Genomic DNA, 45,062 nt, shown 5'->3' with positions numbered 1-45,062 from the left:
TCCTCGGCAGCGTGTCCGTGGGTGAGGGTCCCGCGGGCCGCACGGCCGCCCTCGGTTCACCGTCGCCGGGCAGCCGCACGGGGCAGGGGGGTGGCGCTGCGGGCGAGTGCGGTGGCGAGCTCGGCGGCGCTGGGCCGCCGGTGCGGCTCGTCGATCATGGCGGTGGCGACGGCCACCGCGACCGCGGCGGCATCCGGACCGGTGGCCTCCCGCATCGCCCCCAGCAGCAGATCAGCGAGGTCGTGCACGTCCGCCGAGGCCGCCTCGGGCGGAACCGGATCGGGCCGGGCGGCGTCGGCCAGCGCGGCGACCCCGAGGCCGGTCAGGACCGGGCGCCCGTTCGGCTCCAGCAGGATGTCCTCCCGTTCGAGCCGGCCGTGCACGATGCCGACCGCGTGCGCGGCGGCCAGCGCCTGCGCGACCGGCAGGCCGACGGTGACGACCTCGCCCGGGTCGAGGTCGCCGCGCAGCGCCAGCAGGCGGGCGAGGCTGAGCGCGCCGACGACCGGCTCGGTGATCAGCGCCAGCCCCTCCGCCGTCGGCAGCACCGCCACCACCGGGACGAGGTGCGGATGTTCCAGCTCCGCCAGCGCGCGGGCGGCGGAGACCGCCGCCGAGCGCAGCACCGGATCGGGGGCGAGACGCACCCGGCGCACGACGCACTCGATCCCGGACTGATCGAACTGACCCGCCCAGAGCTCACCGGAGCCCGCGTCCCGCAGCCGGGAACGCACGCTCACCCCCGGCACCTCGGGTGCCCCGCCGACGCGCCGCGCCGGCCTGTCCGCGGAATCGTCGGTGAAGGTCACAGGTAGCGACGCTAGGCTCAAACGGGGTGGGTCTGCATTGTTCTTCGTCCGGTTGTGGATAACTTTTTACGATCACTCCACCGGCGGAGCAACCGCCTGCGCCGATGTGGATGGGGACATGCCTGGTCACGGCGGGTGCGGGCCGGTGCCGGCCGGGATTGCGCGGCAGACCCTGCGGACCCGGGCCGGAAACCTGCGACGACCTCCGGCCCCCCGCGGCGGCGCGGATGTGCGGATGACGGACAATCGCCCGAGACCGGGTCCGGACGGCGGCGCCGGCCGACGAACCAGGGAGAGACCGCCCGTGCAGATCCTCGCCACCAGCGGCGGTTTCCTTCCCGACGGCCGGTACGGCGCGAAGGTCGGCCCGATCCTGACCCACGCGATCGACCTGGCCGACGCCGGCCCGCGGCCGCGGGTCTGCCTGCTGCAGACGGCGCTGGGCGATGACCAGGGCGCCTACGCCCGCGGGTACGCCGCGTTCAACCGCGACCGGCCCGACGTGCGAGTCTCCCATCTGGCGCTGTTCCCCATGCCGAACATCCCCGACATCCGGGCCCATCTGCTGGCCCAGGATGTGATCTGGGTCGGTGGCGGCAGCGTGGCGAACCTGCTCGCGGTCTGGGCGGTGCACGGGCTGGGTGAGATCCTCCGGGAGGCCTGGGAGGCCGGCGTCGTCCTCGGCGGCGTCTCGGCCGGCTCCCTGTGCTGGCACGTCGGCGGCACCACCGACTCGTTCGGCCCTGACCTGCGGCCGGTGACGAACGGCCTGGGCCTGCTGCCGTTCAGCAACACGCCGCACTACGACTCCGAGCCGGGCCGCCGCCCGCTGTTCCAGCGCCTCGTCGCCGACGGGACACTGCCGGCCGGCTGGGCGACCGACGACGGCGTCGGGCTGCACTTCCGCGGCACCGAGCTGGTGGAGGCCGTCGCCGACCGGCCCGGCGTGCACGCCTGGCGGGTCGAGCGCGGCGCGGATGGCGTCGCGCTCGAGACCGCGGTCGTGCCCCGGCTGCTATCCGGCGGGCCCGGCGGCGACGCCGCGCCGGACTCGGACGCCGCCGACTGACGCCGACCCCGGACTGGGCCGGCTGACGGGACGCCGGCCCGGACTGGCCGGTTGACGGGACGCCGGCCCGGACTGGGCCGGTTGGCGCCGGCCCGGACTCGGCCGCCTGGCGGGGCCCGGAGCTCCGTCCGAGCTCACAGCAGCCAGGCGCGGCGCGGGCGTAGGCTGAATGGCGTGGATGTTCTAAGGCTTTCCGTGGTCCCCTACCGCGAAGCGTGGGACATGCAGCGCTCCCTCGCCGAGGCCCGGGTGGCCGACGAGGTGGACGACACGCTCATCCTGGTGGAGCATCCCAGCGTCTACACCGCGGGCCGGCGCACGCAGCCCTTTGAACGGCCGCTGGACGGCACCGAGGTCGTCGACGTCGACCGCGGCGGCAAGATCACCTGGCACGGTCCGGGGCAGCTCGTCGGCTACCCGATCGTCAAGCTACCCCGCCCGCTCGACGTCGTCGCCTACGTGCGCGCTCTGGAGGAGGCCCTCATCGACTCCTGTGCGGAGCTGGGGCTGGCGACCCGCCAGGTTGACGGCCGCAGCGGCGTCTGGACGACGGACGGTCTGCGCAAGGTCGCCGCGATCGGCGTGCGGGTCCGCCAGGCGGTGACCACCCACGGCTTCGCGCTGACCTGCTCGTCGGACCTGGGTGCCTTCGGGCAGATCGTGCCCTGCGGCATCACCGACGCCGGGGTGACCAGCCTGTCCGCCGAGCTCGGCCGGGCGGTGACCGTCGCCGAGGCCCGGCCGGTCGTCGAGCGGCACACCCTGGCGGTGCTCGCCCGGTACCTCGGCGGGCGCAACCTCGGCGATCGCATCACCGCGCGGGTCGAACCGGCCGACGCGCCCCCGGCGTCCCCGGCGCAGCCGCAGCCCGGGACCGAGCGGATGGAGCTGGTGGGTTGAGCGCGGTCGCCCCCGAAGGTCGCCCCCTGCTGCGCCTTGAGGCGCGCAACGCGCAGACGCCGATCGAGCGCAAGCCGCCGTGGATTCGCACCCGGATGCGCACCGGCCCGGAGTACTCCGACGTCAAGGGTCTGGTGCGCTCCGCCGGTCTGCACACGGTGTGCGAGGAGGCCGGCTGCCCGAACATCTACGAGTGCTGGGAGGACCGCGAGGCGACCTTCCTGATCGGCGGGGACGTCTGCACCCGCCGGTGCGACTTCTGCCAGATCGACTCCGGCCGTCCCACCCCGCTGGACCGGGACGAGCCGCGACGGGTGGCGGAGTCGGTGCGCACGATGGGGCTGCGCTACGCCACTGTCACCGGCGTCGCCCGCGACGACCTGGCCGACGGGGGTTCCTGGCTGTACGCCGAGACGGTCCGCCGGATCCACGCGATGTCCGCGGGTACCGGGGTCGAGGTGCTCATCCCGGACTTCGGCGGGCGTGCCGACCAGCTCGGCGAGGTCTTCGGCGCGGCCCCCGAGGTGCTCGCGCACAACCTCGAGACGGTGCCGCGGATCTTCAAGCGCATCCGGCCGGCGTTCCGCTACGAGCGCTCCCTCGACGTGCTGCGCCAGGCCCGCGCGGCCGGGCTCGTCACGAAGTCGAATCTGATCCTGGGCCTCGGCGAGACCACCGAGGAGATCCACGAGGCGATGCGGGACCTGCACGCCGCCGGATGTGAACTACTCACCGTCACCCAGTATCTGCGGCCGACGCCCCGTCACCACCCGGTCGAGCGGTGGGTGCGGCCGGAGGAGTTCCTCGACTGGGAGCGCGTCGGCGCGGAGCTCGGCTTCTCCGGCGTCCTGTCCGGGCCGCTCGTGCGCTCGTCCTACCGGGCGGGCCGGCTCTACCAGCAGGCGATCACGGCCCGTGGCGAGGGCCACACCGCGGTGTCCGATGTCCCCAAAAGTGTGCTGGAAACCTCTCACACGCAGTGACGGTCACGCTGGTGGGCATCCCCCGGACGGGCTAGGCTACTCATCGTAGCGTCACCCCCTTGTGACGAGGGGGTCTCTCCCTCTGCCCATCATCGAGGTGTGCGCCCACGACCGTGCCGGGAGGTCGTTCCCATCGTGCTCCGTTCACTGCTCAGCGTTCTCGAAGAAGCGACCCTGCTCGTGCTGCCGCATGGGGGTCAGAAGACCGCGCGGCGTAACGCCTGGCGGGCGGCCGCCGACCTGCACGTCACGACGGGTTATCGATGGGTCGACCCGGTGTCGGTGACGCCGGCCGCACCCGGACCCGACGCGTTCGCGGGCGTCCCGGGCACCGAGGGCGCTGCCAGGATCTCTCGTCTGGCCGGCCTGGGCGGCGGCGCGGCCACCGCCCGGATCGGCAACGCCGTGCGCGGGCTCCCGCGGGTCGTCGCCGCCCCGAGCTGATCCCCGACCCGACGGCTGCCAGCGCCGTGGGAATCTCCGAGGCCACACGGATGGTCACGATAGATGATCATCGCGGGCGGTGACAGCCACACTGTGGCGGGCCCGCAGGCCGTAGGCTCGCGGTCATGGCACTGAGGAAGCAGCCGAGGGACACCGCGGGATCGTCGACCCCCGCGGCGGCGAGCAAGAACGCAGCGGCGGCAGCGGGCGGGAAGAACGGCGCGGGTCGGGGCGGCGCCTCGGGCCGCAGTGGCGGTGCGGGCGCGGGCGGCGCCGCGGAGGGCACCGGTTTCGCGGCCCGCCTCGCGCAGCTCCGGGTCGTCTTCAAGATCACCCGGCAGCGCGACCCGCAGGCGCTCTGGTTCACCCTGGCGGGCTTCGTCGTCCCGCTCGCGATCGGCATCGTGCTCGGCATCTTCGTCGGGCCGCTGTACCTGTGGATCCCGATCGCCGTCCTGCTCGGCGTCGTGGTCGCCCTGAACGTGTTCAGCCGGCGCGTCCAGCGCACCGCCTACGCGGAGATGGAGGGCAAGCCCGGAGCCGCCGCCGGGGTGGTCGAGCGGATGCGCGGCGACTGGCGGATCACTCCCGCGGTCGGCGTGAACCGCCACCAGGACGTGGTCCACCGCGTCGTCTCCCGCGCCGGCGTGGTGATCATCGCGGAGGGCCGCGGCCGCGGGCCGAGGGAGCTGCTCGTCGCGGAGAAGCGCCGCATCCGCAAGGTCGTCGGCGACACGCCGGTGACCGACATCATCGTCGGCACCGGCGAGGGCGAGACGCCGCTGCCGAAGCTCCAGGTCACGCTGATGCGGCTACGCAAGACGCTGCGCCGTGGCGAGGTGGACGCCCTCGACCGCCGGCTGCGTGCCATAGGCGGCGCGGCCCTGCCGATCCCGAAGGGACCGATCCCCCGCAACGTGCCCCGGGGCGGCCGCCTGCGCTGACGCGGGCACCGCAGACCAAACCCGACCAAACCCGACCCACCAGGCCCGCGCCCCGGATCAGGCCCGCCGGATCAGCCCTCCAGTCGGCCGCTCCGGCGGGCCGGCGTGCGCTAGCGGGCGGAGTCCGCGCGGACCGGGTCGCGCACCACGACGGTCCCGGCCGCACGGTCATGCAGGCCGCGCTGGTCACGGTCCCAGATGAACACGGGCACGAGCAGCGCCAGCAGCGCCGTGCGCACCGCGATCCACGGCCAGGTCTGCCGGCCGCGGTCGCGCAGCCGGATCACCCGCATACCCAGCAGCCGCATGCCGATCGTCTGGCCCCCGGTGCCGACGAGGATGAACTCCTCCAGCAGGAACACCAGGTAGATCGCCAGGCCGCGTACGTCGCCGGCGTAGTCGAGCCCGGCCAGGTACAGCACGCCGACGATCAGGTTCGCCACGACCGCGTCGATGAGGTAGGCACCCAGCCGCGGACCGAAGCCCACCACCGAGCCTCGGCCCTCCGCCGGCAGCCCCAGGCGGACGCCCGGCGGCGTGTCCCGGGGCAGACCAGGCCCTTCGAGCCAGCCTCCAAGTGCTCGTCCCACGACGCAAGCTTATCCGCCACACCAAGTTGCACCCAACAGATCACCAAGGGTGATAAAGTGCGCTCCTGTAACATAAACGAAACGACTTCGTGATGTCACGGGTCCACCGGGGCATGGCCGAAGACACATCGACATGACGTAACCTACAGGCTTGAGAAGCGTGACGGGACGCTGGAGGACGAATGTTCACAAAAGCCGAGGACGTGCTCCGTTACATCCGCGACGAGGACGTGCAGTTCATCGATGTGCGATTCTGTGATCTTCCCGGAATCATGCAGCACTTCACCATTCCGACGCAGGTCTTCGCTGAATCGGTCTTCACCGACGGGCTGATGTTCGACGGCTCCTCGATTCGCGGGTTTCAGGCCATTCACGAGTCCGACATGCTGCTGCTGCCGGACCCGCAGACCGCCTTCGTGGATCCGTTCCGTGAGCACAAGACCCTCGCGATGACGTTCTTCATCCACGACCCGATCACGAAGGAGCAGTACTCCCGGGACCCGCGCAACATCGCCAAGAAGGCGGAGACGTACCTGCGCGGTACCGGCATCGCCGACACGGCCTATTTCGGGCCCGAGGCGGAGTTCTACATCTTCGACGACGTCCGCTACGACTACAACCCCTACGGGTCGATGCACCAGGTCGACTCGGTCGAGGCCGCCTGGAACACCGCCCGGAAGGAAGAGGGCGGCAACCTCGGTTACAAGCCCCGGTTCAAGGGTGGCTATTTTCCGGTCCCGCCGACCGACCATTTCACGGACCTCCGCTCGGAGATGACCCGGGTCCTCTACGAGACCGGAATCACCGTCGAGATGCAGCACCACGAGGTGGGCACCGCGGGGCAGGCGGAGATCGACATCCGCTACGACACGTTGCTGAAGACCGCGGACAACCTGATGCTCTACAAGTACGTCATCCGCAACGTCGCCCGCAGCCGGGGCAAGACCGTCACCTTCATGCCGAAGCCGCTGTTCGAGGACAACGGCTCGGGCATGCACGTGCACTCCAGCCTGTGGAAGGAGGGCGAGCCGCTGTTCTACAGCCCCAACGGCTACGGCGGCCTGTCCGACACCGCGCGTTACTACATCGGCGGCCTGCTGCACCACGCGCCGGCGCTGCTCGCGTTCACCAACCCGACCACGAACTCCTACCGCCGGCTGGTCCCCGGCTACGAGGCGCCGGTCAATCTCGTCTACTCGGCGCGCAACCGCTCCGCGTGCTGCCGCATCCCGCTCGGCGGCGACTCGCCCAAGGCGAAGCGGGTCGAGTTCCGGGTCCCGGACCCGAGCTGCAACCCGTACCTGGCCTTTGCCGCGATGCTCATGGCGGGCCTGGACGGTATCCGCAACAAGATTGACCCGCCGGACCCGATCGACAAGGACCTCTACGAGCTCCCACCGGACGAGCTGGCCGCGGTGCCGCAGGTTCCCGGTTCGCTGGAGAAGGTGCTCGACGCGCTCGAGGCCGACAACGATTTCCTCCGCGAGGGCGACGTCTTCACCACCGATCTGATCGAGACCTGGCTGGAGTACAAGCGGCTCAACGAGGTCGACGCCATCCGGCTCCGGCCGCACCCGTACGAGTTCACCCTCTACTACGACATCTGACCGGCAGCGCCCCGCCCGGCGCAGCCCGGTCGGAACACCCGCCCGGCGCGCCCGGGACGCCGCGCGCACCATCTCCAGAACCGGCGGAAATTCCTGCCGGCCGCTCTCCGAGGCCCCGTTCCAGCAGCACCGGAACGGGGCCTCGGGCATGTTCGCCGACGGCATCCGAGCAAAATCCTCCGTGCTATCTGGGCGAGGCGGGGAAAATCGGCTCCCACCACCTTGGTACGGCCGGTCGGGCGGCATCGACGAAGCAATGCCCAGGTCCGGCCGTCAATACCATCTGTGACATACCAGAGACGAAGAATTAACAATCACGGAACGATGCGGTAACGGGGCCCGACGAAGCTCCGACCGAACCCTCCCGTCCACCGCGGCCTGGGTCGGCCTCCCCCAGGCCGATCACGAAGTCGCTCCGTTACGTGCAGGACCAACCACGGGGAGTATTGAGTGAGTTATCAGGCCGAGTACATCTGGATCGACGGCACCGAGCCCGAGCCGCTGATGCGCAGCAAGACCCGCATCATCAAGGACGGCAAGGAGCCGGAGATCTGGGGCTTCGACGGCTCGAGCACCAACCAGGCGCCGGGATCGAACTCGGACTGCGTGCTGCGTCCCGTCTTCGTCACGCCCGACCCGATCCGGGGCGGCGACAACATCCTGGTGCTGTGCGAGGTCGAGCTGACCGACTTCACGCCCCACCCGACCAACACCCGGGCGGCCACCCGCGCCGTCGCCGAGAAGTACGCCGACATGTCGCCGGCGTTCGGCATCGAGCAGGAGTACACCTTCTTCAAGGACGGCCGCCCGTACGGCTGGCCGGAAGTCGGGTACCCCGCGCCGCAGGGTCCGTACTACTGCGGCGTCGGCGGCTCGAAGATGCCCGGTCGCGAGATCGTCGAGAAGCACACCCAGGCGTGCCTCGACGCCGGCCTCGCCATCGAGGGCACCAACGCCGAGGTCATGATGGGCCAGTGGGAGTTCCAGATCGGGGTCCTGCCGGCGCCCGCCATCGGCGACCAGATCTGGCTGGGCCGCTGGCTGCTCCACCGGATCGCCGAGGACTACGGCGTCGAGGTGTCCTTCGCCGCGAAGCCGATCCCCGGTGACTGGAACGGTGCCGGCGCGCACACCAACTTCTCCACCAAGCAGACGATGGAGGGCTGGGACGCCATCGTCACGTGCTGCGAGGCGCTCGGCACGCGCGTCCTGGAGCACGTCACCCACTACGGCAACGGCATCCAGGACCGGCTGACCGGCAAGCACGAGACCGCCCCCTGGAACAAGTTCTCCTGGGGCGCGTCCGACCGCGGCGCCTCCATCCGCATCCCGTGGGCCGTCGAGAAGGCCAAGAAGGGCTGGCTGGAGGACCGTCGACCGAACGCGAACATGGACCCGTACCTGGTCTCCGCGCTCATGATCGACACCTGCTGCAGCGCCCTGGCCGGCGACAAGCCGACCCTGTTCGTGCCGTCGCAGACCGCTCCGGCGACCGCCGAGGCGAGCGTCTGAGCAGACCGACACGTCCGCCCAGACCGCCGGTTGAACAGTCCGGCGCTGCTGAGACAAGCCGACGCCGCTGAGGCAGATCGACGCGGCTGAGGCAGATCGACGCGGCTGGGCAGACATCGCGTCATGGCCGGGGCGCTCGCGCGGGGGAGCGCCGGCGCCCCGATCCCCCGGTTCGACGCAACGGTGCGCACCGCGACGTGAGGTGGCAGGTGACAAGGCCGGCCGGCCGAGACTCGCCCTCGGACGGCCGGCCTGTCGGCGTCCGGGGGCCAATTTCGTCCGCGCCGGCGCAAGCGTCCAGCGAGACGCGGGCGGGACCGGGCGGCGGCGCTCAGCCGAACTCGGAGGGCTCAGCCGAACTCGGAGGTTCGCTCGCGCGCGAAGACGTCCGCCACCACCGCCTGGGCCCGCGTCGCCAGCCGCCGATGCTCGGCGACCAGATCGCCGACGCCGTCGGCCGGCCAGCCCGCGGCCCGCGCCGTCGCCTCCAGGGACCCCGGGCGGTCCGGGATCACGTCCGGCCGCGGCCAGCCGGCGAGCGTGCTCGCGTTGCGCAGCCGCGACGCCGACAGCCAAGCCGACTGGAGGTCACTCGCCTCGGTCTCGCCGAGCAACCCGGCGACCACCGCGGCCCGCAGGCCGTCGAGCGTCGAGGTGGTGCGCAGCGACGGGACCTGCCGGCCGTGGCGCAGCTGGAGGAGCTGCACCGCCCACTCCACGTCGGTGAGCCCCCCGGGGCCGAACTTCAGATGGCGGGTGGGATCGACCCCGCGGGGGATCCGCTCGCGCCGCATCCGCCCGCGAAGCCGGATGATCTCGTCGATCGCCGTCGCCGGCAGCGTCGTCGGGTAGCGCACCGTGTCCGCAAGCCGGCAGAACCGGTAGGCAAGACCGGGATCGCCCGCCAGTGGCCGCGCCCGCAGCAGCGCCTGCGACTCCCAGTCCTGCGACCAGCGGCGGTAGTAGGCGTCGTAGGCGTCGAGGGTGCGTGACAGCGCGCCGCTGCGGCCCTCCGGACGCAGCGTCGTGTCCAGCCGCAGCGCCGGATCCGGGCCGGGCACGGCGAGGAGCCGGTGCAGCTCCCCGACCACCTCGGCGGCGGCCCGGTGCGCCTCCTGCGCCGAATGGCCCGGTCTGGCCTCGTGCACGAACAGGACGTCGGCGTCGCTGCCGTAGGACATCTCCGCCCCGCCGAGCCGGCCCATCGCGATGACGGAGATCCGCGCCGGCAGGGATTCGGGATCACCCCCGGCGATTCTGCGCTCCGCGACGAGCAGCGTGGCGGCGACCGTGGCGGCGGCGGCGTCGGCCAGGGCCCGCCCGACCGCGGCGACGTCGAGCAGGCCGAGCAGGTCCGCGCAGGCCACCCGGACCAGCTCCTCCCGGCGCACCGCCCGGGCCCGGCCGACGGCGTCCTCCCAGTCGGGGTTGCGGTTCGCGATCGCGAGCATCGTTCGGCTGAGCGTCTCCCGCGGCACCGGGACGAGGTCGGCCTCGGTACGCAGCAGCCGGACCGATTCGGGGGCCCTCGTCATCAGGTCGGCGACGTACCGGCTGGAGGCGAGCACCCGGGCGAGCCGGTCGGCGGCGCCGGCGGAGTCGCGTAGCAGCCGCAGGTACCAGGGTGCGCGGCCGAGCGCCTCACTGACCCTGCGGTAGGCCAGCAGGCCCGCGTCGGGATCGGGCGCGTCGGCGAGGGTCGGCAGCAGCGTCGGCAGCAGATGCCGCTGGATCGCGGCCGTCCGGCTCACCCCGCTGATCAGCGCCTCGATGTGGCGCAGCGAGCGGTCCGGGGCGGCGAATCCCAGCGCGGCGAGCCACTGCTGCGCCTCGGCGTGGGACAGCCGGATCTCCTCGGTCGACAGTCGGGCGACCGCCTCCAGCAGCGGGGCGTAGAACAGCTTCTGGTGCAGCGACCGGACGGTGCGCACGATCCGGGCGTGGGCGTCGGCGAAGTCCTGGCCGGTGCGCATCCCCATCGACCGGGCGAGCCAGCGCAGCTCGCCCGGGTCCCGGGGCAGGCTGTGCACCCGGCGCAGGCGTTGAAGCTGGAGCCGGTGCTCGGCGTTGCGCAGGAAGCGGTACGCCTCGGCGAGGTCGACGGCGTCACGCCGGCCCACGTACCCGCCGCGGGCGAGGCCGTCGAGGGCGGCCAGCGTCGAGCTCTCCCGCAGCTTCGCGTCCACCCGGCCGTGGACGAGCTGCAGGAGCTGGACGGCGAACTCGACGTCGCGCAGCCCGCCGGGGCCGAGCTTGAGGTTGCGCTCCGACTCCGCGCGCGACAGTGTCGCCTCGACCCGGCGCCGCATCGCCCGCACGTCGGCGACGAAGTCCGGCCGGGAGGCGGCGGTCCAGACCAGCGGCGCGACCATGGCGCAGAACTCGGCGCCGAGTGCCAGGTCGCCGGCGATCGGGCGGGCCTTGAGCAACGCCTGGAACTCCCAGGTCCGGGCCCAGCGGCGGTAGTAGGTGCGATGGCTGTCGAGGGTGCGCACCAGGACGCCGTCGCGGCCCTCCGGGCGCAGGCCGACGTCGACCTGGAACAACGCGCCCGCGGAGGTCACCAGCCCCGCAGCGCGGACCAGCCCCTCGGCCATCCGCGTCGCCGCCCGCAGGGCCGCCTCCGCGTCGGCCGCGTCGCCACCAGCCACCTCGCCGCCGGGCCCGTCCCGGCCGCGCTGCGCCCCGCCCGACTCAGCCGCGGTCGGCGGGGTGGCTCGCCCCGGCTCGGCGACGAACAGGACGTCGACGTCGCTGACGTAGTTCAGCTCCCGGCCCCCGCACTTGCCCATGCCGATGACGGCTAGGCGGACCGGGGGCAGGTCCAGGTCGAGGCCGGCGCGGGCGATCGCCAGCGCCGCGTCGAGCGCCGAACCGGCCAGGTCGGCGAGCTCCGCGGTGGCGTCGTCCAGCGCCACCGCGCCGGTCAGGTCCCGGGCGGCGACGACGAGCAGCGCCCGACGGTAGGCGACGCGCAGCGCGTCGAGGGTCGCCGGCCGGTCGTCGGCGGCGCGGGGCGCCCGGTCGGCGGGGTCCGCGCCGACCGCGCGCAGCAGCGCCGCCCGCACCCGGCCGGCATCCGGTGGGGCGCCGACCAGTTCGTCGGGCAGCAACACCCGCCAGTCCGCAGGATGGCGGGCCAGATGATCACCAAGCGCGCGGCTCGCGCCGAGCACTGCGCACAGCCGCTCGCGCAGCCCGGCGTGCCTGGCCAGGGCCGCGACGAGTCCCCGCCCGTCGGCCGGGCCGAGCGCGTCCACGAGCCGGTCCAGCGCGGCGAGGGCCAGGTCGGGGTCGGCCGCCGCGGCCAGCGCCCCGACCACGACGTTCACCGCGAGTCGGGCCTCCCCATCCGGCCGATGCTCGCGATCAGGCCGATGCTCGAGATCAGCCGGCGCCGCCGACCCGCCGAGCAGGCCGAGCCGTTCCATGGTCGCCGCCACCCGGTCGACGTCGCTGAAGCCGAGCCGGGCGAGCTGGGCGCCTACCGAGCTGCCGCGCGGATGGTCGGCCACGGGCTGCGCGGCGGATACGGCCGGGACCCGCGGCCATTCGGCACGCATGGCGGCACGCTCACAACACGGGCAGGTACCGGTCGATCTCGAACGGTGTCACCTGCCGGCGGTAGTCCTGCCACTCGGCCCGCTTGTTCCGCAGGAAGAACTCGAACAGCTCGTCGCCGAGGGTCTCCCGCACCAGCGAAGAGCGCTCCATCACCGTGATCGCCTCGGCCAGCGAGCCCGGCAGGGCGGTGATCCCCCGTTCCTGACGCTGGACGTCGGTGAGCGTCCATACGTCGTCGGCCGCCGGCGCGGGCAGATCGTAACCGCCCTGGACACCTCGCAGCCCGGCGGCCAGCACCAGCGCGAAGGTCAGGTACGGGTTGCACGCGCTGTCCGGCAGCCGGAACTCCACCCGGGTGGCCTGCGACTTGTGCAGCTTGTACAGCGGCACCCGGACCAGGGCCGACCGGTTGTTGTGGCCCCAGCACACGTAGGCGGGCGCCTCCAGGACCTCGCCGAGGCGCTGGTCGCCGATGAGCCGCTTGTAGGAGTTCACCCACTGGTTCGTCACCGCGGTGATCTCCGCGGCGTGCGTGAGCAGACCGGCGATGAACGCCTTGGCGACCTTCGAGAGCTGGTATTCGTCGGTCGGGTCGTGAAAGGCGTTGCGGTCACCCTCGAAAAGGCTCAGGTGGGTGTGCATGCCCGAACCGGCCTGATCACCGAACGGCTTCGGCATGAAGGTGGCATAGATTCCCTGCCGCAGCGCCACCTCCTTCACCACCTGACGGAAAGTCATGATGTTGTCAGCGATGGTGAGGGCGTCGGCGTAACGCAGGTCGATCTCCTGCTGCCCGGGCGCGACCTCGTGATGGCTGAACTCCACCGAGATGCCCAGCCGCTCCAGCATGCTGATCGCCTGCTGGCGGAAGTCATGGCTGATGTCGTTCGGCGTGAGGTCGAAGTAGCCCGACTCGTCGACCGGCGCCGGCATCGGCCCACCGCGCTTCGGCGGCTCCTTGAGCAGGAAGAACTCGATCTCGGGATGCGTGTAGAAGGTGAAGCCCGCATCCGCCGCCCGGGCCAGGGTGCGGCGCAGCACCCACCGCGAGTCCGCGGCGGCCGGCGCCCCATCCGGCATGATCAGGTCACAGAACATCCGCGCGGTGAGCGGATGCTCACCGCGCCACGGAAGCACCTGGAACGTGGACGGGTCCGGCCGGGCCAGCATGTCGGCCTCGTGCACCCGCGCAAAGCCCTCGATCGCGGAACCGTCGAAACCGATGCCCTCGGCGAGCGCGCCCTCGAGCTCGGCGGGCGCGATCTCCACAGATTTCAGGTAGCCGAGCACGTCGGTGAACCAGAGCCGAACGAAGCGGATGTCCCGCTCCTCCAGAGTCCGTAGAACGAACTCCTGCTGTTTGTCCATGGTGCCTCCGCGCTGAGGTGGGGACTCGACCATACGGGCCGCCCGGTCAGCCTGACCCGACCATAGCGAGGACGCCGCTCCGCCGCCGTGATGTTGCGTACCGGCAACCAGACCGCCAACGCTGCGTCACGTCCTGCTCGCGGCACCTATCACACGGTCTACCCCGCAACCCACGGCCGCACCGCGGATCATGCCGGCGCGGAGCTTGTCATGCCTGACCTTTGCGCCCCATCCCCAGCGCCTTCCGGTAGAGCTCCGGGACGCGGTAACGTTCGGCCTCGTCCCGGGAGCCGGAGTCGATCCCGAGCAGGCCGACCTCGAGCCCGAGATCCACCACGTCCGACTCCACCTGCAGCTCACGGGCCGGAAACGGCGTGCGCCCGATCGCCCGCAGCGCGTCGAACAGTGGGACGAGCTCGGCGAACTCCTCCTCCAGCGAGACGATTTCCTGATCGCTGATGTCATCCAGCGATTCCACCAGTGCTCGGGGCCGGATGAGGCTGCGTTCGTAGGGCGACGCCGAATACCAGCCACGCTCCCGGCCAGCCGCGAAATCGAACAGCCGCACCAGCGATCGGGGCGAATGGTCGCCGTTGCTGTCCGCGAGTCGGCGCCACACCCAGTTGTAGGTGAAGGCTGTCTTGCCCCCGGAGATCCGCTCCCCGACCAGCACCCGCCAGGCATCGATCACCCGGGATTGCGGCCATGAATCGACCACGGCCGGCGAGAGCCTCTCCGACCCGACGTCGGGCATTCTCTGCCGCATGAGCTCGGCAACCTCGCCGGCCCGCAGCGCCTGCTTGATCACAACCTTGAGGTAGTCGGTCTGGTCCGCCCAGGACAGCCGCACGTAACGGCCGTAGAGATGAGATTTGTTCGGCAGTTGGACGGTGCGCCAGATGTCCTCCCGCAGAAGGATCTTCATCCGGAGGTTGACGAGTTCGTCCGCTCGCTCGGACAGCAGCGACAGCAGGCCGCCGACGCCGTCGCGCCGCCTTTCAAGGTCGCCCGGAGTGCTACCGAAACCGACGTCGAGACCATCGAACAGCAGGAGGGTGTCATGCGGCATCGTAGCGTCCAGCTCGCGGATCCACTGCCAGCCGACGAGTCCGGCGTCCCGGATCGCGAGCATCCTGCGCACGTCCTCGACCAGGTCGAGCGCGGTGTACTCGGGCTCGTCCTTCGCGTTGCAGGCCAGCTCGCCGAAGGCCGGGGGCACGGGGAGAGCGTCGTCACCGCGGAGCACGATCGCCACCCCGATCAGCAACGTCCAGGCCACCCGCCAGTCGTCGCCACCGGCCGCTAGCGCCGCACCCACCGACTTGTATGTCTCGCTGGACGGCATCCATGGCCGTCGCATGGGCAGGCGGGGCGGGCTGGTCACCACGAGGTTCCCGCCCACGGTGGCGAGTCGGCGGAACAGCGCGGTCTTGCCGGTGCCCTTGCGCCCCAGGATGAGGGGGATGTCGGCCCGGGTGGCCCGCCCGACCGTCTCGGTCTGGAGGAACGTCTCCTTAAATTCGGCCTCCGACTGGTCCTCTGCGGTGCCGGCCGAGAACCGCAGCTCGGCCAGGGCGGCGGATTTCGAGGTCGGCGCAAGCGCGGCCGACGCCCCCGGGTCACCCGGTTCCTCGGCTGCCGATCCCGGGACGAAACCCTTGATCCATTCACTGATCGGCGCGTACGCACCGATCCCGGTCTCGGTGACGACGCTGTCGGTTCCGGCCACGTCCTCGCTGTAGCCGATGACGTGGATGAGCTCCTCGACCTCCCCGAAGGCAGCCTGGCCACCCTCGACGACCGCGGGCGCGAGCCACTCGCCGATCCAGTCGGCGGCCCGGTCCTCGTAGCGGCGACGGATCTCCGGCGCCCCCGCGCCTGGCACCGGACTGACGACAAACCGTGGTTCGGGCGTATAGGAACGTTCGGACCTCGCGGCCAGCAGCGCCCGCGTCAACGCCCGCGTGCCCACCCGCGCCTGTGGATGCGGAAAGAAGGTGATGACGGCGATGTCGGCGACGTCGAACAGCAGCGGCGCCGACAGCGGGCTGATGCCGGTCCGGGCGTCGATGAGGACAATCTGCGGGGCGATCCGCAGGCGGCCTACGGCGGCGATGAGGTCCCGCAGCGGGTTGTTCTCCTCCCGATACCATGCCGCCGGGTCAAGCTGGGCGAGCTGGCGAGCGTAGTTCGCATCCGGATGACCCGCGGGAAGCAGGTACAGCTCGCGGTCGGGGTGCACGCGCAGCAGATGAGGCGTGACGTCCGGGGCACGCCCGGCGATCTCGGCCTCCAGCAGCAGCGGCACGATGCCCCGTCCAGGCTCCACTTCCCGCTCGACGTCGAAGAGCGCCGCGAGACCTGGCGCCTCAAGATCCATGTCGAGGCAGAGGACCCGGTGCTCCCGAGCGAGCAGCAGGGCAGTGTAGGCGAGCGACGTGGACCTTCCGACGCCCCCGCGCAAGGAATAGAACGTCGCTATCAGCGGCTCGGCGAGAAAGTCGTCCGACCGGGAGGGTAGGCGGACCTCGATCGGCTCCTGCTGGCCGCGCGCGAGCGAATCCGGCCACAGCGGAAGCTCCAACGCCTCGTGCCGCAGGAGGTCAGCCATTCCATCGGCCGCGGATGCAGCCGCCTCATCGGGCGTCAGAAGAACGATGATTGCGATTTCGGAATCCGGCAGAATCGAGCCGAACGCAAGCGAACGTCGCTCGGCCAGAATCTGACCGTAGAAAAGCCGGGTGACCACCCGGATCCGATAGCCACGAAACGGATCCGGCGCCACCTGTACCTGCGCCAGGTGGTCACGCTCGCGCAGCCGGCTCAGGACGGCCTCGCGGATCCGATCCGCCGCCTCCTGGCCGCTGTTCGGCATGTCCACGCCTCCCACCCTTGTCGGTGTGATCGAGCCGAGGCGAGAGCCTTGGCATAAGCCTCGACGACGTATCCCATGAAGTACAGCGCCGCGAGCTGACGCGACTGCGCGTGCAGCACCTCCGCGTCGGTGCCACGCTCACGGGCGACGGCCGCCCAGGGTCGGCCCGCCTACGCCATGCCGGATCCAGCGCCCCGCCTCCCCCGCCCCCTCGCAGCAACATCTTCATGCGAGTGTAACCAGTCGGTATCGGGGCGGATTCATGCATCGGAACCGAATCCGGAGGGCGAGCTCATCGGGACACGACTGTCCCTCCACGTCACAGACAGGTATGACGTGGAGGGAGTCCGGTCAGACCTGGATGCGGCGGTTGACGGCGTCGAGGATCTCGGCGACGGCGTCGTCGACGGGCACGCCGTTGCGCTGGGAGCCGTCGCGGAAGCGGAACGACACCGCACCCTTGGCGACGTCGTCGTCCCCGGCGAGCAGCATGAAGGGCACCTTCTGCCTCTGCGCCGTGCGAATCTTCTTCTGCATCCGGTCGTCGGAGGAGTCGACCTCCACCCGGATGCCGTGGGCGGCCAGCTTCGCCGCGACGCCATCGAGGTAGGGCACGTGCTCGTCGGTGATCGGGATGCCGACCACCTGGACCGGAGCCAGCCACGGCGGCAGCGCCCCGGCGTAGTGCTCGATCAGGATGGCGAGGAACCGCTCGATGGTCCCGAACAGCGCCCGGTGGATCATGAAGGGCCGCTGGCGGGTGCCGTCCGCGGCCTGGTACTCCAGGTCGAAGCGCTGCGGTAGCTGGAAGTCGACCTGGATGGTGGACAGCTGCCAGGTCCGGCCGATGGCGTCGCGGGCCTGCACGGAGATCTTGGGGCCGTAGAACGCGCCGCCGCCCGGGTCCATGACGAGCTCCAGGTCCTGCTTCTGCGCGGCCTGGCGCAGCAGCTCGGTGGCCTCCTCCCACTCGGCGTCGGTGCCGACGGCCTTGCCCTCCGGCCTGGTCGACAGCTCCAGGTAGAAGTCGCTGAGCCCGTAGTCCCGCAGCAGCCCCAGGACGAACGTCAGCACGCTGTCGAGCTCGGCGGGGAGCTGGTCGCGGGCGCAGAACAGGTGGGCGTCGTCCTGGGTGAGCCCGCGCACCCGGGTCAGGCCGTGCACCACCCCGGACTTCTCGTACCGGTAGACCGTGCCGAACTCGAACAGCCGCAGCGGCAGCTCCCGGTACGACCGGCCGCGCGACCGGTAGATCAGAATGTGCATCGGGCAGTTCATCGGCTTGAGGTAGTAGTCGGTGCCGCCGTCGAGCTCCATGGGCGGGTACATGCCGTCGGCGAACCAGTCCAGGTGACCGGAGATCTCGTACAGGTCCGACTTGGTGATGTGCGGGGTGTTGACGAACGAGTACCCGTCCTCGATGTGCCGGCGCCGCGCGTAGTCCTCCATGGCGGTGCGGATCGCGCCGCCCTTGGGGTGGAACACGGCCAGGCCCGGCCCGATCTCGGTCGGGAAGGAGAACAGGTCCAGCTCGGCCCCGAGGCGGCGGTGGTCGCGCTTCTCCGCCTCGGCGAGCCTGGTCTGGTAGGCCTTGAGGGCGTCGCGAGACTCCCAGGCGGTCCCGTAGATGCGCTGCAGCTGCGGGTTCTTCTCGCTGCCCCGCCAGTAGGCCGCCGCGGAGCGCAGGATCGCGAACGCCGGGATCGACCGGGTGCTCGGCACGTGCGGCCCCCGGCAGAGATCCTTCCAGCACAGCTCGCCGGTCTTCGCGTCGAGGTTGTCGTAGATCGTCAGCTCGCCGGCGCCGACCTCGACGCTGGCCTCGGCGTCGTCGCCCGCGCTCGCCTTCAGCCCGATCAGCTCGATCTTGTACGGCTCGGCGGCGAGCTCGGCGCGGGCCTGCTCCTCGGTGACCACCCGGCGGGAGAACCGCTGGCCGGCCTTGATGATGGCCTGCGCCTTCTTTTCGATGGCCTTCAGGTCGTCCGGGGTGAACGGCGTCTCGACGTCGAAGTCGTAGTAGAAGCCGTTGTCGATGGGCGGGCCGATACCGAGGCGGGCCTTCGGAAAGAGTTCCTGGACGGCCTGGGCGACGACGTGCGCCGCGGAGTGCCGCACGATGGCCCGGCCGGCCGGCGAGTCGATCGCGATGGGCTCGACGACGGCGCCGTCGTCGAGGACATGCGCCAGGTCACGCTGCTGGCCGTCGACCAGGGCGGCGATGACGTCGCGGTCGTCGGCGAACAGCTCGGCGGCCGTCGTCCCGGTCGGCACCACCCGCGGATCGCTGCGCTGGGCGTGCTGGACGGTAACGCGGACGTCGGACACCGAAAGTCTCCTGTTGCGGTAAGACGCGTGCGCGGGGATCGCCGCGCCGACGACGTGTCGCCGGCCCTGCGGGCGACCCCACGGCGGGCCTTCCTGGCCCGATCGCGATGCTACTCGCGCCCGCGGAGTGGCCCCAACGCAATTACACTCAGGGTAACGGGTCCGCCGCGCCGCGCCCGTTCGTGGCGACCGGGTCGGGCGGTCCGGCCAGCCGGTGCGTCCCGCCCGAGCCATGCCGGCCGGCCACTTCGCGCACGGCCCGGGTCGGGTACGCCCCGCCGTGGCCGCGTGTACCGCCGACCCCGTAGGGCCCGCCCACGCTGTACGGGCCGCCCACGCTGTACGGGCCGCCCACGCTGTACGGGCCGCCGACGGTGTACGGGCCGCCGACGGTGTAGACGCCGGGATCCGATCCGCCGGCTGCGTCCGGGTGGGCCGAACCCGCGGGGCCGGCCGAACCCGCGGGGCCAGCCGAGGCCGGCCCGGCGGGACGGGTCGGACCCTGCGGGTCGCCGTCCGGGCCGTCGGCGCCCGGGGCGGCATCCGGGTCGGCACCGGTTCCCGGTAGCCCGAGGTCGCGGCGCCGGATGCCACCGAGGACGGTGTCGACGATCTTCCCGATCCGGGTGCCGCTGACCTCGCGGTTGCCGCTCATGTACTGCCGATAGGCGACCGGGCCGACGAGCATGTCGACGATCAGGTCCACGTCGACGTCGGCGGCGAGCTCCCCCGAGTCGATGCCCCGGCGCAGCAGATCCGCCGCGCGCTGCCGGGACGGCTCGATCACCTTCTGCGAATAGGTGGCGAACAGCTCCGGGTGGGTGGACCGCTCCGCGGCGAGCTTGGGCAGGATGCGCCCGGACAGCGACTGGATGTTGTGCCGGCGCAGGGCGTTGAGCCAGGCCACGAGGTCATCGCGCAGCGAGCCGGTCTCGACGGCGTCGACGCTGTCGGCCAGCGTGTCCAGGGCGTCGACGATCAGGGCGTCCTTCGTCGGCCACCGCCGGTAGACGGTGGCCTTGCCGACGCCCGCACCGGTCGCCACCGCCTCCATCGACAGGCCGTTGAATCCGACGGTGGCCAGCTCGTGCAGGGCGGCGTCGAGGATCGCCTCGTCACAGCGGGGATCCCGCGGGCGGCCGGGAGAACGCGCGGCCTTCACCCCGGAGGGCACGCGGTCGGCCGGACGCCGGGGACGCGGGGGGCGCGCATCCGCAGTCGTCATCCGGCGCGCCTTCCGTCTGCTCCGCCATCCATCCCGTCACCACCGTGCCGATGCATCCGCATGGATAGGCCACCCGCCACCTGGTCGCGCCGTGTGTTCCTGCCGCATTTCAAGATCAGCATACGTGCCCCTCGGCCCAGACGCATCCGTTTGCCATGGCAGCGGCGTGGCGGGCGGTTCCATTCCGCCCGGGTGTGCACCGCGTACCGGTTTCGTCGTACCGGTTTTCTCGTACCGGTTTCGTCCGCTCGGCCCGGGGGCCCGACCGTGGCAGCATGGAGAGCACGCCGGGACGCCCAGCGCCCGGACGGACGCATCAGGAGTGCTCATGGATTCGTCAGGCACTGTCCGCAACCAGACACCCGACGACCACCCGCGACCCGCGGACTCCCCGGGCACGGCGGCGACGCTCTACGGCGCGCCGGCCGCAACCCGGCCGCCGCGCCGGTCGCGGTTCACGGTCCGCGACGTGGCGGCGGCGAAGAGCCGGGGCGAGAAATGGTCGATGCTCACCGCCTACGACTTCACCACCGCCACCGTCTTCGACGCGGCGGAGATCCCCGTCCTGCTTGTCGGGGACTCGGCCGCCAACGTCGTCTACGGCTACGACACGACCGTGCCCGTCACCGTCGACGAGCTGATCCCGCTCGTGCGCGCGGTGGTGCGCGGCGCGCCGCACGCGATGGTCGTCGCCGACCTGCCGTTCGGGTCGTACCAGGCCGGCCCGGAGCAGGCGCTCGCGACCGCCGTCAGGTTCCTCAAGGAGGGCGGCGCCCAGGCGGTGAAGCTCGAGGGCGGCGCGCGGGTCGCCCCGGCGGTCGCCGCGCTCGTCGGCGCGGGCATCCCCGTGATCGGCCATCTGGGCCTGACCCCGCAGAGCATCCACGCCCTGGGCGGCTACCGGGTGCAGGGCCGCGACGAGGCCGGCGAGGTCCTGCTCGCCGACGCGCTGGCGATCGAGGCCGCGGGCGCGTTCGCGGTCGTGCTGGAGGTGGTGCCCGCGGATCTCGCCGCGCGGGTCACCAAGGAGCTGCACATCGCCACGGTCGGGATCGGCGCCGGCGCGGACTGCGACGCGCAGGTGCTGGTCTGGCAGGACATGGCCGGGCTGAGCGGCGGGCACGTCCCCCGCTTCGTGAAGCGGTACGCCGACCTGCACACCGTGCTCGGCGACGCCGCGCGCACCTACCGCGACGAGGTACGCGACGGGCGGTACCCGACGATCGAGCACAGCTACTGACCGCCCGCTGACGTCGACGGCCCGTGGCCGGGCTGCGAGCGAGTGCGGTCCGGCCACCGGCCACCCGTTCGGCGGGCCGTATCCGGGCGTCGGGACCGTCGCGGCGCGCCGCGCCAGGCAGGCCCCGACGAACGGGCTCTCAGGCGCGGGCCAGCGCCGCCGCGAGCTCCGAGCGCGCCGCCACCAGTGACGGTCCGTACCAGGTCAGCAGGCGGCCGGGGACGCAGACCGCGGGCGCGGCGAATGCTTCGGGCCCGTCGGTCGGGCTGAAGGCGTACGGCTCGTCGGGCAGCACGACCAGGTCGTGCGGCGGTACGTGGGCCGGGTCGAACCGCGGGTAGCGCTGCGGCGAGTCCGCCAGCACGTTGTCCACCCCGAGGCGGCGCAGCACGTCGCCGGTGAAGGTGTCCCGCCCGACCGCCATCCACGGACGGCGCCAGATCGGCACCAGGGCACGGCGGCGCGGACCGGGGGGCACGGCGTCGGCGTCGGCCCAGGCCGCCCGGGCGGCGTCGAGCCAGCCGGGGCGCGGTAGGCCGCAGGCCAGCCGCAGCATCCGGTCGAGGCTGTCCAGAGCCGCCTCGACGGTGGTCGGCGCCGTCACCCACACCGCGAGCCCCGCCGCGCGCAGGGCGGCGAGGTCGGCCTCCCGGTTCTCCTCGGCGTTGGCACACACCAGGTCGGGGGCGAGCGCGACGATCGCGTCGACGTCCGGATTCTTCGTTCCGCGCACCCTGGTCACCGCGAGCCCCGGCGGATGGCTGCACCAGTCGGTCGCCCCCACCAGCAGGCCGGGGGCGGTGAGCGCGATCGACTCGGTCAGGCTGGGCACCAGCGAGACCACTCGGCCCACCGGAGCGGGGAGCCGCACCGGATGGCCGAGGTCGTCGAGGTGGGGCGCGCCGACGCCCGGCAGCGGCCCGGACGGCAACGGGCCGGGCTGCGTCGGCTCGGGCGGCAGCGGCTCCCCGGCGCCCGCGGGGCGTTTCATCCCGGCGTCCATGGCATCCCTAGCGTCGCGCGCGTTCCCGCCCCGGCCGGCGTCGCCCGCGCGGCTGTCAGACGTCGGTGATGCGCAGACCGGCGTGCGACTTGTACCGGCGGTTGACCGAGATCAGGTTTGCCGTCAGCGCCTCGACCTGGCCGGCGTTGCGCAGCTTGCCAGCGTAGATGCCGCGCATCCCGGGGATGCGCTCGGCGAGCGCGGCGACCAGGTCGGTGGCGGCCCGGTCGTCCCCGAGCACGAGGATATCGGTGTCGATCTTCGCGACCGACTCGTCGGCCAGCAGCACGGCGGAGACATGGTGGAAGGCGCCCACGACGGTGCTGTCCGGCAGGACGGCGGCGGCCTGCTGGGCGGCGCTGCCCTCGGGCACCGGCAGTGCGAAGGCGCCGCCGGAGTCGAAGCCCATCGGGTTGACGCAGTCGATGACGATCTTCCCTGCGAGCGGCTCCCGCAGCGCCTCGAGCGTCTCCCGGTGACCGTCCCAGGGGACAGCGACGATCACGACGTCGGCACGCTGCGCAACCGTTGCGTTGTCGGCGCCCTCGATGCGACGCCCGGGGCCGGCGAGCTTGGCTGCCGCCTCCTGGCCGCGCTCGGCCGACCGGGAGCCGATGAGAACAAGGTGGCCGGCCGCGGCAAAGCGCAGGCCGAGGCCGCCGCCCTGCGGGCCGGAGCCGCCGAGGATGCCGATCGTCAGTGCGGGGACGTCCGGGAGAACGCGATCAGTCGAAGTCACCCTGTCATCCTGCCCGATTGGGCCGTTCGCCGCGCGAATCGCATGACGGCTCGTGAATCAGTTCCCGGGACATTCCCGAACGGTGGGAACCGGGACGTTCACCCTCCGGCGCGACGTCCGGCCACGAGCCCACCCCCTCGCGGACAGCCGAGGGCAATGGGGGACTATGCATGAACAACGGGACAGCTACGTGTCTGATTCACCCGCGCCCAGCCGGTCAGGACCGTGGCCGGACCCGACGGGCCTCACACACGTCGCTACCGGCAGAGGAGCAGCGCACGTGACTGACAGCTACAACTCCTGGACCACCACCATAGGTGAGCGAACGCATACGCCAAGCGAGACCGGTGGCGCCCCCGGCAACCCCGGGCGTGCATTGGTCACAGATGGGCCGTACCGTTCCGTTCCACACGCATCGAGCAGATCTTCCGAGTCAGGCGAGAGAGGTCGAGCAATGGCGGACGTATCGGTTCGCTTCGCGATGACGAACGACAGCGAAGTGGTGCTGAACCTATCGCTGCCGCAGGCACTGCGCCTGATGGAAGCGATCGCGCGCAAGGTGGGCGAGACCCTGGCCGAGCGCAGCACGCAGGCGGTCGGCGGGGTCGGCGGGGTGCCGACGTCGGCGCCGTCGAACGGCATGCCGAGCCTGGGGCCCTACACCCCGTCCTGAGCGGCCGGCTCCAGCCCGCGCGGGTCCCGGACGGCGGTGGGAACGCCCACGATGCCGTACCGCCCGAACGGGCAACGACCGGCGCGGCCACGGCGGCGCCGGTCATACAGGAACGCGGACACGTGCGGATGCCTCGGCCCGCGCGCGAGGCCCGCACCGGCGGCGCCAGCGCGGCCGCTGCGCCGGACGGGACAGCAACGGCCAGACAGCAACGGCCAGACAGCAACGGCCGTCGGGGCACCGGGGGGAACGCCCGGCCGAGATCCGACAGGCTCTCGGGACGCCCGCCCGCAGGCGGGATCGCTCAGTGCCGCGGGGTGGGCCCGACGAAGCCGGCCTGTCCCTCACCCGCCGGCCGGGCGCCCGGGATCCATCCGCCGCCGGCACCGGGCCGATCCGTGCCCAGCGCCCGGGGATGTGACGTCGCGTACACCTCCCGTAGTCGGTCCACCGTCACCAGTGTGTAGATCTGGGTCGTGCTGACCGACGCGTGCCCCAGCAGTTCCTGGACGACCCGGACGTCGGCTCCCCCGTCGAGCAGATGGGTGGCGAAGGAATGCCGCAGCACATGCGGTGAGACCCCGTCGACCCCGGCCTGGGCCGCCGCGGTACGCAGCACCGTCCACGCGCTCTGCCGGGACAGCCGGTTGCCGCGCCGGGAGAGGAAGACCGCCGCCCCCGAGCGCGGCCCCGCGAGGCTCGGCCGGCCCGCGCGCAGGTAGTCCGTGAGCGCGGCGGTGGCGTACCGGCCCAGGGGCACGATCCGATCTCGGCCGCCCTTGCCGTGCAGCCGCACCGCCGCGGCCTCCAGGTCGAGCTCGTCGACATCCAGCCCGACCGCCTCGGAGATCCGCGCACCGGTCCCGTAGAGCAGCTCCAGCAAAGCCGAGGCACGCAGCCTGCGGACCGCCTCGGTGGGCTCCACCGGCGCCGGATCCGCGGCCCTGTCGGCTGCCCCCGCCACCCCCGCCTGCGGGGTGCCCGCGGCCGCGGCGAGCACCGCGGTCACCTGGTCGACGGTGAGCGCCTTGGGCAGCTTGCGGGGCGGCGTCGGCGGGCGCACCGGCCGGGACACGTCCTCGCTCACGTCCCCCTCATCGGCGGCGAAACGGTGCAGCGAGCGCACCGCGACGAGCATCCGCGCCACCGAGGCCGCGGCGAGCGGCGGATGCGTGTCGTCCCCGGCGCGCAATGCGGCGGCGAAGCCGGCAACCTCCGCCTCACCGACCGCGTCCAACGAGCACAGGCCATGCGCCGACAGGTGGTTCAGGTAGCGGCGCAGATCGCGACGGTAGGCAAGGACCGAGTTCTGGGCGAGCCCCCGTTCGCCCTCCAGATGATGGAGATAGCGCGCGATGACGTTCCCCGGCGTGCCCCGCTGCGTGGGCGCGCCATGATCGAGGGCCTGGGCGGGCCCGCCGCCGGGCGGCGGCCCCAGCCGCACCGCCTCGACCGGCCCACCCGCCGCGGCGGGTGGGCGTATCCGGGATGCCCGGTCGCCGTCGGTGACTCCCATCATCGAACTGATAGTAGGACCTGCCCACCGTTCTCCGTTGGTGCCTATCCACATGCCGGGTTCCGGCGGCTATTCTGGCGACTTGTGCGGACGGACACCAGATCGTCACGCTACGCCGCACGGCTGGGGGTCGTCATCACCGCCGTCACGGCGCTCATCCTCCTGTCGGGCCTGGGCCTGCTCGCGGGCTGCGGCGGGGACCGCCACGAGCCCGCCGGTGCCGCCGTCCCCGCCCGCCCGGGCGCGGCGGCCGGTGACCCTTCCGCCGCCGGCACCGGCGGCGCCATCGGCGCCTCGGCCCCGGCAGAGGGCCCCGACGACGCCCCCGCCGCGGCGGCCCGCACGGTCGAGGCGTACTTCCGCGAGATCAACGACGCCACCCTGGCCGGACGGCTCGCCAAGATCATGCCGACCGCCCTGGCCGGCTGCCAGCCGTGCGCTCTGGACGTCGGGGTGACCCGGTCGCTCCAACAGCGCGGCCTGCACGCCGACGCCGCCGCCTACCGGCTGAGCGACCTGTCCGCCGAGCCCAGGACCGGGCTCGTCGCCGCCGTGACCTTCACGCTGCACACCAGCACCGTCGGGCTGCTCGACCTCGCCGGGCGCCGCGCCGCCGACGCCCCCGGCGTGCCCACCCGGACTGCGACGGCCGAACTCGCCCTCACCCAGCACGGCTGGCGGATCCAGACCCTGCGCTACACCCCGGGGCCGGCATGACGGTCCCGCAGGCACCCTCGGACCCCCCCGCCGGCCGGCGGGCGCTCCCCCGGGTGGCGGTGCTCGCCGTCGCGGTTCTGCTGCTCGCGGGCCTCGGCGGCCTGCTGCCCAGCCCGGGGCTGCCGAGGCTGCCGGGGCTGCCCAGCGCCGGCCGCGCCGCCGCGGCTCCCGGCGACCAGACCCGGGTGCCCTGCGTCGGCGTGCTGTGGGGAAGCTGCGACACCCGGGCCACCGCCAACGGCTACCAGTACCGCTACCACGACGGGATGCTCGAACGGATCCCCGCCGGCGCCGACGGGGGCGTCACGAGGCGGGCCTCCTGCGGGCAGGACTGCCCGGACGACCCCGCCGCGGTCTGCGAACTGTACGAGCTCGTCGGCCCGGACCCGGCGATGACGCCCGCCGAGCGCGCCCAGTTCGACCAGACGATGGCCGGGTGCAACAACTACCTGCTGCCCGACAACGCGGTGCCGCTCGCGGCCGTGCGGGCGGCACTCGCCGACTACCTGCGCGACAAGCTCCTGCCGAAACCGTCGATCGTCATCGCCCCGTCCGGGCGCAGTTTCGCGAACCTGGCGACGATCCTGTACACGCCCGTGCCGGAGTCGTACACGTTCAACGTCGACCAGCCCGTGGTCGCCACCATCAGCGCGATCCCCCACTACCGCTGGGAGTTCGGCGACGGCGAGACCGGCCCCGACGCGCCCGGGCGGCCCTACGACTCGGCGATCTCGCCGCGCGACCATCCCGAGGCGTACGTGTCGCACGACTACGCCCGGCCGGGGCAGTACCAGGTGACCCTCACCGTGACCTGGGACGGAACGTTCACGCTGCCCGGCGTCGCGGAGGCGTTCCCACTGGACCCGGTGATCCTCGCCGCCGCGCAGGGCCTCGTCGTCAACGAGGCCGCCGGCGTGCTGGTCCACAACGACTGACCCGGCGGGCCGAAAGCAGTCCTCGTCAGCCGCTGTGGCCCGGCCGGGCCGACCAGGGCGCGTCGATCGGGCGCAGGCCGGCGAAGTCCTCCGCCCGGGCCCGCCCCGCCGCCAGCAGGCCGACGACCGCCATCGCGTTGGTGATCTCGCCGCGCAGGACCCTCGCGACGGCCTCGTCGAGGTCGATGCGCGCCAGTCCCATCTCGGCCTCCTCGTGCACCGGCACGTACCGCTCGGCCGCCGGGATCTCGTGCAGGTCCCGGGCCAGGAAGACCCGGTAGGCCTCGTCGGTCATCCCCGGCGAGGACCAGACGTCGACGAGCAGGTCGTACCGGTCGGCGCGTAGCCCGGCCTCCTCGGCGAGCTCACGGGCGGCGGCGACGGACGCCGGCTCCCCGGGCACGTCGAGGATGCCGGCGGGCAGCTCCCACAGCGGGCCGCCGACGGGATGGCGGTACTGGTGCACCATCACGACCCGGCCGCCGTCGTCGAGCGCGACCACGCCCACCGCACCGGGATGGACGACGACGTCACGCTGGGAGACGTCGCCCTCGGGCATGCGCACCTGGTCGCGACGGACGGAGATGATCCCCCCCTCGTAGGCGAGGGTGCTCTCGGTGACCTCGTAGCGGTGCGCGGCGGCGGTCACGGCGACACCAGGGCGGCCGTGCCGTTCGCGGCGGCCCCCGGGCGGGCACCGCCGGCACCGCGCCGACCGCCACCACCCCGGCCGGACGTGCCCCCTGCGCCCCCGGCATGCCCCGTGCCGGCGGCAGCCGGCGCCGCGGCGTCCTCGGCCCCTTCGTCGACGGCGGCCCCCTCGCCGACGGCGGCCCCCGCCTCGACTCGAACGCCGACGCCGACCGTGGCGGCGCCCGTCCGGGCCGCGTCCGGCGGGGTGGGCATGGCGGCGTCGGCAGCCGGCAGGTCGACGGGCAGAACCCCGCGGCGACGGTCGGCGTGCGCGATCGCCGCGGCGACGAGCCCCCGGAACAGCGGATGGGCCCGCGTCGGCCGGGACCGGAACTCCGGATGCGCCTGCGTGCCGACGTAGTAGGGGTGCACGTCGGCGGGCAGCTCCACGACCTCGACCAGCCGGCCGTCCGGCGAGGTGCCGGAGAAGACCAGCCCGGCGGCGGCGAGCCGCTCGCGGTAGTCGTTGTTGACCTCGTACCGGTGGCGGTGACGCTCGGCGACCTCCGGCGCCCCGTACTCGCGGCGGGCGACCGTGCCGGGGGCGAGCGTGCACGAGTACAGGCCGAGGCGCATCGTGCCGCCCATGTCCCTGGTGCCGGCGACGACCTCGTGCTGGTCGGCCATCGTGGAGATCACGGGGTGCGGGGTGTCGGCCACGAACTCGGTGGAGTTCGCCTCGTCGAGGCCCGCGAGCCCGCGGGCCGCCTCGATGACCATGCACTGCAGGCCCAGGCAGATCCCCAGGGTCGGCAGGCCGTTCTCGCGGGCGTGGCGCAGCGCGGTGAGCTTGCCCTCGATGCCGCGGACCCCGAAGCCACCGGGGACGATGATCCCGTCGACCCCGTCGAGCAGGGCGGCCGTCTCCTCCGGCGAGGAGCACTCGTCCGAGGTGATCCACCGCAGGTCGACTCTGGTGTCGGTGGCGAACGCGCCGGCCCGCAACGCCTCAGTCACCGACAGGTAGGCGTCGGGCAGGTCGACGTACTTGCCGACGATCGCGATCGTCGCCGAGTTCGCCGGATGATGCACCCGGCGCAGCAGGGTGTCCCACTCGGTCCAGTCGACGTCGCGGAACGACAGCCCCAGCCGGCGCACCACGTAGGCGTCGAGGCCCTCCCGGTGCAGCACCCGGGGGATGTCGTAGATCGAGCTCGCGTCCGGCGCCCCGACGACCGCCTCGTCGTCGACGTCGCACATCATCGCGATCTTCTTCTTCAGCGCGTCGGGCAGCGGCCGGTCGGAGCGGCAGACCACCGCGTCCGGCTGCAGGCCGATGCTGCGCAGCGCCGCCACCGAATGCTGCGTCGGCTTGGTCTTCAGCTCCCCCGACGGACCCAGGTACGGCACCAGGCTGACGTGGACCGTCAGCGCGTTGTCCCGGCCGACCTCATGGCGCACCTGGCGGATCGCCTCCAGGTAGGGCAGCGACTCGATGTCGCCGACGGTGCCGCCGACCTCGGTGATGACCACGTCGACGCTGTCGTCGGCGAGCCGCCGGATCCGGTCCTTGATCTCGTCGGTGATGTGCGGGACGACCTGCACCGTCTGGCCGAGGTAGTCGCCACGGCGCTCGCGGGCGATGACCGCCGAGTACACCTGGCCGGTCGTCACGTTCGCGCTGCCGTCGAGGTTCACGTCGAGGAACCGCTCGTAGTGACCGATGTCGAGGTCGGTCTCGGCTCCGTCGTCGGTGACGAACACCTCGCCATGCTGGAACGGGTTCATCGTGCCGGGATCGACGTTGAGATAGGGGTCGAGCTTCTGCATCGTGACCCGCAGTCCGCGAGCCTTGAGAAGCCGCCCGAGGCTGGATGCGGTCAGTCCCTTGCCGAGACTGGACGCGACCCCGCCGGTGACGAAGATGTGCTTCGTGACATGCACCTGGCCCACGTGAAACTCCCGTGGTCACGCCGCCGGTCCGGACCCGACGCCTCCACGGGACTTCACGGTAACACCTCCCCCGTGATGCGCCTCCGGCGCATCACGGGGACCCCGGGTCCCAGACGTCCGAGCGAGGTCTCGTCACATCGCCTTCGGCGATCCTCCTGGGCACACCACTCGGCGGCACCTCCGGCGCATCACGGGGACCCCGGGTCCCAGACGTCCGAGCAAGGTCTCGTCACATCGCCTTCGGCGATCCTCCTGGGCACACCACTCGGCGGCACCTCCGGCGCATCACGGGGACCCCGGGTCCCAGACGTCCGAGCGAGGTCTCGTCACATCGCCTTCGGCGATCCTCCTGGGCACACCACTCGGCGGCACCTCCGGCGCATCACGGGGACCCCGGGTCCCAGACGTCCGAGCAAGGTCTCGTCACATCGCCTTCGGCGATCCTCCTGGGTCCCACCGCCCGGGGTCTCCGACCCCTAGGGCGCTACGCAACGTAACGCTCACTCGGCGGGAGCCGGTTTCCTCGCCCTTCCAGGGGCCTCGGTGTCCGATTCGTCCCTCCGGAAGGGCAAGGAAGTTCGTGAGCGGGTGAGAGGGTGACAGAACGGATCGCCTCCGTGGATGCGGACGGGGATCGCGGTGCGGCGCGCGCGGTCGACGACGACGGGAACCGGCTGCTGGCGTTCGCCCCCGCGGATGGGGCGACGTGGGGGACGCGCCGATGCCTCTCGCCCTGGTCGCGCTGTGGCACGGCGACCTCCTGCTGGTCTTCAACCGCGTCCGCCGGTGCCGGGAACTACCAGGCGGCATGATCGACGTCGGCGAGACACCGCAGCAGGCGGCCCGCCGGGAGCTGAGCGAGGAGACCGGGTACGACGTGGACGAGCTCATCCTCAGCGGACGCCGACCACCTGGGTACCGGGGCCGTCGAGGACGGCCAGGTCGACGGGTCGGCGCCCACCGAGTCCGGCGAGCAGGCCGGTGCGCGGGCCGCGGACATCCGCCAGACCGTCCCGATCATCGGCTGCTGCCACCGCGAGAGGTTCTCCACCTGAAAGCGCGACAGAAGCCCGTTCGGCTCGACGTCGTGTTGACGGTCTCCCCCGACCAGGCAGCTCACGGGTCATACCAGAAGGTATCCGGGTTTCGGATCCGGAAAGCGCCGCCCCCTCGATCTGTGCATGAACTGATGACTCACGACACCGGGCCTTCTACCACACCAGAGTCCGCCGCTTCCGCCCATCCGAGCATCCGAGCAGAAGAGGCGGCGGGGGCCCGGGACCCCACAAAACGATGTTGACCGACCGCGATCGGTGCACAAAATTTCGCTAAATTTCCGAATCCGCCCCCCGCGGCGCCACCGCATCGGTAGCGTGTCCACCATGAAGCCCTTCGAGTTCGTCCGGGGCAGCGCACCCTAACATCGACGGCTTACGACTCCACGCCCTCGCCTCTCGATCCGAGTTTTGATCTCGGCACAGCCGAGCCGATCCAGACAAAGGCTCGCGCTATCTATGCACCTTCACCATCGGTCGTTTCACTGACGGCCCGGGACGGCATGACGAGCCGACTTCCTGACCGCTTGTTCACCGGCGGCATCGCCTGTTCCCTCTTTGAGCGGCGCGGCGACAGAACACGGCGCCGTGACGGACTGGCACAGGCTGCCACTGTTGTGACGCGCGCTTTTTGCGCGCCGTATGGCTGCACCGTCTCGAATCCTCACGAGAAGGGGTCCTGACCATGTCCACCCTGCTGGCCTACACGCTTGTCACCGATCCGGCGCCGTTGGAGACGTCGACGACTGGGCAGGCCGCGCCCTCCCAGGGAGCGGTGTATCTGCTCGTCTCCAACGTCGATCATCCGCAGCCCGTGAACTGGCGCACCATCGAGGTGGGCGTACCCGTCGGGACCGGTGCCACCGACCTCACGACGAACCCCACCGCGATCACGCCGAGGATCGACAACGTGACCGGGCCGACGTTCACCTGGCAGGGCGCCCAGAAGGTCTTCCGCGCCACGGCGCACAGCAACGGCAGCCCTCGCCCGCTGGCCAGGGGCGAGTCCATGGTGCTGGTACTCGCGGACATCCCGGTCAACACCGCCGAAGGCGTGGTCGCCCTGACGATACGGGAGAACGCCGCTCTCGGCGGCGCGCAGGCGGTGAACCGCAACACCATGCAGGGCCTGCTGAAGAAGGCACCGAAGAAGCTTCCCGTGCCGGACCTCCCGCGCAACTTCCGCCCGCAGAAGTCCCTGGTGCAGACCGGCTCGGACATCGTCCTGCTCTGGGACGGGCGCGACGACCTCGACTACCGGATCGTCCTCCCGGACGGCTCCGAACAGACCGCCAGCAAGGGCCAGTGGTCACCCGCCGCGGGCACCGCCCCGCAGCGAGGCGCCACCTACACCCTCGTCGTCTCCGACGGCACGCAGAAGTACTACCTCACCACCACGGTTGACGTGCGCAGTCCCACGTTCGACGCCCTCACCCTGACCGGTCAGCTGACCGCCACCGGCGGAACCGAGACGCCCTGGGTACGGGGGAACACGGCCGGCAGAAAGAGCGCCGTCACGTTCACCGACGACGGGGTGGACATCAGTAACAACGCCGGCCAGTCGGGTGTACTCCACGCCGAGAAGGCCGCCGTCACCGGCATCAACACCAGATGGGTACAGGGCCCGAACACCACCGACGGATGGATCGACTTCACCCAGGACGGCGTAAACGTCAAAAATGGCGACGACAAATGGGGAATCCTCCACGCCGACAAGGCCGACGTCACCGGCATCAACACCAGATGGGTACAGGGCAGGAACACCACCGACGGATGGATCGACTTCACCCAAGACGGCGTAAACGTCAAAAACGGCGACGACAAATGGGGAATCCTCCACGCCGACAAGGCCGACGTCACCGGCATCAACACCAAATGGGTACAGGGCAGGAACACCACCGACGGATGGATCGACTTCCCGCCGCACGGGGTGTGCGTGTGGCAGAACGGGAAGCACGAGCGGGGAACCGTGCGGGCGGACTAGCTCCGCACATTAGCGGGCCCGAGGCGAATCGTGGATGGGGCGTATGCCTGGACCGACCGCCGCGCCGATCGTGTTGACCGCCGACGAGCGGGAGGTGCTGGAGGACTGGGCGCGGCGGTCGGGAAGGGCGCGCAGCCTGGCGCGGCGGTCCGCATCGTGCTGGCCTGCGCCGAGGGCGGCACGAACGGGCAGGTCGCCGCCCGGGTCGGAGTGTCGGCGGGGAGTAGGGCACCGGTCCGACGTTCAGCTCGCGCAGGGCGTCGAGGACGGACGTCTCGGGATCACGCGTCCACAGTGAGTACTCGCTCTGGACCGCCGCGATCGGGTGCACGGCGTGCGCCCGCCACAGCAACGCGCCATCGACCTCGGACAGCCCGAGGTGGCGCACCTTGCCCTGCGCGACCAGCCCGGCCATCGCCCCGACCGTCTCCTCGATCTCGGCGGTCTGCCGGCTGCCGGTGCAGGTAGTAGCTGTCCTGATCACCTCGCCATGGACGCAGAACCGTGGCTTGAAGCCCTACGGGCGGGCCTTGTCGGCGGCGGCGGCGGCGAGGAGTTCCTCGGCGTGGCCGCGGGCCAGGGTGCTCTCCTCCTGGCCGGCGAGCATCCGGGACAGCTCGCGGACGCGGCCGGCGTCGTCGAGGGTGATGACGCCGCTGCGGGTGACCGAGCCGTCGTCGGCCTTGTGGACGACGAGGTGGCGGTCGGCGAACGCGGCGACCTGCGGCAGGTGGGTGATGCAGATGACCTGGTGAGTGCGGGCGAGGCGGGCGAGGCGGCGGCCGATCTCGACGGCGGCGCGCCCGCCGACGCCGGCGTCGACCTCGTCGAAGACCATCGTGGAGCCGGCGTCGTCGGCGGCGAGGACGACCTCGATGGCGAGCATCACCCGGGACAGCTCGCCGCCGGAGGCGCCTTTCTGCACCGGCCGGGGCGGGGCACCGGGATGCGGGATGAGGCGCAGCTCCACGTCGTCGACGCCGGCCGGGCCGAAGGCGACGCGCCGGTCGCCGACGGGCAGGCCGGCGGGATCGTCGCGCTGCGCCACGGCGGCCTCGACCCGGGCGCGGGGCATCGCGAGGCCCGCCAGTTCGGCGGCGACCGCCTCGCCGAAGCGAGCCGCCGCCGCCGACCGGGCCTCGCTGACCGTGACGGCGAGGCGGGCGAGCTCGGCGGTCAGCTCGTCGCGGCGGGCCGTGAGAGTCTCGACGCTCTCGCCGGCGCCGTCGAGCTCCAGCAGCCGGCGGCCCGCCTGGTCGGCCCAGGCGAGCACGCCGTCGATGTCGGTACCGTGCGCGCGGGTCAGGCCGGTCAGCGCGGCCTTGCGATCCTGGGCGTCGGCGAGGCGCTCCGGGTCGGCGTCGATGCTCTCCGCGTAGGAGGCGAGGTCGGCGGCGACGTCGGTGAGCAGCATGCCCACCTCGGTCAGCCGGGCGCCGAGCGCGGCGAGATCGGCGTCGAGGTCGGAGTCGACGGCGATGACGCGGCGGGCGGCGGAGACGAGGTCGACGGCGCCGGGTTCGTCGGAGCCGGACGCGGGGTCGCTGATCAGCGCCGCATGCGCCGTGCGGGCGGCGCGGACGAGCGTCTCGGCGTGTTCGAGCTTCGTCAGCTCCGCGTCGAGGGCCACGTCCTCCCCCGGCGCGGGTTCGACCCGTTCCACCTCGGCGAGGCCGATCCGCAGCAGCTCGGCCTCCTGCTCGCGTTCCCGGGACCGTTCGGTGACCTCCGCGAGCGCCCGGGTGGCCCGGTGCAGCTCCGCGTAGACCACGCCGTAGCGGGCCAGCGGCCCCGCGACGGCGTCGCCGGCGAAGCGGTCCAGCGCCACGCGCTGCGTGGACGGGCGCAGCAGCCGCTGCGCCTCGGACTGGCCGTGCACGGCGATGAGGTCCTCGGCGATCTCCGCGAGCAGGCTCGCCGGCACCGAGCGACCCGCCACCTGCGCCCGGGACCGCCCCTCCGACGTCAGCGTCCGCCCGACGACCAGGACGGCGCCGCCGGGATCGTCGTCGAGGTCGCCGCCGACGTCGCGGACCCGCTCGGCGATCGCGGAGTCCGCCGGGATGACCAGGCGCCCCTCGACGAACGCCCGCTCCACCCCCGGCCGGACCAGGCCGTAGTCGGCCCGGCCGCCGGTGAGCAGGCCCAGGCCCTGCACAATCATCGTCTTGCCGGCGCCGGTCTCCCCGCTGACCACGGTCAGGCCGGCGGCAAGATCGAGGGCAGCGTCGTCGATGACCCCGAGGCCGCGGATGCGAATCTCCTCGAGCACGCCCCGAACTCTAGCCGCCTCACCGGATCCGCCGATATCGTCCGCCGACATCCCTCGGCCGACATCACCTCGACCCCCCTCCCTCGACCGACATCACCTCGACCCACATCGATGACCGCAACGCCGACGATCGGCGCCGGAAGGCTGACATCGGCGCACCCGCCGGCCGCGTAGTCGGCGGGACGGGCCCCGCGGCCGGCGGCGCGGGGGCACGCTCAACGCTCGTTGCGGCCCCGCCAGCCCGCCACGGGCAGGTCGAACTTGGCGACGAGCCGGTCGGTGAACGGCAGCGGGTGCACCACGGCGAGGCGCACCGGTCGCCGCCCGCGCACGACCTCGACCCGCGACTCGGGCGGCACCTCGACGAGACGCCGCCCGTCGCAGTAGAGGATGCCGGGCACCGGCTCCAGGATCTCCACGGCGACGGTGGCGCTCGGCGCGAGCACGAGCGGGCGGGCGAACAGCGCGTGCGCGCTGATCGGGGCGACGAGCAGCGCCTCGACCCCCGGCCACATCACCGGGCCGCCGACCGAGAACGCGTACGCCGTCGACCCGGTGGGCGTCGAGCAGAGCACCCCGTCGCAGCCCCACCGGGACAGCGGACGACCGTCGATCTCCAGGACGCATTCCAGCATCCGCGCCCGTTCGGCCTTCTCCAGCGACATCTCGTTGAGCGCCCAGCCGGAGTAGGTGACCTCGCCGCGGCGGCGGACCGTCACATCGACGGTCATCCGGTCCTCCACCGTGTAGTCCTTGCGGACGATGTGGTCGATGGTGGACTCCAGCGCGTCCGGTTCGGCCTCGGCGAGGAAACCGACGTGCCCGAGGTTGACGCCGATGAGCGGGACGTCGGCGCCGCGGGCGAACTCCGCGCCGCGCAGCAGGCTGCCGTCGCCGCCGAGGACGAGCACGAGCTCCACCCCGACCGCGGCGTCCGCGTCGTGGGCGACGATGCTCGCGCCGGTGAGGTCGAGCTGCTCGGCCTCGTCGCGCAGCACCCGCGGCGACACCCCGGCGGCGGCCAGCCCCTCGATCACCCGCTGGGCGCTCTCCCGCACGATGGAGCGGCGCGGATGAGTGACGACGAGGATCTCCCGCGTCATGCCGGACGCTCCGGTCGGCTCCCGGCGGGACCGGCCTCGACGGCGCGGTCGAGCTCGGCGTCGTCGAGCGGCGGCGCGCCCGCGGCGAGCCAGAGCAGGTACTCCACGTTGCCGGCGGGGCCGGGCAGCGGGCTCGCGGTCACCCCCCGCACGCCGAGGCCGAGGCCACCCGCCGCGGCCGCGACGTCGCGCACCGCCTCGGCGTGCAGCGCCGGATCGCGGACCACGCCGCCGGCGCCGAGCCGCTCCCGACCCACCTCGAACTGCGGTTTGACCAGGAGCACGAAGTCGGCGTCCGGCGCCGCGCACCCCCGCAGTGCCGGCAGCACCAACCGCAGCGGGATGAACGACAGATCGCCGACGACCAGCTCGACCGGCTCGCCGACCTCGGCCGGGGTCAGCGCGCGGGCGTTGACCCGGTCGAGCACCCGCACCCGCGGATCCGAGCGCAGCCGCCACAGCAGCTGGCCGTAGCCGACGTCGACCGCCACGACCGACGCCGCGCCGTGGCGTAGCAGCACGTCGGTGAAGCCCCCGGTGGACGCACCCACGTCGAGGCAGCGCCGCCCGGCCACCGCCAGCGGCCGGCCCGAGGCCGCCCCGGCCGGTGGGGTACGGGCCACGCCATCCGCATCCGCGCTGGGATCGGCGTCGCCGCCCGCGGACGGCTGGGCGTCGGGGGCCGCGGGATCGGCGTCGAAGGCGGGAACGCCGAACGCGGCGAAGGCGCCGAGCAGCTTGTGCGCGCCGCGCGAGGCCCAGCCGGGATCGTCGCTCTCGGACACGGCGATCGACGTCGAGCCGTCGACGACCGTGGCGGCCTTCGTTGCCGGGATGCCGCCGACCAGCACCCGGCCGGCGCTGATCGCGGCCACGGCCTGCTCGCGCGAGCGGGCGAGGCCGCGCCGGACGAGCTCGCTGTCCAGACGTACGCGACGGGACACCACGCCCCCTGCCCGACTCACCGGACCGGCCGGACCGGACCCGGCCGTGGCTGCGCCCGATCGGCCTCGGCCGCCGCGCCGCCGCCCGACCCGTCCAGGTCGGCCAGGGCGTCGGCCAGTCGGCGGTTCATCTCCTCGAAGACCTCCACATGTGCCGACGTCGCCACGACGTCGAGGGTGTCCAGCCGCACAAGCGCGTCCCGGATCTCGTCGGGCAGGTTCTCGGTGCTCACTCTGTCAGCCTCCCGCACTTTCCGTCGATGATGTGACGCCTCCCGCGCGACGTGGGTCATGCGACGTATCTCATGAGCCGCTGCGGGGCCGCCCACCGGGCGGGGACGCGCCGCGTGCCACGAGGGAGCCGTCCCTGGGGACACCTGCCGCCCCGGGGGAGGCACCATGGGAGGGCCCCCGCCGACGGGAGGCCCCGAACCGACGTGAAGGAGGCGGGATCCGCCGATGGCCGACAGGTCACAGTGTGAGTCCGCGTTCCGTACCATCGCCGCCCATCTGGACCGGCTCGCCGCCGAGGGCCGCCCGCCCCGAACCCCGGACCGCACGATCGTCTGCCGGATCCCGGATCTCGGAACCGCCTTCTCCGGCGAGCTGCGCGACGGCTGCCTGCGCGACGTCGGCGAGGGCCACCGCGACGACGCCCAGATCACCCTGACGGTGAACAGCGACGATCTGGTCGCGGTGACCGAGGGCCGGCTGTCGGTGCTGTCCGCCTGGACGAGCGGCCGGCTGAAGGTGGACGCGAGCGTGCGCGACCTGCTGAGGGTCCGCTCCCTGCTCTGACACGGTGCGCTCGCGCTGACAGGGTCGGCCGGGCAGCCGGATGCGCTCGCTGCGACGAGGTCAGGGCGCGGCGGCGGGTGCGGCCAGGTCCGCGCAGCCCTCGGGCCGCTGGGCCGCGATCGTGTGGACGGCGACGCCCGCGTCGGTGGCGGACCAGACCGCCGCGCACGCGGCCCGCAGCGCGTCGAGTCCGTCCCCCGCCTCCTCGCCCTCGCCGCTGTTGCCGTCGCCGCTGTCGTTGCCCTCGCCGTCCGCCGACCAGCTCAGCTCGCCGCCGTCGACGCGGGCGATCCACCCGCCGCAGCCGGCGGCGTGCTCCCCGGCGTCCGGCAGCGCCCGCACCGGCGGCGCCGGACGCAGCAGGCCCCGCAGGTCGGCGGCCAGGAAGGTCGGGCGGTGCGCAGGCGGCGCGGCGAGCAGCTCCGACGGCGTCGTGACCCCGGTGAAGACGAGCAGGGTCGGCGTCGACGACCGGTATCCGGCTTCGATGTCGGTGTCGAGCCGGTCCCCGACGATCACCGGGGTGCGGGCACCGCTGCGGCGCATCGACTCCCGGTGCATCGCCGCCTCCGGCTTGCCGGTCACCAGGGGCTCCTGGTCGGTGGCGGCGCGCAGGAACGCGGCCACGGCGCCGTTGCCGGGGGCGATGCCGCGCTCGGTCGGCACCGTCCGGTCGGCGTTGCTCGCGACCCACCAGGCGCCGGCCCGGATCGCGTAGGTCGCCTCGGCCAGGCGGGCGTAGGTGAGGTCGGGGTCGAACCCCTGGACGACGGCCCTCGGCGCGTCCTCGGCGGAGTCGACCGGGGTCAGCCCCTCCTCGGTGAGCGCCTGGCGCAGCCCGCGCCCGCCGAGCAGGAGCACCCGGGCGCCGGCGGGCAGCCGTTCGGCGAGCACGTGCGCCGCGGCCTGCGCCGAGGTGACGACGTCCGCGGCCCGCGCCGGCACGCCGAACCCGGTCAGCCGGGCGGCGACCTCCGCCGGCGGGCGCAGGGCGTTGTTGGTGACGTAGACGGTGCGCAGGCCGCGCCGGCCCGCGGCGGCGATCGCCTCCGGGGCGTGTGGCACCGCCGATCCCCCGCGGTTCACCACGCCGTCGAGGTCCATCAGGGCGACGTCGAAAAGCTCGGCGAGCGGCCGGTCCGTGCCGCGCAGCGGGCCGGACCCGGCCGCGTCGCGGGGCCCCGCCACCAGGGCGGCGGTGAGATCTGAAGGCACGGCGGGCTCTCCCGGAGTCGTGCTGGTCGCGGGCCTGCCGGCCGCGGGGGACGGCGGCGCCGGGACGTCCCCGGCAGCCGATCGGGTCATGCCCGGGCCAGGGCCGCACGGGCGCCACGCAGCGCGACCCCGTAGTGGCGGATGTCCGGGCGCATCGCCACCGCCAGCGCGAGGTGCTCGACGGCCGCGCGAAGATCGCCGATCTTGCGCGCGGACAGGCCGAGGCCGAACTGCGCGTAGTCGTCGGTGGGGTGACGGTCGACGATCCAGGCGAAGGTCTCCCGGGCGGCGACGTACTGGCCGGCGGTGAACTGGGCCCGGCCCAGCGCCTCGCGCACGCTCGGCGAGGCCGGTTCGGCCGCGACCGCGTGCGCGAGCAGCTGCACCGCGGCATTGGCATCCCCCTGGCCCAGCAGGGCCATCCCGCGGGTGTACCAGTCGTAGACCTCGCCGGCAGGCCCCTGGCGGGCGGCGTCGGTCGGCACGGCGTCGGTCGGCACGGCGTCGGTCGGCACCGGGCCGACCGGGTCCGGGCCGCGAGCTGAAGCCCAGGCGGGCACCTCGTCCGGAGTCTCTCCCGGGCGGCCGGTCTCGTCGACCATCTTCACCTCCACGACGTGGACGAACACCTGACGCTGTGCCGGAGGGGGCGCCCCGCGCGTCCCTGCGCGACGGACCGCTCCGCGGTAGGCCGCTGCCCGGTGGTCCGCCGGCGTGCGCCCTCCCCCGGCGAGGATCTCCGCGAGGATCGTCCCTCGGCGAGCACTGCCCCCGCCGCGCAACGCCGCACCGCGAACCCGCCCCTTCGAGCCAACACCACCGCAGGCGGAATCACTCCGGACGACCCCACCGCGCCCGGCAGGCGCACCGTCCAGGATCTCCGGGCAACGGGAATCACGCTTCGTAATCACTCCTCTCACCAGCGAGGATGGCGGCACTCCCGGTTCAAGTGTCGCCGCAAAGGCCGCCAGGACGCCCCCGGATCGGATAATGATCACTTCCAGTGGCCCGCGACCTCACCGTCACGACCGGACACACCACGCGCTGCGGTCACCGCGGCCGCGACGGGCGGTTGGCGGCGACGCCCACCAACGGGCCCCGCCGGCGCCACCACCCGGCGGGCGAACCCCCGGGTGGGCCGGATGGCAGCGGCCGGGTCCTACGATGCGGCCCATGGTGCACGCCGATCAGCCCGTACCCGTTCCCGCGGGACTTGTGCTCGTCCCGTTCCGGGCGGCGCGCTTCCCCGCCTCAGGGCCGGCCCTCGCCGCGCTGACCTCGCCGCCCTACGACGTCGTCGACGGCGTCGAACGCGCCCGGCTACAGGCCCGCGACGCCCACAACGTGGTGCGGCTCATCCTGCCCGGCGACGACTACGACGCCGCCGCCCGCACGCTGCAGGAATGGCTCGACGGCGGGGTGCTGCGCCGGGATGAGAAGGCATCCGTCTACGTCTGCGAAGAGGAGCAGGACGGCCACGTCCAGCGGGGGCTGATCGGCGCCGTCGCGCTGGCCGACCCGGAGGCGGGGATCATCCTGCCGCACGAGAACACCATGGCGGGACCGGTCTCGGACCGGCTGGCGCTGACCCGTGCGACCCGCGCCAACCTGGAACCGATCTTCCTGCTCTACTCCGGCGGCGGCGAGACCAGCCGGGTGGTCAGCGCCCTGGTCGCGACTCCCCCGCAGGTCGAGACGACGACCGATGACGGGGTGACGCATCGGCTCTGGGCGATCGACGACCCCGCGGTGCTCACCGCCGTGGCGGCCGACCTGCTGCCCCGGCGGGCCGTCATCGCCGACGGGCACCACCGCTACGCCACCTACCGGCACTACCAGGCGGAGCGGCACGCCGCCGGGGACGGCTCGGGCCCGTGGGACTTCGGGCTCGCCTTCCTGGTCGACGCGACCGTCTCCGGCCCGCAGGTGCATGCCATCCACCGGGCGGTGACCGGGCTGGGGCTCGCCGACGCGGTGCGCCGGGCCGCCGCCGAGTTCACCGTCCGCAGGCTCGCCGGCCCGGACGTCGCCGGCCTCGACCCGGCCGGCGCCGGTGCGCAGCCGGCCGGCGAGCCCGGGTCTGCGCAAGGCTCCGCCGCCGGGTGGCCGGGTGGCGGCGTCGACCCGGACCACCTGCTCGACGAACTGGCCGAGGCAGGTCAGGGCGGGCACGCCTTCGTCGTCACCGACGGCACGTCCGCCTACCTGCTCACCGAGCCCGCCGCGGCGCTGCTGGCCCGCAGCCTGCCGGCGGACCGCTCGGCGGCCTTCCGTCGCCTCGACGTCACCGTCGCCCACCTGGCGCTGATCGTGGACGTCTGGGGACTCGCGGACACGGTCGGCGTCGTGGACTACCACCACGATGCGCCGGCCGCGATCGCAGCCGCGGCCGCGGCCGGCGGGACCGCGCTGCTGCTCAACCCGACCCCGGTCGGGGATGTGACCGCGGTCGCCGAGGCCGGGGAACGCATGCCCCGCAAGTCGACGCTGTTCACCCCGAAGCCGCGCACGGGCCTCGTCCTGCGCCCGCTGGACGCCTGACCAGTCCGACTGCCCTCTTCCTAGGCCGTCTTCCTAGCCACATCGCGCTTCCTAATCGCGCTTCCTAGCCACATCGCGGCCACCTCGTGCCGAGTCCTGGACACGGTTTCGGACCCGAAAACCGCCTCCAGCCCTCGGCACGACTCTGTACCCACCTCATGACGGACCGGGTGACAGCCGGCGGTGACCCACAGCACCCGGACGGCGACGAGCGGGCGGCGGGCTTGCGGCGCGGAAGTCGGACCTACTCGTCCAGCTCACCCGGCGGCCCGCGGCAGGCCTCAGTCGGTCGGCTGCGCGTCCGGCGGCGCAGAGTCGAGATCAATGCCCTCCCGGGTGCCCCTACCCTCGACACGCACCTCTTCGACGCCCACTCCCCCGCCCTCGACGGAGTGCTCGGGCGCCTGGGTGCCGGGAACAGCGACGTCCAGATCAGGCACGTCCAGATCCGTGCTGCCCGAATCCCTGATGTCGCCGGGGTCGGCGACGCCCGAGGCCGGGGCATCGTCCGCGTTGGTGACGCCGGCGGAGTCCTCGTGATCCGTGGCCGCCGGCGAGGCGCCCAGCAGCTCCACGGCGGCGTTCACCGCCTCGGAGTCGACGTCCTCGGGCATCGGCTGGCCGGTGGTGATCTCGTAGGCGCGGGCGGCGGCGTCCGTCTCGCCGTCGTCGATGGCCGCGGCGGAGGTGAACCAGCGCGCCGCCTCCTCGGAACGGCCGGCGGCCAGCAGCGCCTCGGCGTAGGCGTACCAGAGCCGGGGGCTCCACGCCGCGGGCGCGCCCTTGGCGGTGGCGAGGTCGCGCAGCAGCACGACGGCGGCCTCCGGCTGGCCCAGGTCCCGGCGCGCCCCGGAGATCACGATCAGCATCTCGGCGCGGGCCGCCGGGTCAAGCTCGTCGACCTGCGGATCGCGCAGGTAGGCGACGGCCCGCTCGGGCCGGCCCAGGCCGCGCTCGCTGTCCGCCATCAACGGCAGGTTGTGCCCCGAACCGTCCATCCGCCGGGCGGCCCGCAGCTCGACGAGCGCCGTGGCGTACTCGCCGGCGTGGTAGGCGGCGATGCCGACCGCCTCGCGCACGGCGGGAAGCCGGGGTACCCGGTCGGCGGCGGCCCGCGCATGGGCGAGGGCCGCCGCCGGATCGTCGTCGAGCAGCAGCGCGGTCGCGACGAGATGGCGGGCGATGGTGTCCGCCAGATTGGCCGGCAGGCCCCGCAGCGAGCGGCGAACGTCGTGGTCGAGCATGTCCGCGCGGGCCTCGTCCGGCAGCGCCGGGGTCGGCACCCGGGGCCGCCGGCTGCCGACGTCGGTGCGTTCCGGCCGGGCGGCCCGATCCGGGCGGTCTGTTCGCCGATCGTCGGTACGGCCCGGTCCACCCGGCCTCCCGCCGCGCCCGAGGGTCCCGCGCCCCGCGGCGCCACGGGTGGCACCGTTGCCCCGCGGGCCCGGAGCACCGCCGCGTTCCCCACGGCCACCCGCGCCGGGAGCACCCACGCGGGGAGCACCCGCACCGCGTGCACCCGCACCGCGTGCACCCGAGTCGCGTGCACCCGAGCCCCGAGCACCCGAGCCCCGAGCACCTGAGTCGCGAGCACCAGAGCCGGCCCCGTCACGCCACGGCCGCTGCTCGCGCCGCTCGGAGCCGCCCGCCGCGGCCGCACCGGGCGGGGCGGCGGGCGCGTCGCGACGATCGGTGCCGGCAGCGGAGCCAGCGGGCTGCGTGCCTGCCGGGCGGCTGCCCGACCACCTGTCGGGACGGCCGTCGCGCGCCGACGGATCGCGGTCACGGGTCACACGCTCCCGGCCGCGGTCCCACGGCCGCTGTTCCTGACCTCGCTGTTCCTGCTGGGTGCGCTGGTCCTGGCCGTGGCGGGGTGGGCGCTCGCCACCGGCGACCCGCGGCCGCTCGGACGGCGCCCGGGTCCCAGCCGACGGCCGCTGCCCGGCGGTCCACGGCCGGGTCGCGGGTCCCCCGCGGCCCTGGCCGGCGTCGGTCCGCGACCACCCGCCGCGGCCGACGGCGCCCTCGGGACGCGTTGGCCGCTCGGCCTGCACCCGTCCGCGTGTCAGTCCACGGTCCGTCGGGCCGCGGTCCGGGCCGCGCCCGGCGCCGGCCGTGCCGTATCCGCGGGCGCTGCCATCACGACGCTCCTGGCGGTCGCGCGACTGCTCCCGCAGTGGGCGGCGCTCCGCGTCTGGTGCACCGGTGCGGTGGCCGCCGGTGGCAGCGCGCTCGCCCGGGGCGGGGCGGCCGCGACGGACCCGCCATGCCGACTCCGCGGTCATCCGTCCCGGAACCTGGCCCGCCCGGCCCACGCCACCCCCGCGGGCCGTCCCGCCGACCCGCCCATCCCCACTGGAACCCGACTCTCGGCGGGCGCCGGTGGCCTGGCGTCCACCGTCGGGACGGTCGTCACGGCGCCCACCGGCGCCGAACGATCCCCCGGCCCGCTGGCCGGCCGACCCGCGGTCGAAGCGGTCCGCACCGGCCGGCCCCCGTTCGCCCCGCGGCCGGTCGGCACGCGGGAAACGGGCGCTGCCGTCCGGACCACGGCCGGATCCGCCGGCAGCCCCCGGACGCCGGGCCGGCGAGTCGGTCCGCCCATACCCACCGCGGGTCCCGCCGCCTTCGCCGTCCGGGCGGTCGGCCCAGCGGCCGCCGGTCGGACGCTCGGACCGGCCTGGCGCGTCGGTCAGCCGCCGGAGCTGACCAGACCTGGCCCGCCCCGCGCCGCTGGCGGCATCGCCGGACCAACCACCGCGGGCGGGGCTCTGCCCCCGGGAGGCACCGGAGCGCGGCGCCCCCGACCGTGCCGGTGCCGCACCCCGCCCGGAGCCGCCCGCCGCACGATCACGGCTCGGGCCACCCGCGAACGCACCGTCCGGGCCCGACCGGCCACCACGCCGGGGGGCGGCGTCCCGCCCGGGCTCCCGGTCACGCCGCTGGGGCCGGTCGGAGGCGTACGGCACCGATGCGCCGCGCTCGTTCGCTCTGTCTTCCCTCGCCATGACCGGCCGTTCCCCTTCGTCCCGCATGCACCGCGGTCGGCGGCCGCGGATCTGATGTGTGCTGCGCCGGGAGGCCACGGACCCACCGGTCTGCTCCGACGCGGTCCGCCGCGGCGTCCGAGGAGACCTCGACGAGACTCTGGACGCGGATCCGCGGGATGGCGCAGCGGTGTCCACAGTACGGGGTATGCCCGATGACCTCGTCCTCAGCCGGGCGACGCCACCACGGCTGCGCCGCGTCCCGACGTCCCGACCGGCCGAGCCCTGAGCGCCACAGGAGGACCGGGACCCGATCGGATGCGCGCCGGAGATGTCCCCCCGGGCATAAAACAAGTGTGGGGTTGCCTGAAAGGCAACCCCACACTTTGTGTAAGTCCGGCGGCGTCCTACTCTCCCACACAGTCCCCCATGCAGTACCATCGGCGCTGAAGAGCTTAGCTTCCGGGTTCGGAATGAGACCGGGCGTTTCCCCTTCGCCAAAAACCACCGAAACACTATTCAACTATACAACCAGC

Annotated in this window: 34 protein-coding genes, 1 rRNA gene and 1 pseudogene; 15 read left to right on the top strand and 21 right to left on the bottom strand. The window is 73.1% G+C overall.

What is annotated here, in order from left to right; genetic code table 11:
- Positions 1-56 precede the first annotated feature (56 nt).
- On the bottom strand, positions 57-740 hold the full coding sequence (locus FRAQA3DRAFT_RS32195) for a protein kinase (protein WP_009742865.1): 684 nt from the start codon (positions 738-740) through the stop codon (positions 57-59).
- Positions 741-1,113: 373 nt separating this feature from the next.
- On the opposite strand from FRAQA3DRAFT_RS32195, the gene FRAQA3DRAFT_RS30270 reads away from it, so the two are divergent.
- The 5 genes from FRAQA3DRAFT_RS30270 (at position 1,114) to FRAQA3DRAFT_RS30250 (ending at position 5,149) form a co-directional block, all read left to right on the top strand.
- The gene (locus tag FRAQA3DRAFT_RS30270; protein ID WP_009742864.1) at positions 1,114-1,878 is read left to right on the top strand and encodes a peptidase E; all 765 of its coding nucleotides are present in this window, start codon (positions 1,114-1,116) and stop codon (positions 1,876-1,878) included.
- Positions 1,879-2,100: 222 nt separating this feature from the next.
- Complete coding sequence (lipB, locus tag FRAQA3DRAFT_RS30265; protein ID WP_304412991.1) at positions 2,101-2,778, top strand: lipoyl(octanoyl) transferase LipB; 678 nt, start codon at positions 2,101-2,103, stop codon at positions 2,776-2,778.
- Positions 2,775-3,761, top strand: coding sequence for a lipoyl synthase (gene lipA / locus FRAQA3DRAFT_RS30260; protein WP_009742862.1), 987 nt, complete (start codon positions 2,775-2,777; stop codon positions 3,759-3,761). Before lipB ends, lipA begins: the two co-directional genes overlap by 4 nt.
- Positions 3,762-3,896: 135 nt before the next feature.
- Positions 3,897-4,205, top strand: coding sequence for a hypothetical protein (locus FRAQA3DRAFT_RS30255; RefSeq protein ID WP_009742861.1), 309 nt, complete (start codon positions 3,897-3,899; stop codon positions 4,203-4,205).
- 125 nt (positions 4,206-4,330) lie between these two features.
- The gene (locus FRAQA3DRAFT_RS30250; RefSeq protein ID WP_009742860.1) at positions 4,331-5,149 is read left to right on the top strand and encodes a DUF4191 domain-containing protein; all 819 of its coding nucleotides are present in this window, start codon (positions 4,331-4,333) and stop codon (positions 5,147-5,149) included.
- A gap of 110 nt (positions 5,150-5,259) precedes the next feature.
- On the opposite strand, the gene FRAQA3DRAFT_RS30245 is transcribed toward FRAQA3DRAFT_RS30250, so the two are convergent.
- Positions 5,260-5,739 (bottom strand): RDD family protein, encoded by a 480-nt coding sequence (locus FRAQA3DRAFT_RS30245; RefSeq protein ID WP_009742859.1) that lies wholly within the window; start codon positions 5,737-5,739, stop codon positions 5,260-5,262.
- A 182-nt stretch (positions 5,740-5,921) separates the two neighbouring features.
- Between FRAQA3DRAFT_RS30245 and glnA (FRAQA3DRAFT_RS30240) the strand changes: the two genes are divergently transcribed.
- Together glnA (FRAQA3DRAFT_RS30240) and glnII are read left to right on the top strand one after the other, a co-directional pair.
- The gene (gene glnA / locus FRAQA3DRAFT_RS30240; RefSeq protein ID WP_009742858.1) at positions 5,922-7,346 is read left to right on the top strand and encodes a type I glutamate--ammonia ligase; all 1,425 of its coding nucleotides are present in this window, start codon (positions 5,922-5,924) and stop codon (positions 7,344-7,346) included.
- A 450-nt stretch (positions 7,347-7,796) separates the two neighbouring features.
- A complete protein-coding gene (gene glnII, locus FRAQA3DRAFT_RS30235; RefSeq protein ID WP_009742857.1) occupies positions 7,797-8,858 on the top strand; it encodes a glutamine synthetase GlnII in 1,062 nt (353 codons plus the stop codon).
- Between the two features lie 350 nt (positions 8,859-9,208).
- Here the strand turns inward: glnII and FRAQA3DRAFT_RS30230 are convergent, their stop codons facing one another.
- The 5 genes from FRAQA3DRAFT_RS30230 to FRAQA3DRAFT_RS30210 all read right to left on the bottom strand — a co-directional run bounded on the left by FRAQA3DRAFT_RS30230 (position 9,209) and on the right by FRAQA3DRAFT_RS30210 (position 20,218).
- Entirely contained in the window at positions 9,209-12,421 is a 3,213-nt protein-coding gene (locus FRAQA3DRAFT_RS30230; RefSeq protein ID WP_009742856.1) for a bifunctional [glutamine synthetase] adenylyltransferase/[glutamine synthetase]-adenylyl-L-tyrosine phosphorylase, read from the bottom strand.
- A 10-nt stretch (positions 12,422-12,431) separates the two neighbouring features.
- The gene (glnA, locus tag FRAQA3DRAFT_RS30225) at positions 12,432-13,790 is read right to left on the bottom strand and encodes a type I glutamate--ammonia ligase (RefSeq protein WP_009742855.1); all 1,359 of its coding nucleotides are present in this window, start codon (positions 13,788-13,790) and stop codon (positions 12,432-12,434) included.
- A 208-nt stretch (positions 13,791-13,998) separates the two neighbouring features.
- Entirely contained in the window at positions 13,999-16,665 is a 2,667-nt protein-coding gene (locus FRAQA3DRAFT_RS30220) for a KGGVGR-motif variant AAA ATPase (protein WP_009742854.1), read from the bottom strand.
- Between the two features lie 351 nt (positions 16,666-17,016).
- Entirely contained in the window at positions 17,017-18,993 is a 1,977-nt protein-coding gene (gene thrS / locus FRAQA3DRAFT_RS30215; RefSeq protein WP_009742853.1) for a threonine--tRNA ligase, read from the bottom strand.
- Between the two features lie 148 nt (positions 18,994-19,141).
- Positions 19,142-20,218, bottom strand: coding sequence for a TetR/AcrR family transcriptional regulator C-terminal ligand-binding domain-containing protein (locus FRAQA3DRAFT_RS30210; RefSeq protein ID WP_009742852.1), 1,077 nt, complete (start codon positions 20,216-20,218; stop codon positions 19,142-19,144).
- A gap of 328 nt (positions 20,219-20,546) precedes the next feature.
- Between FRAQA3DRAFT_RS30210 and panB the strand changes: the two genes are divergently transcribed.
- Positions 20,547-21,458 (top strand): 3-methyl-2-oxobutanoate hydroxymethyltransferase, encoded by a 912-nt coding sequence (gene panB / locus FRAQA3DRAFT_RS30205; protein ID WP_009742851.1) that lies wholly within the window; start codon positions 20,547-20,549, stop codon positions 21,456-21,458.
- Between the two features lie 139 nt (positions 21,459-21,597).
- Here the strand turns inward: panB and FRAQA3DRAFT_RS30200 are convergent, their stop codons facing one another.
- Both FRAQA3DRAFT_RS30200 and npdG read right to left on the bottom strand, forming a co-directional pair.
- On the bottom strand, positions 21,598-22,449 hold the full coding sequence (locus FRAQA3DRAFT_RS30200; protein ID WP_232291827.1) for a helical backbone metal receptor: 852 nt from the start codon (positions 22,447-22,449) through the stop codon (positions 21,598-21,600).
- Between the two features lie 67 nt (positions 22,450-22,516).
- Positions 22,517-23,200 carry an NADPH-dependent F420 reductase gene (npdG, locus tag FRAQA3DRAFT_RS30195; RefSeq protein WP_009742849.1) on the bottom strand — a complete coding sequence of 228 codons (684 nt, stop codon included), beginning with the start codon at positions 23,198-23,200 and terminating at the stop codon, positions 22,517-22,519.
- Between the two features lie 454 nt (positions 23,201-23,654).
- Here npdG and FRAQA3DRAFT_RS30190 point away from each other — a divergent pair, with 454 nt between their 5' ends.
- Positions 23,655-23,873, top strand: a complete 219-nt coding sequence (locus FRAQA3DRAFT_RS30190) for a hypothetical protein (RefSeq protein ID WP_009742848.1) — start codon at positions 23,655-23,657, stop codon at positions 23,871-23,873.
- Between the two features lie 304 nt (positions 23,874-24,177).
- Here the strand turns inward: FRAQA3DRAFT_RS30190 and FRAQA3DRAFT_RS30185 are convergent, their stop codons facing one another.
- On the bottom strand, positions 24,178-25,389 hold the full coding sequence (locus FRAQA3DRAFT_RS30185) for a site-specific tyrosine recombinase XerD (protein ID WP_369809487.1): 1,212 nt from the start codon (positions 25,387-25,389) through the stop codon (positions 24,178-24,180).
- Positions 25,390-25,473: 84 nt separating this feature from the next.
- Here FRAQA3DRAFT_RS30185 and FRAQA3DRAFT_RS30180 point away from each other — a divergent pair, with 84 nt between their 5' ends.
- Together FRAQA3DRAFT_RS30180 and FRAQA3DRAFT_RS30175 are read left to right on the top strand one after the other, a co-directional pair.
- Positions 25,474-26,106, top strand: a complete 633-nt coding sequence (locus FRAQA3DRAFT_RS30180) for a hypothetical protein (protein WP_009742845.1) — start codon at positions 25,474-25,476, stop codon at positions 26,104-26,106.
- Positions 26,103-27,041, top strand: a complete 939-nt coding sequence (locus FRAQA3DRAFT_RS30175; protein WP_009742844.1) for a PKD domain-containing protein — start codon at positions 26,103-26,105, stop codon at positions 27,039-27,041. The genes FRAQA3DRAFT_RS30180 and FRAQA3DRAFT_RS30175 overlap by 4 nt, the downstream gene beginning before the upstream one ends.
- 25 nt (positions 27,042-27,066) lie before the next feature.
- Here the strand turns inward: FRAQA3DRAFT_RS30175 and FRAQA3DRAFT_RS30170 are convergent, their stop codons facing one another.
- Together FRAQA3DRAFT_RS30170 and FRAQA3DRAFT_RS30165 are read right to left on the bottom strand one after the other, a co-directional pair.
- Positions 27,067-27,690 carry an NUDIX domain-containing protein gene (locus FRAQA3DRAFT_RS30170; RefSeq protein WP_009742843.1) on the bottom strand — a complete coding sequence of 208 codons (624 nt, stop codon included), beginning with the start codon at positions 27,688-27,690 and terminating at the stop codon, positions 27,067-27,069.
- Positions 27,687-29,627, bottom strand: coding sequence for a CTP synthase (locus FRAQA3DRAFT_RS30165; RefSeq protein WP_009742842.1), 1,941 nt, complete (start codon positions 29,625-29,627; stop codon positions 27,687-27,689). The genes FRAQA3DRAFT_RS30170 and FRAQA3DRAFT_RS30165 overlap by 4 nt, the downstream gene beginning before the upstream one ends.
- A 721-nt stretch (positions 29,628-30,348) precedes the next feature.
- Between FRAQA3DRAFT_RS30165 and FRAQA3DRAFT_RS33905 the strand changes: the two genes are divergently transcribed.
- Both FRAQA3DRAFT_RS33905 and FRAQA3DRAFT_RS30155 read left to right on the top strand, forming a co-directional pair.
- Positions 30,349-30,927, top strand: coding sequence for an NUDIX domain-containing protein (locus FRAQA3DRAFT_RS33905; RefSeq protein ID WP_083873795.1), 579 nt, complete (start codon positions 30,349-30,351; stop codon positions 30,925-30,927).
- Between the two features lie 440 nt (positions 30,928-31,367).
- The gene (locus FRAQA3DRAFT_RS30155) at positions 31,368-32,666 is read left to right on the top strand and encodes a hypothetical protein (RefSeq protein WP_009742841.1); all 1,299 of its coding nucleotides are present in this window, start codon (positions 31,368-31,370) and stop codon (positions 32,664-32,666) included.
- Between the two features lie 217 nt (positions 32,667-32,883).
- Here FRAQA3DRAFT_RS30155 and FRAQA3DRAFT_RS37890 read toward each other — a convergent pair.
- The 5 genes and pseudogenes from FRAQA3DRAFT_RS37890 to FRAQA3DRAFT_RS30135 all read right to left on the bottom strand — a co-directional run.
- A pseudogene (locus FRAQA3DRAFT_RS37890) lies at positions 32,884-33,142 on the bottom strand (aldo/keto reductase); the annotation flags it as partial.
- A 41-nt stretch (positions 33,143-33,183) separates the two neighbouring features.
- Positions 33,184-34,938, bottom strand: coding sequence for a DNA repair protein RecN (gene recN, locus FRAQA3DRAFT_RS30150; RefSeq protein ID WP_035921732.1), 1,755 nt, complete (start codon positions 34,936-34,938; stop codon positions 33,184-33,186).
- A gap of 215 nt (positions 34,939-35,153) precedes the next feature.
- Positions 35,154-36,041 carry an NAD kinase gene (locus FRAQA3DRAFT_RS30145; RefSeq protein WP_009742839.1) on the bottom strand — a complete coding sequence of 296 codons (888 nt, stop codon included), beginning with the start codon at positions 36,039-36,041 and terminating at the stop codon, positions 35,154-35,156.
- Positions 36,038-36,985: a TlyA family RNA methyltransferase gene (locus FRAQA3DRAFT_RS30140; RefSeq protein WP_009742838.1), complete on the bottom strand. Its 948-nt coding sequence runs from the start codon at positions 36,983-36,985 to the stop codon at positions 36,038-36,040. Before FRAQA3DRAFT_RS30140 ends, FRAQA3DRAFT_RS30145 begins: the two co-directional genes overlap by 4 nt.
- A gap of 17 nt (positions 36,986-37,002) precedes the next feature.
- On the bottom strand, positions 37,003-37,218 hold the full coding sequence (locus tag FRAQA3DRAFT_RS30135) for a hypothetical protein (protein ID WP_009742837.1): 216 nt from the start codon (positions 37,216-37,218) through the stop codon (positions 37,003-37,005).
- A gap of 226 nt (positions 37,219-37,444) precedes the next feature.
- Here FRAQA3DRAFT_RS30135 and FRAQA3DRAFT_RS30130 point away from each other — a divergent pair, with 226 nt between their 5' ends.
- Complete coding sequence (locus FRAQA3DRAFT_RS30130) at positions 37,445-37,783, top strand: alkyl sulfatase C-terminal domain-containing protein (RefSeq protein WP_009742836.1); 339 nt, start codon at positions 37,445-37,447, stop codon at positions 37,781-37,783.
- 60 nt (positions 37,784-37,843) lie between these two features.
- Here FRAQA3DRAFT_RS30130 and FRAQA3DRAFT_RS30125 read toward each other — a convergent pair whose 3' ends face one another.
- Positions 37,844-38,998: an HAD-IIA family hydrolase gene (locus tag FRAQA3DRAFT_RS30125; protein ID WP_009742835.1), complete on the bottom strand. Its 1,155-nt coding sequence runs from the start codon at positions 38,996-38,998 to the stop codon at positions 37,844-37,846.
- An 86-nt stretch (positions 38,999-39,084) separates the two neighbouring features.
- Positions 39,085-39,600: a M48 family metallopeptidase gene (locus tag FRAQA3DRAFT_RS38315; protein WP_009742834.1), complete on the bottom strand. Its 516-nt coding sequence runs from the start codon at positions 39,598-39,600 to the stop codon at positions 39,085-39,087.
- Positions 39,601-40,162: 562 nt separating this feature from the next.
- On the opposite strand from FRAQA3DRAFT_RS38315, the gene FRAQA3DRAFT_RS30115 reads away from it, so the two are divergent.
- Positions 40,163-41,539, top strand: a complete 1,377-nt coding sequence (locus tag FRAQA3DRAFT_RS30115; protein WP_009742833.1) for a DUF1015 family protein — start codon at positions 40,163-40,165, stop codon at positions 41,537-41,539.
- A gap of 281 nt (positions 41,540-41,820) precedes the next feature.
- Here the strand turns inward: FRAQA3DRAFT_RS30115 and FRAQA3DRAFT_RS37880 are convergent, their stop codons facing one another.
- Both FRAQA3DRAFT_RS37880 and rrf read right to left on the bottom strand, forming a co-directional pair.
- The gene (locus FRAQA3DRAFT_RS37880) at positions 41,821-42,822 is read right to left on the bottom strand and encodes a tetratricopeptide repeat protein (RefSeq protein ID WP_009742832.1); all 1,002 of its coding nucleotides are present in this window, start codon (positions 42,820-42,822) and stop codon (positions 41,821-41,823) included.
- A 2,098-nt stretch (positions 42,823-44,920) separates the two neighbouring features.
- Positions 44,921-45,038, bottom strand: a 5S ribosomal RNA gene (rrf, locus tag FRAQA3DRAFT_RS30105).
- Positions 45,039-45,062: the final 24 nt, after the last annotated feature.

Origin of the sequence: Frankia sp. QA3 (assembly GCF_000262465.1) — a bacterium.
Taxonomy (GTDB): domain Bacteria; phylum Actinomycetota; class Actinomycetes; order Frankiales; family Frankiaceae; genus Frankia.
The sequence above is the reverse complement of the archived record's forward strand: the minus strand, read 5'-3'. Positions and strand labels throughout refer to the sequence as shown.

Bases quoted from the DNA above. Each gene is read 5' to 3' on its own strand.
- lipB (WP_304412991.1), top strand. From the start codon at position 2,101: ATGCAGCGCTCCCTCGCCGAGGCCCGGGTGGCCGACGAGGTGGACGAC.
- FRAQA3DRAFT_RS30250 (WP_009742860.1), top strand. From the start codon at position 4,331: ATGGCACTGAGGAAGCAGCCGAGGGACACCGCGGGATCGTCGACCCCC.
- glnA (WP_009742858.1), top strand. From the start codon at position 5,922: ATGTTCACAAAAGCCGAGGACGTGCTCCGTTACATCCGCGACGAGGAC.
- FRAQA3DRAFT_RS30230 (WP_009742856.1), bottom strand. From the start codon at position 12,421: ATGCGTGCCGAATGGCCGCGGGTCCCGGCCGTATCCGCCGCGCAGCCC.
- glnA (WP_009742855.1), bottom strand. From the start codon at position 13,790: ATGGACAAACAGCAGGAGTTCGTTCTACGGACTCTGGAGGAGCGGGAC.
- FRAQA3DRAFT_RS30220 (WP_009742854.1), bottom strand. From the start codon at position 16,665: ATGCCGAACAGCGGCCAGGAGGCGGCGGATCGGATCCGCGAGGCCGTC.
- FRAQA3DRAFT_RS30210 (WP_009742852.1), bottom strand. From the start codon at position 20,218: ATGACGACTGCGGATGCGCGCCCCCCGCGTCCCCGGCGTCCGGCCGAC.
- panB (WP_009742851.1), top strand. From the start codon at position 20,547: ATGGATTCGTCAGGCACTGTCCGCAACCAGACACCCGACGACCACCCG.
- FRAQA3DRAFT_RS30200 (WP_232291827.1), bottom strand. From the start codon at position 22,449: ATGAAACGCCCCGCGGGCGCCGGGGAGCCGCTGCCGCCCGAGCCGACG.
- FRAQA3DRAFT_RS30190 (WP_009742848.1), top strand. From the start codon at position 23,655: ATGGCGGACGTATCGGTTCGCTTCGCGATGACGAACGACAGCGAAGTG.
- FRAQA3DRAFT_RS30185 (WP_369809487.1), bottom strand. From the start codon at position 25,389: ATGGGAGTCACCGACGGCGACCGGGCATCCCGGATACGCCCACCCGCC.
- FRAQA3DRAFT_RS30175 (WP_009742844.1), top strand. From the start codon at position 26,103: ATGACGGTCCCGCAGGCACCCTCGGACCCCCCCGCCGGCCGGCGGGCG.
- FRAQA3DRAFT_RS33905 (WP_083873795.1), top strand. From the start codon at position 30,349: ATGCCTCTCGCCCTGGTCGCGCTGTGGCACGGCGACCTCCTGCTGGTC.
- FRAQA3DRAFT_RS30155 (WP_009742841.1), top strand. From the start codon at position 31,368: ATGTCCACCCTGCTGGCCTACACGCTTGTCACCGATCCGGCGCCGTTG.
- FRAQA3DRAFT_RS30145 (WP_009742839.1), bottom strand. From the start codon at position 36,041: ATGACGCGGGAGATCCTCGTCGTCACTCATCCGCGCCGCTCCATCGTG.
- FRAQA3DRAFT_RS30130 (WP_009742836.1), top strand. From the start codon at position 37,445: ATGGCCGACAGGTCACAGTGTGAGTCCGCGTTCCGTACCATCGCCGCC.
- FRAQA3DRAFT_RS38315 (WP_009742834.1), bottom strand. From the start codon at position 39,600: ATGGTCGACGAGACCGGCCGCCCGGGAGAGACTCCGGACGAGGTGCCC.
- FRAQA3DRAFT_RS30115 (WP_009742833.1), top strand. From the start codon at position 40,163: ATGCGGCCCATGGTGCACGCCGATCAGCCCGTACCCGTTCCCGCGGGA.